The 57671-nt window shown below is 44.1% G+C and carries 55 protein-coding genes (2 of these 55 only partly in view); 34 read left to right on the top strand and 21 right to left on the bottom strand.

The features are described from left to right. From MSG36_RS07970 to gntR, 10 genes are all read left to right on the top strand, one after another. Positions 1-339, top strand: partial view of a putative 2-aminoethylphosphonate ABC transporter ATP-binding protein gene (locus MSG36_RS07970; RefSeq protein WP_102307070.1) — the final stretch only. It extends 771 nt beyond the left edge of the window; 339 of the gene's 1110 nt are visible here — the last part of the coding sequence; its start codon lies off the left edge, out of view; its stop codon occupies positions 337-339. 20 nt (positions 340-359) lie between these two features. Next, complete coding sequence (locus MSG36_RS07965) at positions 360-2069, top strand: putative 2-aminoethylphosphonate ABC transporter permease subunit (RefSeq protein WP_186728022.1); 1710 nt, start codon at positions 360-362, stop codon at positions 2067-2069. Positions 2070-2137: 68 nt separating this feature from the next. Further along, the gene (gene phnR / locus MSG36_RS07960; protein WP_146490080.1) at positions 2138-2842 is read left to right on the top strand and encodes a phosphonate utilization transcriptional regulator PhnR; all 705 of its coding nucleotides are present in this window, start codon (positions 2138-2140) and stop codon (positions 2840-2842) included. Between the two features lie 135 nt (positions 2843-2977). After that, positions 2978-3880 (top strand): EamA family transporter, encoded by a 903-nt coding sequence (locus MSG36_RS07955; RefSeq protein WP_146490081.1) that lies wholly within the window; start codon positions 2978-2980, stop codon positions 3878-3880. A gap of 200 nt (positions 3881-4080) precedes the next feature. Further along, positions 4081-5097, top strand: a complete 1017-nt coding sequence (locus tag MSG36_RS07950; protein WP_048608825.1) for a TRAP transporter substrate-binding protein — start codon at positions 4081-4083, stop codon at positions 5095-5097. Between the two features lie 65 nt (positions 5098-5162). Then, positions 5163-5720 (top strand): TRAP transporter small permease subunit, encoded by a 558-nt coding sequence (locus MSG36_RS07945; protein ID WP_048616944.1) that lies wholly within the window; start codon positions 5163-5165, stop codon positions 5718-5720. Further along, a complete protein-coding gene (locus tag MSG36_RS07940; RefSeq protein WP_048608821.1) occupies positions 5713-7035 on the top strand; it encodes a TRAP transporter large permease subunit in 1323 nt (440 codons plus the stop codon). Before MSG36_RS07945 ends, MSG36_RS07940 begins: the two co-directional genes overlap by 8 nt. A 118-nt stretch (positions 7036-7153) precedes the next feature. Continuing rightward, positions 7154-7651, top strand: a complete 498-nt coding sequence (locus tag MSG36_RS07935; RefSeq protein ID WP_048608819.1) for a gluconokinase — start codon at positions 7154-7156, stop codon at positions 7649-7651. Positions 7652-7654: 3 nt separating this feature from the next. After that, a complete protein-coding gene (gene gndA, locus MSG36_RS07930) occupies positions 7655-9163 on the top strand; it encodes an NADP-dependent phosphogluconate dehydrogenase (RefSeq protein ID WP_248367138.1) in 1509 nt (502 codons plus the stop codon). A 140-nt stretch (positions 9164-9303) separates the two neighbouring features. After that, a complete protein-coding gene (gntR, locus tag MSG36_RS07925) occupies positions 9304-10305 on the top strand; it encodes a gluconate operon transcriptional repressor GntR (RefSeq protein ID WP_248367136.1) in 1002 nt (333 codons plus the stop codon). A 115-nt stretch (positions 10306-10420) separates the two neighbouring features. Here gntR and MSG36_RS07920 read toward each other — a convergent pair whose 3' ends face one another. From MSG36_RS07920 to MSG36_RS07910, 3 genes are all read right to left on the bottom strand, one after another. After that, positions 10421-11203, bottom strand: coding sequence for a siderophore-interacting protein (locus MSG36_RS07920; RefSeq protein ID WP_248367133.1), 783 nt, complete (start codon positions 11201-11203; stop codon positions 10421-10423). Positions 11204-11403: 200 nt separating this feature from the next. Further along, the gene (locus tag MSG36_RS07915) at positions 11404-12882 is read right to left on the bottom strand and encodes a peptide MFS transporter (protein WP_086967716.1); all 1479 of its coding nucleotides are present in this window, start codon (positions 12880-12882) and stop codon (positions 11404-11406) included. Between the two features lie 415 nt (positions 12883-13297). Next, positions 13298-14668, bottom strand: a complete 1371-nt coding sequence (locus tag MSG36_RS07910; protein ID WP_048612939.1) for an L-serine ammonia-lyase — start codon at positions 14666-14668, stop codon at positions 13298-13300. Between the two features lie 356 nt (positions 14669-15024). On the opposite strand from MSG36_RS07910, the gene MSG36_RS07905 reads away from it, so the two are divergent. Next, positions 15025-15903 carry a YdcF family protein gene (locus MSG36_RS07905; protein WP_248367130.1) on the top strand — a complete coding sequence of 293 codons (879 nt, stop codon included), beginning with the start codon at positions 15025-15027 and terminating at the stop codon, positions 15901-15903. A gap of 4 nt (positions 15904-15907) precedes the next feature. Here the strand turns inward: MSG36_RS07905 and MSG36_RS07900 are convergent, their stop codons facing one another. Next, entirely contained in the window at positions 15908-16585 is a 678-nt protein-coding gene (locus MSG36_RS07900) for a hypothetical protein (RefSeq protein ID WP_248367127.1), read from the bottom strand. 209 nt (positions 16586-16794) lie between these two features. After that, positions 16795-17049, bottom strand: coding sequence for a DUF333 domain-containing protein (locus tag MSG36_RS07895; protein ID WP_248367124.1), 255 nt, complete (start codon positions 17047-17049; stop codon positions 16795-16797). Between the two features lie 165 nt (positions 17050-17214). Here MSG36_RS07895 and MSG36_RS07890 point away from each other — a divergent pair, with 165 nt between their 5' ends. From MSG36_RS07890 to MSG36_RS07865, 6 genes are all read left to right on the top strand, one after another. Further along, complete coding sequence (locus MSG36_RS07890) at positions 17215-17355, top strand: hypothetical protein (RefSeq protein ID WP_248367120.1); 141 nt, start codon at positions 17215-17217, stop codon at positions 17353-17355. After that, positions 17352-17870 carry an NUDIX hydrolase gene (locus MSG36_RS07885; RefSeq protein WP_017059522.1) on the top strand — a complete coding sequence of 173 codons (519 nt, stop codon included), beginning with the start codon at positions 17352-17354 and terminating at the stop codon, positions 17868-17870. The genes MSG36_RS07890 and MSG36_RS07885 overlap by 4 nt, the downstream gene beginning before the upstream one ends. A gap of 232 nt (positions 17871-18102) precedes the next feature. Then, positions 18103-19866 carry an ABC transporter ATP-binding protein gene (locus MSG36_RS07880; protein WP_248367118.1) on the top strand — a complete coding sequence of 588 codons (1764 nt, stop codon included), beginning with the start codon at positions 18103-18105 and terminating at the stop codon, positions 19864-19866. Further along, the gene (locus MSG36_RS07875) at positions 19860-21644 is read left to right on the top strand and encodes an ABC transporter ATP-binding protein (RefSeq protein ID WP_248367116.1); all 1785 of its coding nucleotides are present in this window, start codon (positions 19860-19862) and stop codon (positions 21642-21644) included. Before MSG36_RS07880 ends, MSG36_RS07875 begins: the two co-directional genes overlap by 7 nt. A 233-nt stretch (positions 21645-21877) precedes the next feature. Beyond that, complete coding sequence (locus MSG36_RS07870) at positions 21878-22144, top strand: hypothetical protein (RefSeq protein WP_017082440.1); 267 nt, start codon at positions 21878-21880, stop codon at positions 22142-22144. A 98-nt stretch (positions 22145-22242) separates the two neighbouring features. After that, complete coding sequence (locus MSG36_RS07865; protein WP_193842069.1) at positions 22243-22677, top strand: hypothetical protein; 435 nt, start codon at positions 22243-22245, stop codon at positions 22675-22677. Between the two features lie 77 nt (positions 22678-22754). Here the strand turns inward: MSG36_RS07865 and MSG36_RS07860 are convergent, their stop codons facing one another. Then, a complete protein-coding gene (locus MSG36_RS07860; RefSeq protein WP_282452201.1) occupies positions 22755-23270 on the bottom strand; it encodes a cytochrome b/b6 domain-containing protein in 516 nt (171 codons plus the stop codon). A gap of 276 nt (positions 23271-23546) precedes the next feature. Here MSG36_RS07860 and MSG36_RS07855 point away from each other — a divergent pair, with 276 nt between their 5' ends. After that, the gene (locus MSG36_RS07855) at positions 23547-24386 is read left to right on the top strand and encodes an alkyl sulfatase dimerization domain-containing protein (protein WP_048612948.1); all 840 of its coding nucleotides are present in this window, start codon (positions 23547-23549) and stop codon (positions 24384-24386) included. 161 nt (positions 24387-24547) lie between these two features. Then, positions 24548-25804 carry a peptidoglycan DD-metalloendopeptidase family protein gene (locus MSG36_RS07850; protein WP_248367114.1) on the top strand — a complete coding sequence of 419 codons (1257 nt, stop codon included), beginning with the start codon at positions 24548-24550 and terminating at the stop codon, positions 25802-25804. Positions 25805-25952: 148 nt separating this feature from the next. Here the strand turns inward: MSG36_RS07850 and MSG36_RS07845 are convergent, their stop codons facing one another. Both MSG36_RS07845 and MSG36_RS07840 read right to left on the bottom strand, forming a co-directional pair. Continuing rightward, positions 25953-26273 (bottom strand): heavy metal-binding domain-containing protein, encoded by a 321-nt coding sequence (locus tag MSG36_RS07845; RefSeq protein WP_004730185.1) that lies wholly within the window; start codon positions 26271-26273, stop codon positions 25953-25955. A 36-nt stretch (positions 26274-26309) separates the two neighbouring features. Next, positions 26310-27257: a LysR substrate-binding domain-containing protein gene (locus MSG36_RS07840; RefSeq protein ID WP_248367111.1), complete on the bottom strand. Its 948-nt coding sequence runs from the start codon at positions 27255-27257 to the stop codon at positions 26310-26312. 91 nt (positions 27258-27348) lie between these two features. Between MSG36_RS07840 and MSG36_RS07835 the strand changes: the two genes are divergently transcribed. Then, the gene (locus MSG36_RS07835) at positions 27349-28374 is read left to right on the top strand and encodes a DMT family transporter (RefSeq protein WP_248367110.1); all 1026 of its coding nucleotides are present in this window, start codon (positions 27349-27351) and stop codon (positions 28372-28374) included. A 42-nt stretch (positions 28375-28416) separates the two neighbouring features. Here MSG36_RS07835 and MSG36_RS07830 read toward each other — a convergent pair whose 3' ends face one another. Continuing rightward, positions 28417-31428 (bottom strand): HD domain-containing phosphohydrolase, encoded by a 3012-nt coding sequence (locus MSG36_RS07830; RefSeq protein ID WP_248367108.1) that lies wholly within the window; start codon positions 31426-31428, stop codon positions 28417-28419. Positions 31429-31774: 346 nt separating this feature from the next. On the opposite strand from MSG36_RS07830, the gene MSG36_RS07825 reads away from it, so the two are divergent. From MSG36_RS07825 to MSG36_RS07810, 4 genes are all read left to right on the top strand, one after another. Then, positions 31775-32521: a phosphatase gene (locus tag MSG36_RS07825; protein ID WP_050621678.1), complete on the top strand. Its 747-nt coding sequence runs from the start codon at positions 31775-31777 to the stop codon at positions 32519-32521. 144 nt (positions 32522-32665) lie between these two features. Continuing rightward, entirely contained in the window at positions 32666-33061 is a 396-nt protein-coding gene (locus MSG36_RS07820) for a cytochrome b562 (RefSeq protein WP_017059534.1), read from the top strand. Between the two features lie 301 nt (positions 33062-33362). Then, positions 33363-33713: a hypothetical protein gene (locus tag MSG36_RS07815; protein ID WP_048612954.1), complete on the top strand. Its 351-nt coding sequence runs from the start codon at positions 33363-33365 to the stop codon at positions 33711-33713. 111 nt (positions 33714-33824) lie between these two features. After that, positions 33825-35360, top strand: coding sequence for a PepSY domain-containing protein (locus tag MSG36_RS07810; RefSeq protein ID WP_248367106.1), 1536 nt, complete (start codon positions 33825-33827; stop codon positions 35358-35360). A 114-nt stretch (positions 35361-35474) separates the two neighbouring features. Here the strand turns inward: MSG36_RS07810 and MSG36_RS07805 are convergent, their stop codons facing one another. Beyond that, a complete protein-coding gene (locus MSG36_RS07805; RefSeq protein WP_065677750.1) occupies positions 35475-35858 on the bottom strand; it encodes a VOC family protein in 384 nt (127 codons plus the stop codon). Beyond that, positions 35858-36790, bottom strand: a complete 933-nt coding sequence (locus tag MSG36_RS07800; protein ID WP_009845598.1) for a LysR family transcriptional regulator — start codon at positions 36788-36790, stop codon at positions 35858-35860. The genes MSG36_RS07805 and MSG36_RS07800 overlap by 1 nt, the downstream gene beginning before the upstream one ends. Before the next feature lie 173 nt (positions 36791-36963). On the opposite strand from MSG36_RS07800, the gene MSG36_RS07795 reads away from it, so the two are divergent. Continuing rightward, positions 36964-37776: a helix-turn-helix transcriptional regulator gene (locus tag MSG36_RS07795; RefSeq protein ID WP_248367104.1), complete on the top strand. Its 813-nt coding sequence runs from the start codon at positions 36964-36966 to the stop codon at positions 37774-37776. Positions 37777-37801: 25 nt separating this feature from the next. Here MSG36_RS07795 and MSG36_RS07790 read toward each other — a convergent pair whose 3' ends face one another. After that, a complete protein-coding gene (locus MSG36_RS07790) occupies positions 37802-38554 on the bottom strand; it encodes an EAL domain-containing protein (RefSeq protein ID WP_348983441.1) in 753 nt (250 codons plus the stop codon). Positions 38555-38905: 351 nt separating this feature from the next. Between MSG36_RS07790 and MSG36_RS07785 the strand changes: the two genes are divergently transcribed. From MSG36_RS07785 to MSG36_RS07775, 3 genes are all read left to right on the top strand, one after another. Further along, complete coding sequence (locus MSG36_RS07785) at positions 38906-40099, top strand: glycine C-acetyltransferase (protein WP_055319414.1); 1194 nt, start codon at positions 38906-38908, stop codon at positions 40097-40099. Positions 40100-40209: 110 nt separating this feature from the next. Next, positions 40210-41241, top strand: coding sequence for an L-threonine 3-dehydrogenase (gene tdh / locus MSG36_RS07780; RefSeq protein ID WP_017059546.1), 1032 nt, complete (start codon positions 40210-40212; stop codon positions 41239-41241). Positions 41242-41437: 196 nt separating this feature from the next. Further along, positions 41438-42298 carry a hypothetical protein gene (locus tag MSG36_RS07775; RefSeq protein ID WP_248367100.1) on the top strand — a complete coding sequence of 287 codons (861 nt, stop codon included), beginning with the start codon at positions 41438-41440 and terminating at the stop codon, positions 42296-42298. Between the two features lie 212 nt (positions 42299-42510). Here MSG36_RS07775 and MSG36_RS07770 read toward each other — a convergent pair whose 3' ends face one another. The 4 genes from MSG36_RS07770 to MSG36_RS07755 all read right to left on the bottom strand — a co-directional run bounded on the left by MSG36_RS07770 (position 42511) and on the right by MSG36_RS07755 (position 47666). After that, positions 42511-42858 (bottom strand): hypothetical protein, encoded by a 348-nt coding sequence (locus MSG36_RS07770; RefSeq protein ID WP_048608772.1) that lies wholly within the window; start codon positions 42856-42858, stop codon positions 42511-42513. 503 nt (positions 42859-43361) lie between these two features. Beyond that, positions 43362-44585: a DUF819 family protein gene (locus MSG36_RS07765; RefSeq protein WP_248367098.1), complete on the bottom strand. Its 1224-nt coding sequence runs from the start codon at positions 44583-44585 to the stop codon at positions 43362-43364. Positions 44586-45123: 538 nt separating this feature from the next. Further along, positions 45124-47049 (bottom strand): monovalent cation:proton antiporter-2 (CPA2) family protein, encoded by a 1926-nt coding sequence (locus MSG36_RS07760; RefSeq protein WP_048663377.1) that lies wholly within the window; start codon positions 47047-47049, stop codon positions 45124-45126. Next, entirely contained in the window at positions 47049-47666 is a 618-nt protein-coding gene (locus tag MSG36_RS07755) for an NAD(P)H-dependent oxidoreductase (protein WP_065677803.1), read from the bottom strand. The genes MSG36_RS07760 and MSG36_RS07755 overlap by 1 nt, the downstream gene beginning before the upstream one ends. A gap of 304 nt (positions 47667-47970) precedes the next feature. Between MSG36_RS07755 and MSG36_RS07750 the strand changes: the two genes are divergently transcribed. Next, positions 47971-49047 (top strand): beta-eliminating lyase-related protein, encoded by a 1077-nt coding sequence (locus MSG36_RS07750; protein WP_248367096.1) that lies wholly within the window; start codon positions 47971-47973, stop codon positions 49045-49047. Positions 49048-49183: 136 nt separating this feature from the next. On the opposite strand, the gene MSG36_RS23845 is transcribed toward MSG36_RS07750, so the two are convergent. Then, positions 49184-49309 (bottom strand): hypothetical protein, encoded by a 126-nt coding sequence (locus MSG36_RS23845; protein ID WP_017075772.1) that lies wholly within the window; start codon positions 49307-49309, stop codon positions 49184-49186. Between the two features lie 247 nt (positions 49310-49556). Between MSG36_RS23845 and MSG36_RS07745 the strand changes: the two genes are divergently transcribed. Then, the gene (locus tag MSG36_RS07745; RefSeq protein WP_004730224.1) at positions 49557-49991 is read left to right on the top strand and encodes a YccF domain-containing protein; all 435 of its coding nucleotides are present in this window, start codon (positions 49557-49559) and stop codon (positions 49989-49991) included. A 129-nt stretch (positions 49992-50120) separates the two neighbouring features. Here the strand turns inward: MSG36_RS07745 and MSG36_RS07740 are convergent, their stop codons facing one another. Continuing rightward, on the bottom strand, positions 50121-51044 hold the full coding sequence (locus tag MSG36_RS07740) for a hypothetical protein (RefSeq protein WP_050649311.1): 924 nt from the start codon (positions 51042-51044) through the stop codon (positions 50121-50123). A gap of 180 nt (positions 51045-51224) precedes the next feature. Beyond that, the gene (gene yiaY, locus MSG36_RS07735) at positions 51225-52373 is read right to left on the bottom strand and encodes an L-threonine dehydrogenase (protein WP_050649312.1); all 1149 of its coding nucleotides are present in this window, start codon (positions 52371-52373) and stop codon (positions 51225-51227) included. Between the two features lie 639 nt (positions 52374-53012). Between yiaY and yjjG the strand changes: the two genes are divergently transcribed. Together yjjG and yddG are read left to right on the top strand one after the other, a co-directional pair. Beyond that, complete coding sequence (yjjG, locus tag MSG36_RS07730; RefSeq protein ID WP_004730231.1) at positions 53013-53687, top strand: pyrimidine 5'-nucleotidase; 675 nt, start codon at positions 53013-53015, stop codon at positions 53685-53687. Positions 53688-53942: 255 nt separating this feature from the next. Next, positions 53943-54872: an aromatic amino acid DMT transporter YddG gene (gene yddG, locus MSG36_RS07725; protein WP_050643984.1), complete on the top strand. Its 930-nt coding sequence runs from the start codon at positions 53943-53945 to the stop codon at positions 54870-54872. Positions 54873-54911: 39 nt separating this feature from the next. Here yddG and MSG36_RS07720 read toward each other — a convergent pair whose 3' ends face one another. Next, entirely contained in the window at positions 54912-55808 is an 897-nt protein-coding gene (locus MSG36_RS07720; protein ID WP_050633104.1) for a cation diffusion facilitator family transporter, read from the bottom strand. Between the two features lie 360 nt (positions 55809-56168). Between MSG36_RS07720 and MSG36_RS07715 the strand changes: the two genes are divergently transcribed. Beyond that, a complete protein-coding gene (locus tag MSG36_RS07715; protein ID WP_248367095.1) occupies positions 56169-56465 on the top strand; it encodes a hypothetical protein in 297 nt (98 codons plus the stop codon). A gap of 57 nt (positions 56466-56522) precedes the next feature. Here MSG36_RS07715 and MSG36_RS07710 read toward each other — a convergent pair whose 3' ends face one another. Further along, positions 56523-57401: a LysR family transcriptional regulator gene (locus MSG36_RS07710; protein WP_050643983.1), complete on the bottom strand. Its 879-nt coding sequence runs from the start codon at positions 57399-57401 to the stop codon at positions 56523-56525. A 161-nt stretch (positions 57402-57562) separates the two neighbouring features. Between MSG36_RS07710 and MSG36_RS07705 the strand changes: the two genes are divergently transcribed. Next, positions 57563-57671: the start of a methyltransferase gene (locus MSG36_RS07705; RefSeq protein ID WP_050643982.1), read on the top strand. Its footprint extends 491 nt past the window's final position; only the first 109 of its 600 coding nucleotides appear in the window; it begins with the start codon at positions 57563-57565; its stop codon lies beyond the right edge, outside the window.

Raw genomic sequence — 57671 nt, 5'->3', positions numbered from 1 at the left:
TCGATGTTAGCGTTGCCAGTTTTAGATAATTTGACACCAAAGCATGGCGATCGGTTTGATATCGCGGTGCGTCCAGAACAAATTCAGTTTGTTGATCGCTTTAACGAGTCTTTACCCGTCAGAATCATATCTAGCGAGTTCCTAGGGGCGTTCTATCGAGTTGAGTGTGAGCTGCAACATGACTCAACGGCTAAAGAGATCATCGTTGATGTGTCAGTCAAAGAGTTTAATCGATTGAAACTGCGTCGCAGCGATATTCGTTACGTAGCGTTTGATGAAGAAGGCCTTAGAGCTTACCCATCTGAAAGCCTGCAAGTGATGAAAGACGAGGCGGCGTAACAATCATGGAATCGACTCAAATGATGCAATCTAAGCTGCTAATTCAACGACGAGTAACGCCTTTTCTTGCTCGGTTAAGTAAAGACAACGTAATCCTATTCGGGCTTCTGGCTTTTTTGTCAGTGGTCATGACGCTATTCATTCTGATGCCACTGTGGGCAATGTTGAAAAAAAGTGTACAGAACGCAGACGGTGAATTTGTAGGATTACAGAATTTCGCAACGTATTTTGCTTCTCAAAGCCTGTGGCAGTCGGTAGGTAACACGTTTACGCTTGGGCTGTTAGTAACGATTGTCGTGGGTGTATTAGCGTTTGGTTATGCCTATGCGTTGACTCGTTCATGTATGCCTTTCAAGGGGCTTTTTCAGGTGTTGGGTTCAGCGCCGATTCTAGCTCCATCGTTGCTTCCTGCGATCAGTTTGATCTTCTTATTTGGTAACCAAGGTATCGCCAAAGAAGTCTTAGGGGGAAATTCGGTATACGGTTTGATTGGTATATCACTAGGCTTAATATTTTGGACTTTTCCACACGCCTTGATGATTCTGACTACCTCGTTAAGAACTTCTGATGCTCGTCTGTATGAGGCGGCACGTGCACTCAATACTTCATCATTCAAAACCTTTTTCATGGTGACGCTACCTGCGGCAAAGTATGGTTTGATCAGCACTCTGATCGTTGTATTTACGCTAGTGGTTTGTGACTTTGGTGTGCCAAAGGTGATTGGTGGCAGTTATAACGTTCTATCGACTGACATCTTTAAACAAGTGGTAGGGCAACAGAATTTCTCTATGGGTGCAGTAACCAGTATTTTATTGCTATTGCCGGCACTGCTTGCGTTTACAGTGGATCGCTGGGTTCAAAAGAAACAGAAGAGCTTGTTTGATACTCGCTCCGTCGCTTACCAACCTGAACCAAATACTCTACGTGATGGCGTGTGTTTGCTCTATTGCACCATCATCTCTGCTGCTGTTGTTATCGTGCTAGGCATGGCGATATACGGTTCTATGGTCACGTTCTGGCCTTGGAACAAAGCACTCACCTTGAATAACTATAACTTCGCAGAAATGAGTACTTATGGTTGGACGCCGTTCTTCAACTCTTTAACGCTGGGCGCATGGACTGCTATTATCGGTACCGTGTTGATTTTCCTTGGTGCATATTGCATTGAGAAAGGCAGAGCATTTGGTCCTGTTCGTCAGGCAATGCAGATGCTTAGTGTTGTGCCAATGGCGGTTCCGGGCATGGTGTTGGGTTTGGGCTATATCTTCTACTTCAATGATTTGAGCAATCCATTCAACTTCTTGTATGGCACGATGGCGTTCTTGGTGATAAACACCGTGGTTCACTACTACACAGTCGGGCACATGACAGCGTTAACTGCATTAAAACAGCTGCCTGAAGAAATAGAAGCGACAGCGGCTTCGGTTAACTTACCGCAATACAAGCTGTTCTTTAAGGTGACGGTACCCGTTTGTCTGCCGGCGATTTTAGATATTGCGACATACCTGTTTATTAATGCACTTACCACGACATCTGCGGTAGTATTCTTGTATTCTACCAATACGATCCCAGCATCAGTTTCAGTATTGAATATGGATGATGCGGGGCAAACGGGTGCAGCAGCTGCTATGGCGGTGATGATCATGATATCGGCAGCGAGCGCGAAGTTGATTCATATGTTAATCAACAAGTTATTCGAGAAGCGAACCCAAGCTTGGCGTAAACGCTAGCGAACCATTTTATATTGCAGTTGGCCAAGGAGTGGCTGACGACAAGAACAAGAATAAAAGGAAATGAAGTGCAGTACGTAAAAATCAAAGATGTCATCGTAGAGCAGATAGAGTCGGGGATGTTAACACCACGACAGAAGTTGCCTGCGGAGCGCAAACTGGCTGAATCGTTTGATACGACTCGAGTTACCTTACGTGAAGCCTTGTCTTCACTTGAAGCGGAAGGGCGTATTTATCGAGAAGACCGACGTGGTTGGTTTATCTCTCCCGAGCCGCTTCGTTATGACCCAACACAAACACTAAACTTCACCAATATGGCTCTGTCGCAGAACCGTAAGCCGAAAACAGAGTTGGTGGCAGCGAAAGGGATGTTGGCAACCAAGGAGGCGACTAAGCTTCTTGAGTTACAACCGTTCTCAGATGTTTATCGAGTCGACAGAGTTCGCTACCTTGAAGACAGGCCTGTTGTGTATGTGACTAACTACATTCGACCAGAGCTGTTTCCTAACTTGCTCGATTATGATCTGTCTAAATCACTGACGGACATCTACCGCGAGCACTTTGGCATGGTGTATCAGAAGATCCGTTATCGTGTGAGCACAACGTCTTTGCTTGGCGAAACCGCGCAAGCACTGCGTGCAACTTCTGGCTCTCCTGCAATGGTGGTTGAGCGTGTTAACTACAATCAAAACGGCGATTTGATTGATTGCGATATTGAGTATTGGCGTCATGACGCGATCAGTATTGAGTCGATAGCGCAGTTAGAGCGTTAGTCGTACGTTAGAACGCTGGCACATCTCACTTTAGGGATTTGCCCAACTGGAATGATCAAAGGTCTCTTATCTGGAGGCCTTTTTTATCCCCTGTTTTCAGCGACCGCTTTTATCAGTCAATAAGTTAGGAATGAAATGGAATTCTCTGCCATCATCATCGTGATTATTTCGGCTCTGCTGCATGCGGGTTGGAATGTCCTAGGTAAATCAAATCAAGGATCGGGCTCGTCTTTCTTCTTAGCCTCTGGGGTTGCTGCCGCAGCGATATTGACGCCATATTTGATTTGGTATGTTCACAGTGTAGGGCTATCAAATATCTCACTTCCATTTTGGCAGTTGGTTTTCTTGAGTGGGATTTGCCAAATCGTCTATTTGATTGGGTTGGGTGCTGCCTATAAACAAGCTGATATCGGTGTGATCTATCCAATGGCACGAGCACTACCTGTGTTAATGGTTGGCTTGGGTACAGTGTTGATTGGTTATGAGCTGTCACCTAATCAATGGATGGGATTTGCACTGATTACATTGGGTTGTTTGTTTGTACCACTTAAGCAATTCTCTGAGTTGAGGCTCAAGGCTTACCTTAATCTTGGTGTGTTGTGGGCGTTAATCGCCGCCATTGGAACGACGGGTTACTCCATTATTGATAAAGAGGCGCTTCTATTATTAGAGCCTCTAAGTACACCCACCATTACTAACAAGCACACAGCAGTTTTTTACCTGGGTATTCAATTTTGGGCGATCGTGATTCCGCTTAGTATTTGGTTATTCGCAACCAACCAAAGAATCGAGTTTACTAATGCATGGATATTGCGCAGAAAAGCAACCATTGCTGGCATCATGATGGCATCGACCTATGGTCTGGTGTTGTTTGCAATGACCATGACAGAGAACGTCAGCTTGGTTGTGGCACTTAGGCAAGTAAGCATCATCTTCGGCGTAGTGATGGGGATCTACTTTTTGAAGGAAAAGTGGCACATGACTCGCGGTGTAGGCGTCGTTTTTATTATTGCTGGTTTAGTTATCTCATTGACTTAAAACTAAATTAATCTACACCTCCGACCTATAATGTGACTTTTCAGTCACATTTCTCTTATTGATAGCAAACGTTTTACTAATGTTAAAGATGTGATCCTTCTCATAGACAAGGCTGTAAGGTTACCGGTAACATCTGCCTCAACGTTACCGGTAACATATAACAACAAACCGGACTCTGTGAAACTCATAAGGATACCCAAATGAAAGCTCTGACTAAAACGCTGATTGCTGCTTCCCTCACTGGCCTATTTGCTACATCAGCAATGGCTGCAGACTTTAAACTTAAGATTCAATCTTCAGATCCATCTGGTGATTTGAACTTCAAGGTTCAGCAGAAGTGGGCTGAGCGTGTAGAGACGATGTCTAACGGACGTATCGACATCGACCTTCTGCCTGTAGGCGCTGTGGTTAAACACACTGAAACGCTGGGCGCGATCAAGATGGGCATTCTTGATGGTCATATCACAGCAACAGGTTACTTCTCTGGTAAAGATCCAGCATTTGGTCTTATCGGTAATATGGTTGGTGCATGGTCTGATACAACACAACTGCTTCAGTACATGAACTACGGTGGCGGTAACGAGCTAATGACTGAACTGTACAAGCCTTACGGTGTTCAGTTCGTTGGTGCTTCTACAACGGGTGTTGAGTCTTTCATTTCTAAAAAGCCAATTGACGGTGTAGCGGATCTTAAAGGTCTTAAGCTTCGTGCTCCTGAAGGTTTAGTACAACAAGTGTTTGCAGCAGCGGGTGCGACTCCGGTAAACCTGCCAGGTTCTGAAGTCTTTACCGGCTTAAGCAAGGGGGTAATTGATGCCGCGGACTACACGGTATTCTCTACCAACCAAAAAGCGGGCATGAACGATATTGCAACGCATCCAGTTCAACCGGGTTTCCACTCATTACCGCTTATCGACATCTCTGTATCTCAGAAAAAATGGGACAAGATGCCAGCTGATCTACAAACGATTCTACAAACATCAGTGCGTGACTTCTCTTACGACATGACAACTCAACTGAAAATGGCTGACCAAGCTGCAGTTAAAGAAGCACAAGCTAACCCAGAAATTACTATCCACGACTGGTCTCAAGAAGAGCGTAAGAAGTTCCGTGAAATCGCTAAAGGTCAGTGGAAAGTCTTCGCAGAGCGTTCTGATAACGCGCAGAAAGTTTATAACTCAGTGACTGTGTTCTTAGAAGAAAACGGCTTGTTGTAACTTAAACTTAGCTTACTGACGGGGGAGGGCATTGCTCTCCCGTATTCTCCCAGGAAATTTGGCCCATGACAGACAAAATCCCCCACGCCCCAGCTGAAAACGACGAACAGCCAAGAAACGTACTTGATCGTCTTATTATAAAGTTCAGTAATCTCGTTAGCTGGCTGTTTATCTTTACTGTATTGATTTCATTTTACGAAGTTGTGATGCGTTATGCATTTGATGCCCCGACCACATGGGTACATGAAACAGCTTCTTTCATTGGTGGTTCTTTATTCATTATTGGTGGTATCTACGCTTTTGCCGCGAATAAGCACGTACGTGTGGTTCTTATTTACGATTCAGTCTCTAACCAAACACGTAAATATCTTAATCTTGTTCACCACATTGTTGGTTTGGCTTTTGCTGGCATGCTTGCTTACGCGGCTTATTTCACTGCAGAAGAAGCGTGGTTTGCACCATGGGGCGAATTCCGCCTTGAAACATCAGGCTCAGTGTTAAACGCGCCTTATCCTGCGCTGTTGAAAGGCCTGATCTTTGTCGTTTTGTGTGTTCTTGTTATCCAGTTTGTATTGCACCTAATCCAAGAGTTGATGGGTCTAAGGAAGAATGACGATGTTTGATTTATCTTCTATTGGTATCGCATGGGGCAGTTTGCTCATGTTGGTTATGATGATTGGCTTGCTCCTGACGGGTATGCAGCTTGCGTTCGTAACTGGCTTTGTCGCGATTTTCTTCACTCTATGTTGGTTTGGCCCTGATGCTTTACCTTTGATTGCGAGCCGTACTTACAGTTTTGCTTCTGGTTATGTGTTTCTCGCAGTACCGATGTTTGTATTGATGGCCGCTTTACTAGACCGTTCGGGCATTGCTCGTGATTTGTTTGATGCAATGAAATCTGTCGGCCGTAAGGTTCGCGGTGGCGTTGCGGTACAAACGTTATTGGTAGCTGTGTTACTGGCTTCAATGTCAGGTGTTATCGGTGGTGAAACTGTACTACTAGGTATTCTTGCACTGCCTCAAATGCTTCGCTTAGGGTATGACCGTAAGCTTGCTATTGGTACAACCTGTGCGGGTGGCGCGCTCGGCACCATGCTGCCGCCAAGTATCGTACTGATCATCTATGGTATGACAGCGAGTGTGTCGATTGGCGACCTATTCAAGGCTTCTTTCTTACCAGCGTTTATCCTTGCGGGCTGTTACATCGGCTACGTATTGATTCGTTGTAAGCTGAACCCTTCTCTTGCTCCTCTTCCAAGTGATGATGAGACAGAAGAAGACTTAGCGAATCAACCTAGCTACTTCAAGGCTCTGTTCTTCCCTCTGCTTTCTGTAGCAACCGTTCTCGGTAGTATCTATACGGGTATTGCTTCAGTAACGGAAGCTTCGGCTTTGGGTGTCGTCGGCATCATGATCAGCGCGCTTATCCGCGGTGAATTGAACTTCAATATGCTGAAAGAGAGTGCCATCGCAACTATGCGCACCTGCGGCATGATCATGTGGATCGGCATTGGTGCAAGTGCTCTGGTTGGTATCTACAACCTAATGGGTGGCATCGACTTTGTTGAAGAAACGATCCTTGCACTCAGTGGCGGCAACGCAACAGTAACACTGCTAATCATGATGGCTATCTTGCTGGTTTTAGGCATGTTCCTTGACTGGGTAGGTGTGGCACTTCTAACAATGCCAATCTTCGTTCCAATCATCACTGGCCTTGGTTTCGACCCAGTTTGGTTTGGTGTTGTGTTCTGTCTAAATATGCAGGTGTCTTTCTTGTCACCACCATTTGGTCCCGCGGCGTTCTACTTGAAATCAGTAGCACCAAAAGACATCAGCTTAGGTGAGATTTTCTCTTCACTACTGCCATTCATTGCACTTCAAGTATTGGTTCTGGCACTGGTTATTATCTTCCCTCAGCTCGCGCTTTGGTGGCAATAACAACGAAGGTTCCAGAGTGAATTTAACGCTCAGGAACCGATCAGCAGCAAAACAAGTTTAACTATTAGATTCGATTGTCAGCCCCAGTTTTGGTTGGGGCTTAGGGAAGGCTTGCCTTATGAAAAGCAAAAAAATACTCGTGATGGGCGTATCTGGATGCGGAAAAAGCCTGATTGGTAGCCGTATCGCACAAGCTTTAGATCTTCAATTCTTTGATGGCGATGACTTCCATCCGCAAAGCAATGTAGAAAAAATGCGCCAAGGTATTCCGCTGACTGACGAAGATCGTCAAGGATGGCTAGAAACACTTAACAAGCAATACATTGAACAACCAAGTGCTGTGATTGCTTGCTCTGCATTGAAACCACAATACCGCGACATTCTACGAAAGAACAATGAAGGCTTAGTTATCGTGTACTTACAAGGTAGCTTCGACACTATTTGGAACCGCCATAAAGCGCGTGAGAACCATTACTTCAATGGTCAAGAAATGTTGAAAAGCCAATTCGCAACCTTGGTTGAACCGAGTGAAGGCGAGGCGTTGTTTGTTGATATCTCACAAGATGTTGAACAGGTAGTAGAAAGTGCACTCAAACAAATTAAGCAGATAGGCTAAACCATGACTCAGACAAAAAATGACATTGCGATGATTGGTTTAGGAGTGATGGGTAAAAGCCTGGCACTCAACCTACTTGATAATGGCTTCAATGTCGCAGGCTTTGACCTCAATACAGACAACATTGAGCGTGCTAGCTCTGAAGCGAAGCAGCTCAATGAGACATTTGAAGGAAAAGGCCTCTTTACTAGTGGTGTTAATCTTGAAGACATTCTTCAGGGGTTAGCGAAACCACGAGTGATTGCATTGTCGGTTCCGGCAGGAAAACCGGTTGATATCGTGGTAAGTAACTTGCTAGAAGCCGGTTTAGAGCGCGATGATATTGTTATCGATACAGGCAATAGCTTATGGACTGATACTGAAGCCCGAGAAGTGAACTACAAAGGCAAACTACGCTTCTTTAGTACAGCTGTTTCTGGTGGTGAAGAAGGGGCTCGTGTTGGCCCTGCGTTGATGGCTAGTGGTGACCCATCAGCTTGGCAATATGTGAAGCCGATGTGGGAAGCGATTGCTGCGAAAGTCGATGCGAACGGTTTGCCTGTCGCTCAGTTTGAAGCAGGTGAAGCGTGCGCTGCGTATGTTGGCCCTTCGGGCACTGGGCACTATGTGAAAATGGTGCACAATGGTATTGAGTACGCTGACATGCAGCTTATTTGCGAAGTGTATCAGTTCATGCGTGATGTACTTGAAATGCCAGCTCAAGAGATCGGCAAAGTCTTTGACCAATGGAATAATGGCGTCCTTAATAGTTATTTGATGGAAATTAGCGCCGATATTCTTCAACAAGAAGATGTGGTGACGGGTAAGCCATTCGTTGATGTTGTGCTTGATAAGGCTGGTCAAAAAGGCACTGGCTTATGGACAGCAGTAAACAGTTTGCAAGAAGGTTGCCCAACGCCAACCATTGCACAGGCGGTCTATGCGCGTGCGATGAGTGGTCAAAAAGCACAGCGTGTTCAAGGTAGCAAATTGCTAAGGGGCAATATTACCGATGCGAGTCAGCTAGATAAAACTGAAGTCATCTCAGAACTTCATGATGCTCTGTATTGCGCCAAACTGTCTGTTTATGCGCAAGGTTTTGATTTACTGAAAACAGCGTCAGACAAAGAGGGTTGGAATCTTGATTTCACTCAAATAGCTAAGATCTGGCGTGCGGGTTGTATTATTCGCGCGGCCTTCTTACAAAGCATCACGTCGGCTTACCAACAAAATAGAGAACTTGCGAACTTGTTGTTTGATGAGGCTTTCATTAAACAAGTAGAAGAGCGCGAACTTGCTTGGCGTATCGCGGTAGCGAATTCAGCTTTGTATGGTATACCGATGCCAGGAATCAGTTCTGCATTAAGCTACTTTGACTCATTGCGTTGTGAGGTGTTGCCAGCTAATTTACTGCAAGCACAACGTGATTACTTTGGTTCTCATACCTATTCACGAGTGGATAGAGAGGAAGCTGAAAAATTCCATGTCACTTGGAGTCAGTCCCCAAGAACAGAAGTAAAAGTTAACGCTTAAATAATCAATAACGCCCTCTACTGAGGGCGTTTGTATTTATGACGCTATATCAATATTTTACTAAATTAGACTTCAAATTCCACGTCAGTTGGATACACTGTTACCAGTAACATAATTCATAACTATAACAATTAAATACTATGTCGAATAAGAAAAAACGTCCCACATTACAAGATGTTGCCAACCTAGTTGGTGTCACCAAAATGACCGTAAGTCGCTGTCTGCGAGACTCTTCTCAAGTGTCTGAAGCACTGCGAGACAAGATCAACGCTGCAGTCGACGAGCTCGGTTATATCCCTAATCGAGCACCAGACATCCTTTCTAACGCTAAAAGTAATGCTATCGGTGTGCTTGTTCCCTCGTTAACTAACCAAGTTTTCGCCGAAGTTATCCGTGGTATTGAACAAGTTACCGCGCCTGCGGGCTACCAAACCATGATTGCCCACTATGGTTATAGCGCTGAACTGGAAGAACAAAGCATCGCTTCGCTGCTCTCGTACAATGTGGATGCGATTATTCTGTCTGAGAATGTTCACACCGATAGATCTCGAAAAATGCTGCAGACCGCTTCAATCCCAGTGATCGAGATTATGGACTCGGTATCGCCAAGAATTGAACAAGCTGTTGGCTTTGATAACTTCGAAGCGGCTAGAGCCATGACCAAAACCATGCTCGACAGAGGACGCACCAATATTGCTTACTTAGCGGCTCGTATGGATGAGCGAACTCGCTTAAAAATGGCGGGCTACGAACATGCGATGCAAGAAGCTGATAAAGCGCCCGTGACTCTGCAAACGGAAGACGCGTCCTCGTTTACTCTTGGTGCGAAACTGATTGGTGAGTTACTAGAGAAGCACCCTGAAGTGAATGGCATTTTCTGTACTAACGATGATTTGGCCATTGGTGCTTTTTACGAATGTGTACGTCGTGGTATTCAAGTACCAGAGCAGATGGCAATTGCAGGTTTCCACGGGCACGACATCACAGTGGCAATGACGCCTCGTTTAGCGACTGTAGTAACACCAAGGGAACAGATTGGTAAAGTCGCTGCACAGCAAGTTTTAGCGCGTTTACAAGGCAATAAAGAATGGGTAGCGAAGCTGGATCTCGGTTACGAGATCGAAGTGGGTGAGAGTATTTAATTTTACATTTCAGCCTTGCTCTTCATCGGATTCAAATTAAAACGCCCTTAGCGATACAAACTTCGATAAGGGCGTTTTCTAATTATCTAGTAAGAAGCTGTAGGTAGTAAAAGACTTAACCCGCTAAAGCTTGAGCATCTTGTTGTTTCAACACTTTGTGACCATCTTCAGTGACGCCACGTTTCCAGTAGCTGCTGATGTAGATGTTCTCTTTTGCAACTTCCTTTTCGTTGCGGAAGTACTGTCTCAGCTCGCGCATGCTTTCAAATTCACACGCTGTCCATACTGACACCTGACCTTCTAACCATTCTGTGTTACGCACGGTTTGTGAAAGTGACTCTGAGGTTTCATCTTCAATCAACCAAGTTACTTTGATGCCTTGAGGGGTTTCAAGTGCTTGCTTATCTGCTGCTGAGTTGATCTGAATGACAGCGTGACCTGTCGCTGTTTCTGGAAGCGTTTTTACTTTTGCAGAAAGCGCAGGGAGGGACGTCATGTCTGCGACTAAGAAGAACCAATCCGACTCAAGGTTCAGTCCTTGAATCAAACCTGGGCCTGCCACTGAAATAGTGTCACCCACTTTCGCGCTCATTGCCCATCTTGCAGCAAAACCACATTGCAAATCTTTAGTGATGTGGCGAACGAAATCGACTTCGATGAATTGCTCTACTGGGTTGTACTGGCGAATGGTGTAGGTACGCATGGTTGGGCGCTCACCTTCGTTTAGTTGGCTTAAATCAGTCGTGCCGAGTGGCGAGAATAAAAGCTTGATGTAGCCGCCGGCACATTCTGTTGGGTATTTACTTAATCCCTCACCGCTAAGCGTTATGCGCTGCATGTTTGGAGTAATTGTTGAGGTTTGAGTAACGGTTAATGTGATAGGGCTAGGCTTGCTCATATAAGGCTCTCTTAGATTTGGATTTCCACATCATAATCCTGAACTAAAAAACACTCAATACTAATAGTTATCATTTACTTTGATTTACACATGTACTACCTAACTGATGCGACAGATCCTATTGAGAAACGGATCCTACAAAAAAGAGCCCTTTAGAAAACTAAAGGGCTCTTAGGATTGGTTTGACTCAGCGAACAGAATTAGCTGTTTGCTTGCTCTAGTTCAATCGTTTCTTCAGCGGCTTTCGCAGCTTCTAGCATCTTACGAATAATGAACGATGCTGCCATTGCGATACCTACCATCACGACTGCAAGAACAGTCAGCATTTGGAAGTAATCACCGTAAACCGTTTGCACGATCTCTTGTGTGATCTCTTGACCTTTCTCTAGTGCAATAGACGTTGAGAATACCGCGCCAACAATGCCTGATAGTGCGATAGCAACAGAGAACAAGCTTACTGAGAAGTTTTCAATGTGCTTAGGTGCAACAGACAGGATGAAGGCTACAACCATTGAACCTACAATCACTTCACCGAATGCTAGGAAGAAGTGAATCGCTAAGAAGACTTCTGGGCGGATCAGAACATCGTCACCCACTGTCGTTACTGCCATCGTAAGGATACCGAAAGCGATAGCCGTAAGGATGAAAGAGAAACCGACTTTGGTTGCAGTTGAGAAGTTAATGTTTTTCTTTTCTAGGTTAGAGAAGATACCCGCGATGATAGGGCCAGCAACCATACACCATAGTGGGTTCATTGCCATTGATGCTTCAGGTGCGACAGGGATGAAGCCAAATAGATCGCCACGCATTGTGTTGATCGCTACCATTGTCATTGAAGTCATCATCTGACCGTAGTACACGAAGAAACATGTCGTCAAGAATGTGATGATTAAGATAGTGCCCATTTTTAGCATGTCTGATTTCTTCGATTTCATCATCAAAGAGACAAAGTAGATGATGGCTGCACCACCGATTGCGTACACGATGTTTTGGCCAATATCCATGTTCGAGAACATGAAGAATACCAAGCCGATCATTGCTGCAGAAAGACCAAGGAACGCTGCCCAGTTTTTAGTGCTTACTGGTTTCTGGTCGATTTCAGCACTTGCTTCAACAAGGCCTTTGCGAACAAAGATCATCATTAGAAGCGCAGCACCGGCTAGAACCGCTGAAAGAAGGAAACCACCGTGGAAACCAACAACAAGCACTAGCATTGGGAACAGGTATTGCCCTAACAGAGCACCAATATTGTTTACTGAGTAGTTGATTGGGTAGCAGTTCTCAAAATCTTCTTGAGTTTTGAACGTGCGTTTGTAAAGACTTGGGTAAGAAGGGGACATCAAACCACGTGCATAACTTGCTAACGCAATACCACATAATGCCATCGGAACATTGGTTGCTGCAGCACCAAGTACCAGTAGAACGTAACCACTTGCGAACCCTAGGAAGGCAATGGTTAAAGATCGATAAGCGCCTAAAAACTTGTCGGCGATAAAGCCACCTGCGATAGCAAATAGCGGTCCGATTGCAGAGAAAGCACCAACAACCATCATGGTGTCGGCTTCATTGTAGTTCAGATCTTCAAGGAAGAAACGAGTCAAGATCACCATGACGCCATAGAACGAAAGTCCGAACATCATTTGGCAGAACATCATTGATTTGTTTAATCTATTCCACATTATTTTATTCTCACGTTTGTATTAATATGTAGTGTAATTACCCGATTATAATATCATTAGTAGTAATACATAAACTGAAACATCTATCCCAAACAGAACTTTACTCGATATATCTTTTCTTATGAGTGCATTCATATTTCTCATGAATGAAATTTGCAACGTTAGATTTTGCGAGTGGATGCATAGCGGTATGAAATTTAGCCATCATCATTTGTGGCTAAGTAATGAACTAATAAAGGGAAAGTTAGAGGCAGTCATTCTGTAAATGTTTTTAAGTGAGTATCACTTTCAATTGGCTGCTGGGCTTTAGCCAATAAAAAAGCCAGCTTGGTGGCTGGCTTTGTTGAGATATTGAAAACTAAGTTTACAAGAATGCTGTCTCTATAGAGGCTTTCTCCACTCGTGTTCCTGTCTTTTATTCACAAGGTGGTGCCATGTGGATCACGGCTAGGCCGCCTAGAGAAGTTTCACGGTACTTCTTGTTCATGTCTTTACCTGTTTGATACATGGTCTCGATAACCTTGTCTAACGAGATAAGACACTTGCTGGTACGCTTCAACGCCATGCGCGATGCATTGATCGCTTTCATTGCGCCCATTGCGTTACGTTCGATACATGGTACTTGTACCAGACCACCGATCGGGTCACATGTCATGCCCAATGAGTGTTCCATCGCGATCTCAGCTGCAATACAAATCTGTTCGTTGCTACCACCACGTAGGGCAGTTAGGCCTGCTGCGGCCATTGATGAAGAAACGCCGACTTCACCCTGACAACCTACCTCTGCGCCAGAAATCGAAGCGTTGGTTTTGTATAAGATGCCGATTGCACCAGAGACAGCCAAGAAGTCTTTAAGCTGCTTAGTGTCTAGCTCTTTGATGAAGCGATGGTAGTACATTAATACCGCAGGAATAACCCCAGCCGCACCGTTGGTCGGTGATGTCACGACCTGACCGCCCGCTGCATTCTCTTCACTCACGGCAAAGGCAAATAGGTTAATCCAATCCATGATCTCCATTGGATCGTTTTCAATCGAGGCATTCGCTTCAAGCTTTTTAAGCAGAGCAGGTGCTCGACGAGTGACTTCTAGGCCGCCATCAAGAATGCCTTCCGTGTCAAAGCCACGTTGCATACACAGAGACATCACCTTCCAAATTTGGTCGGCTTTCTGGTCAATCACATCCATACCTTGGAATGAAACTTCGTTACGCAGAATTAAGCCACCAAGGCTCAGTCCTTGTTGTTCGGATAGTTCAAGCAACTGATCAGCAGAAGAGAAAGGGAACTCAACTTGTGTTTCTGCTTCCTGTTTGCCGTTTTGTAGCTCATCCGCGGTTGCGATAAAGCCACCACCAATCGAGTAGTAGGTTTCCATATCCAGAAGACTGCCGCTTTCGTCAAAGGCAGAGATAGTCATGCCATTTTCATGCAGCGGAAGGTTGGTCTTGTGGAAGAGCAGGTCGCTTTCTACATCGAAATGAATTTCATGGTTACCGCTAACCAATAGAGATTTATCTTCAATCGCCTTGCGCATAGCTTGGTTAGCACTGGTGATTTTAATGGTGTCGGGGCGGTTACCTAGTAAACCTAACAAGGTCGCTCTGTCTGTGTGGTGACCAATCCCCGTCAATGATAACGAGCCGTATAAGTCGATTTGAATACGCTTCACTTGCTTAAGCTGAGCATCAATTTTTTGGGTAAAGTTAAACCCAGCGATCATTGGTCCATTTGTGTGGGAGCTGGACGGCCCAACCCCAATTTTGTAGATATCAAAAATAGACAGCATAGTAACTTCCTGTGAAGACGGTTCGATGGACGAACTCTGTGTAAAATTTGTATTTAGTTAGTTTCACTTCTTTGAGTGAACCTGTTCTTTGGATGAAACAGTTATGTGATTGAGCGTATTCATTGATAGAAAGCGCTCTTTTATCGACCAGTGCTAACAAGCATAGAGCGATGAAATACAAGAGCGTGCTATGTTTGCTGTAAAGCGACACGTCTATTCTTGTATTACTTAAGATGTCGCTATCAATAGTGAGCATTATTGCGAGCAACATATAAGAATTTCAAAATACTTTTGTTAACAAGTATTGTATACATAATTCACTCCATCTAATCCCCAAAACGAGACTTGAACATAAAATGAGCATTAATCACCTCCTTATTGTGCTGGGTAAGCGACTGAATGAGAATAAATTGACTGATGAAGGAATCAGTCGAGTTGATGCTTTGTTTGAGTATCTGGCGGAGCCTTTGGTAGAAGAGTCGAATCAGCAAACCGCGGTTGCATTTTGTGGTGGGATAACGAAAGGGCAAACTCTGTCTGAAGCCGATGCGATGCACCAATATTTTAGAAAGCTTGAAAAGCGGCGTGAACATCCGTTTTTCTTAGGAGCGATTTTGCTCGAGCAGCATTCGACCAACACTGTCGAGAACATACAAAACTTGGCCTCAGAGATGATTGCAAGCGGGTTGTTTACTCGCGGGCAAAGTGTGCAAGTGACTTTCGTGTCGAATGACTACCACTTACAACGTATATTCGAAATTCAATCGCTCATGGACGAGCAAGGTTTGCTTAAAGTTCTCGTCGAGAAGTGTTCCGCACTTGGGGTAGAGCTGCAAATAGATCGTAGGTTGGATGCTCATGTTGCGGTGCCATACCCACATCAAAGTGCTCAAGGGCAATTGTTTCTGTTGATGGACGTACTGACGACCTACCGAGTTTATCTTGAAGGTGTTTGTGCGGGCGCATTTAAGCGAGATTTAGAGTTGGTTAGACGAGAGCCAGAAAGACTGTCTTTGGAAGCATTGATAACTGCCAAGGAGCTCGTTGGACGTTCATCTGACTTTGACATTGTGGAGAGTTTACTCCCAGCATTGGAGCGCTGTATCCAGCAGACTTCAGTGGGTACCGATATAAAAAAAGTCAGGGAATACCTAGCTCTACTAGATACTAACCTGACTTTATTGAATCGTTATTTAGATCCGGAATCGGATCACACACATCGCTGGTGGCGATAGGTGATTATTTCTTTCTCGTGATGCCAATAACGGTCTTTAAACTCGCAAACGCAATCAGACAGTAAGCTAGAAGCTCAGTGCCTTCTTCAGCGATGTTTTTAACCGCTCGAACGTAATCATCGCCCATAACATTGTGCCAGAAGCTGCCCATGCCAAATAGGCGAGAGAACACCAACAGAAGCATCACGCCAGTTACTAGCAAGTTCATGTGTGGGGAAGCAAGAATAAGCGCAAGTTGATCAATGGTTCGTTTACCATTTTTAATCGCATAGAAAATTGCACTACCAGCAACCAATAGGGCAGGAACAACCCAAGCGCCATGTACAATCTTGTCGAACCAAAAGTCCATTTCACGAATAAACATCACACCGAAAAATGCACTGATGAGCATAGCTGCATGCTTAACTTCACGCTTCTCTCTCGCTAGATAAGCAAAAGATCCAGACGCGACAATAAGCAGTAACTGTTGCAGCATCTCTGTCACCGAGATCTCACCAACATTGCCATTCAACAATACAAAATCAATTCGAAGAGTAAGGTTTGCGACAATACCAATCGCTAAAACAACGAGAGCGGTTTGGCAGCGTTTGTAGATCACTTGAGATGTCGACTGAGAAAGGGTGAACTCTGGCAGTTCAAATGACATTTGAGTTTGTTCTTTCGTTTTTGATTGGCTTTTCATAATAATTATATGTGTAAAATTTTGTAACAGGCGGGCATTCTATCGGCCTAGGTTAGGCTAATGTCAGAGATGTGTCAGAAATAAAACAGTGTTCAATTGGTGTATGTATACGGTAAACCGCTGCCTTATGGCAGACAGTTTACGTAACATAATTGAATTTTTAGGGGGGGGATTACAGCTTTGAGATTGGAAACTTGTAATAGAAGTGATTACTTTTCAGTTTCTTGCTCATGGTTATTGCGGTAGTACTCCCACTGTTCAATGCGCTCGCCGTCATCGAATACACAGTAAGTTGTACGCTGATTGTTTTCAGTAACCGTGTCTAATTCACCGTCCTGTTGAACACAATAAACCGCTGCTGGGTTAGCGACTGAAACACGTTGGCCCTCGCTATATTCTGCATAGTCGTTTGCACAACCGCCTAATACAATGGCACATACAGCCATCAAACCAATTTTCTTCATGTCTATCTCCTACGTGATAACTCTATAATCGAATGCGTTAAGTTCTACAGAACCAAATGAGAAGCTCTATGAAATTAGTATATTTTAGATTTCAGAAAAGGTTGTCCTAATTTGGTCAAGATATTGAAATAGGTTGATATTTCTTCATGTTTAACGACTTTTTGAGTGTTAGATCAAGCTAAGTGGATTCAAGTTACCGTGGGAATATCCCCGTCGGATCAGTTCTTGTTGGCGATTGTGAACCTCGAATCTATTGATGACTATGATATGATGCCGCCAAATTCAGTAGAGCAGTCAGAATCATGAGACACCTAAAAACAACCATCCACCCTGATATCGACCATCTAGACAATAAAACGGTCTATAAGCGCAACGCTGCCCGTGCCATTGTGTTAGATGGTGAAGACATTCTGATGCTGTATACAGAGCGTTATCACGACTACACCATTCCTGGTGGTGGTTTGGATGAAGGGGAAGATGTGATCGCAGGTATGGTTCGTGAACTAGAAGAAGAGACTGGCGCGAAGAATATCCATAGCATCAAGCCGTTCGGCATTTTTGAAGAGTTTCGTCCTTGGTACAAAGACGATGCAGACATGATGCACATGATTTCTTACTGCTACTCATGCAAGATTGATCGTGAGCTTGGTGAAACGGCTTACGAAGATTATGAAGTGAAAAATGGGATGAAACCGGTGTGGATGAATATCCATGAAGCGATCGCTCATAACGAAAAGACCATGGCAGAGAGCCCTAAGAAGGGCATGAGTATTGAACGTGAAACCTTTTTGCTGCATTTGATTGCCAAAGAGATGCTTTAGCCGTTATCAACAGCCCCAGGCCTGCTAAGCTATTTATTTGCCGCCACTTTTGGCGGCAAAGTTGTTTCTAGCAATGCTAAAATTTAATAGCGGAAACTAATTATTGAATATGGTTGATATTGTCAACTAAGTGTTTTTGATGTATCTTTACCTCAACGATGAACCTATCTAGCTTAACTGCCCGGTTATATCGTTAAATCTCGCTGTGAGCCTGCCCTAAACAAAGAATACTATGAATAAAAGACAGTTTATTGCCCATTATCTGCGCATGAATCGCACCTCGTACTTATTGGCGATTGTGTTCATCTTTCTCGTCAACTGGTTACAAGTAGAGATCCCTCGTTATATCCAATTGGCAATAGATTTGATTGATGATGCCTCTTCAACTGGCCACCAACAGCTTCAAACCTATGTTTGGATTGTGGTCGGTATGTCGGTTGCCATGGTGGTGGTGAGAATTTTGTCTCGTATTTATGCGCTTAACCCGGGGCGAATTACAGAGGCTGCGCTCAAAAGTACTCTTTTACAAAAGCTGAATCGCTTACCGAGCAGCTTTCACGAACGCTTTGCTTCGGGTCGACTGATCTCGATTATCAACAATGACCTTAGTGGTATTCGACTGCTGTTTGGTGTCGGCTTCTTGCAGTTCTTCAATGCGTTGCTTGCGTTGTCGCTGACGCCTCTTTACATGTGGCGCATATCGCCAGAACTCACACTGTATTCGATTATTCCTATCTCAATCGCTTTTGTGATTTTCCGTGTGGGCTTCAAGCGTATGAAAACGCTGCATTTAGAGCACATGAAGCGTCTACAAAATCTGTCTGCCCAGTTGATGAGTTACCTATCTGGGATTGATTTGATTAAGAGCCAGCAGATGTCACCTTGGGTGAAAGCCGAAACTGAAAAGCTGAACCAGTTATTGCTTGAATGCCGCCTCAAAATTACACGTATTCAAGTCTTCTTTATGCCAGTACTCGACTACGCCAATGACCTGATGAAAATCATCATTCTTGGGCTTGGTGGCTACATGTTAATGAGACAGGAACTCACACTTGGTGAGATTACCGCCTTTCTGACTTACTCGGTTTTGCTCGCTATGCCATTGATGCAACTTGGCAGAATCGCGACCATTTATCAGCGTGGCATGGTCGCGATTCAAAGTGCACAGACCATTCTTAATGCCAAAGTTCCAGAGCTTGATGAAGATAAGCTGACTGAGTTAGATATTGAATCGCTGAAGGGAAAAACGTTTTCCGTTCGCAATCTCAGCTTCAGCTATTCAGGTGAAGAACGGGTGATTCTCGATGACATCAGCTTTGATATTCCAGCAGGTAAGAAAGTGGGTGTTTTAGGCGGGATCGGAGCGGGTAAAACGACATTAGTGAACTGCTTAAATCATCACTTAGATGTACCAGAAGGTTCGGTTTTCCTTGGTGAAAGAGATGTCACTAGCTTCTCGCGCAGTGATTTGCGCCGTTACGTGAAAACCGTGACTCAAGACCCTTACCTGTTTTCAGCAACCGTCGAAGACAATATCCGCTTTGGTAGCTTGGATACCGATCTGGCAAAGAGTCAGGTTGATGAAGTGCTAGAGCTCAGCCAGTTGGCCAGTGATGTGACGCGTTTTGAACACGGCGATCAAACCTTAGTCGGTGAGAAAGGGATCATGTTGTCTGGTGGTCAGAAGCAGCGCTTAAGTATTGCGCGTGCTTTATTGCAACCCACCGATCTGATCATCATGGATAATGTTCTATCGGCTGTCGACTATGAAACAGAACGTAAGATCTTGGAAGGCTTGTTTAAGCGTTTGGAAAATCAATCGGTTCTTGTGGTTTCACACCGCGTTAATGCTCTTGAATATATGGATGAAATCATCGTGTTGAATGAAGGGAAAGTGATCGCGAAGGGCGACCACGCCACGTTATTGAAAACCTGTGATTACTATTACGATACATGGCAACTACAGAAGAATGAAACGGAGGCAGTGGCATGTTAAAAGGTGTTGATCTCAAGTACCTCAAGCACTTTTTTAAGTTTGCTAAGAAATACAAAGGCTCTGCGATTCTGGGTATCGCTATGCTTCCTCTTTCTGTCATCACGAGCTTGTTGTTCCCTTGGCTGATCATTCAAGTGATAGATGTTCACCTGAGTCACGGGGATATGGATGGTCTGCTCGAATACGTCTTCTATCTCGTTGCCGTGCTGGTGGCGAGTTATGTGGTGGATACCACCTATTCGTACAACCTGCGTAAAACTGGTCAATACACGATAACTGACATGCGCTCAGTATTGTTTGCTCGCGTGCTCAAACTGCCGCGCAGCTATTTTGATAACACACCGATTGGCGTAACGCTCTCACGATTAACCAGTGACTTGGAAACCATCGGCGAGACGTTCGTTCAGTCGGTTGTAGGGCTAGTTAAAGACAGCATCAATACCATTGCTCTGTTGGTGATGATGTTCTTCATTGATTGGCAGTTAACGATGATTGTATTGATCATTATGCCACCAGTGATGTACTTGACGGTGTATGTGAGAAACCGACTTCGTGCTCTCTATAAGGTGACTCGTTCTTCTCTCGCTCGCGGTATTGGCTTTTTACAAGAAGTCTTATTTGGCATGAAAACCGTTCAGATGTACCGAGCAGAAGAGCAAGTCGAGCAACGCTACCAAGGCTATACCGATGAGTTTTTAAGAGCGCAGAAGAAGATCAATAAATACGATGCGATTTTGTTCTCGTTTATCTCCGGCATCACCTCTATCACCATCGCGATTATGATCTGGTATGGCTCTGAGCAAGTGTTAGAAGGGGCGCTCACCTTGGGTGTGCTGATTGCGTTCATCAACACCTTAGAGAAAGTGTTTGTTCCGATTCGTGACTTTACTTCGCAGATCGCTTCGATTCAGAGTTCATTTGCAGCGTTTGACCATATTGAAGAGCTGTTTGTTGAGCCGACTGAAGAAGAAGGGCGCAACCTGTTGTCATCTAACAAGGTTGAGAAGCAGCTTGAACAGTTTGTGAGCCTAGAGTTTAAGAACGTAAGCTTCCGCTACAAAGACGACTCTCCCTACGTTCTAAAGAATGTCTCGTTTGTATTGGAGAAAGGGCATCAAATCGCGCTTGTGGGTTCGACGGGCTCGGGCAAGTCGACGATTCTGCGTCTGATCTCTAAAACCTACCAAGACTATGAAGGCAGCATTTTGTTGAATGGAATAGAGCTGTCACAGATCTCAAGTGAAGACTCTGCTCATTTGTTCTCAATGATGATGCAAGACGTGCACTTATTTGAAGAGACCATCCAATTCAATATCGCGCTGGGTAAAACGCATCTATCTAGAACTGAGGTTGAACAGGCAGCGCGCTATGTTTATGCCGATAAGTTTATTGAACAATTGCCACAAGGTTATGACTTCCACTTGGAAAAGAACGGCTCTAACTTGTCTGTAGGGCAAACGCAGCTCATCTCGTTCGCTAGAGCGGTTGCACAGGGGGGGCAATTGATGATGCTTGATGAGGCGACCAGTTCGGTAGATTCAATCACCGAAGACCTGATTCAAAAAGCAATGCAGCGCCTTTTCAAGGAAAAAACCGTGATTGCGATTGCACACCGTTTGAGTACCGTTCGTCATTCAGATACGATTTTGGTGTTGGAAAAGGGTGAAATTGTTGAGCAAGGTAATCATCAACAGCTGGTGGCGCACAATGGTATTTATGCTGGCTTGTTACAAGAATCGATTGTAGAAACGGGCGATCCTCAAGCTACGGTAGCCTGATTGCCTCAAATCAGGCTGTTGCTTTCGAAAAGACGAATTGGTCTTGTCTATGCTTCATCAATTTCTATTGTTTTCTAATATTCCCAATAGGTTAGGGAAATTAAACATATTTTTCGATTATTAATATGTTATGATCTCCCTACTACTAAAGGGGTGTCTTCGGGCATCGGGATGTATGCGAGCAAAACTTAAGTGCTTGTGTCAGTCACTTTCTGGCGAATATGGAATCGAAGATGTTGTTGGAAGAAGTTGTAGAAATTATCGAATTAACCGACTCAGACCATTTATCTCAAGCAATGGAACTGTTTAACGAGCATGGTTTTGTTGATGCTGAGTCTTTACCTTTTATGAATGTTGTTTTTGAAACAGCACCGGATCACCTTGCGAAGAAGTTGTCGCAGATTGGTTTTAAAGGTTTAGTGCAAGTCGAAAAGAATGAAGATGCATCGGGCTTCACCATTATTGATGCTGACCGTGTTCTGCTGAAAGACTCTGCTTAACTGTAAGATTCTTCTTAATGACAAGAATAAGATTCAGCTTAGTGAAAAGACTCTATCCAGTTCAGTAACACCCGTTATGATTATTTGAGGTTAACACAGTGACAACAGCAACCGTTTCATCAACAGAACAACACATTTCCAATGAATATGCGCTTTTAGGTGCATCGTTATTAGCGTCTCAAAAAGTTGAGTTGGCTCTGTTCAGTGTGATCTCTAAATTAGCTAAAGCCCTATCTAAAGAGCAGCAACAGTTATTAGGTTTGGATTTGGATACCTTTTTAAGGGAGAAGCCAAGTGAGCAAGCTGCTACGTTGAGCTTGTACGATCAAACCTTTGGTGAACAGCTTCCGTTAAAAACAAACGAAATTAACGACTTTATCTACCACAGAAATCTTGTGACTCGTGGATTTTGGCGTGTGACTGGCGCTGATGTTAAAGGCGGTGAGAAGCTTGCTAACCCAGAACTTTATTTAAAAGAGTTCTTAGCCAAATGCGAATATTGGCAAGTGATGATAGATACTCACAACAAGTAATCAAATTGAAAGAAGAAAGCCATAGCGAACATGCTATGGCTTTTTTGTTTGTGCAAACCGTCTTGAATTCTCTGAATCTAGAGCATCATCTTCAATACATAGTTCCTAGAGACAAAGTGGTGTTTAAGTGCAGCACAAACATGAAGAACAACTAAACAGGCTAGGGCAATACAACTGGCACGATGTAAATAAAAAAAGAAGCCGTTGATTGCAGAGTCGGTAATTAGATTATTTACACTCACTAACCAAAATAAAGAGTACGGTTCTTTTAGCATTAAGTAGCCGGTGCTGAAAACCATAAACATCACAAGATACATCAAAGAGTGTGCAAGCTTGGCAACGCATTTTTGCCCTTCAGGCACAGAGGTTGGCATGTTTGGCGATGAGCGAAAGTGGCTCCAGATATAACGAACCACAAGCAGTGGCGTCGCAACGGTCGCCAATGACATGTTGAGCACTGACAGAAAAGAAAACAGCTCTGGATGACTGGTGACATAGTGCATCACATACCCTGTGATTGTTGCATAGATGATTACAGAAGCCATTACCCAGTGCAGTACACGGCTTACTAAATCGTATCGTGGATTATTCAAATTAACCTCGTTCTGATCGTTATTAATATAAGATTCATCTCGATGCAATAAATCAATTCTCGGTATATTCGCATCGCGAATTAATTATATAGAACAGTATTACGCGGTATTTTTATAATTTAGAAATTAATGATGTTGCTTCAGGTGTTTTATAATTATCAATGATGTTTTAGAGTGTTAATTCCAATATGGACATAGCAAACTTGTCGACTTCCTAGCTTGTATGCCTATTACGAGATACAGTTAGTCTAAAGATAAATATATAAGGAATGTATAATGCTTCGAATCTTATTGATTGCAGTTATCTCGGTGTTCAGCACGATGAGTTTTGCAAGCGAAGAGGTTAAGTACTCGGAACAAGAGTATTTGGATAGACCGCTGATGGAACGCTATATCTTGGATGAGTTGAAGCAGCTTCGAATGGAACAGCAGGATCTTGAAAGACGTTTGACCATTCAGATGACTGACCGGGAACTTACTGTGGCAGACAAGTCTTTGAATTACGCCAATGTAACCGTAACCTACTTCTTCTACATTATTGCCGGTGTTGCCTCCCTAATCGCACTGGTGGGTTGGCAATCGCTCAAAGAGTTGAAACATACCACCAAAGAGATGGCAGATCGACGACTCAACGACATTGCCCAAGACTATGAGAAGAAGTTTAACCTTCTTGAAAGGGATCTTAAGCGCAAGACTCGAATCATCTCAGAGAACAACCGAGAAATCGAAATCATCAATGAGATTCACAACTTGTGGTTGAGGGCTCAGAATGTTCAAACTGCCGAGCAAAAAATTGAAATCTACGATGAGATCTTAAAAGTCCGCCCGGGTGATTTGGAAGCACTAACTTACAAAGCTGATGCCGCAATGGACATGCAGGAATACCACTGGGCGATGAGCTTATGTAATCGCGTGTTGGAAGTGGACGATCAAAACGCTCACGCCTTGTATCAACGTGCTTGTGCTTACGCAAGGTTAGGTGCTGAAGGCCAAGCGATCGATGACTTAGAGCGCTCTATCGAAGCCAGTGGTTCAATGCGAGAGCTATTGGCTGATGAACCTGACTTTGAGATGCTGCGCGGCTTAGAACGCTTCGAAGCACTTCGTGAAGAGTAATTTTAGGTAAAGATCCGTATTAACTAAGGTGGTGGGCTTCTCACGCTCACCATACTTTCACACCTATCGCGCTACGGTTTCTTACATTTCATTTATTTTTTTGATTGAATTGTTATGTTATAACACTTTCTAAGTTCCTCGTTATAACCGCTAAGTATTTTATGAAGTTCCTCCGTATTGGTCTGATCGTTACTGCGATCAGCGCATTTTCCCTTGCTGCTTTGCTCTCTTTCCACTCCAAACCAGCACCAGAAATATCTATCAAAATAACACCTTACCAAGGTTCTCAACCTAATGATAAGGAAGTCATCGACTCGCAAGCGACTCCCAACTCTTTGGTTAAGGTCCATTATTTTGTGAAAGTTGGCGATACGCTAAGCAACATCTTTTCGTCATGGCAACTGCCTTATGGAACCGTTCAAAAGGTGATGGAAGCGGATCTGGAGTCTTTGAAACTCGACACAATAAAACCTGGTGACCATCTAGAGTTGCTTTTGGATAGTGACTCAAAACAGCTTGTGGAGCTGATTTATCACGAGAGTCTGGTTGAGCAAGCAGCCTTTACTCGAAACGATGATGGTAGCTTCACCTATAAATTCCACGAGATCCCAGGCGAATGGAAAGAAAAACTCTATGCGGGTAGTGTTCACGGTAGCTTTTCAACATCGGCATACAAAGCAGGGCTGACGACAGCTCAAATAGCCAATATTACCCGCACACTAAAAGACAAAGTCAACTTCGCTCGTGAGCTGAGAGCCGGTGACAGCTTTAATGTATTGGTCAAAGAGCAGTACACGGATGATCACCTAACGGGTAAAACAGAAATTCAAGGTATCTCAATTCAATTAAGAAACCGAGAAGTCGCAGCTTTTCTAGCACCCGATGGTCTTTTTTATGACAGAGAGGGAAATAGTCTAGAGCAAGCCTTTGATAGATACCCAGTCGACAGAAAGTTCCGAAGAATCACTTCTTCGTTCAATCCGACACGAAGACACCCAGTAACTGGGCGAATCTCACCGCACAATGGTACCGACTTTGCGACACCTGTTGGTTCACCTATCTACTCAACTGGTGATGGTCGAGTGGTGGCACTTCGTGACCACCCGTATGCTGGTAAATATTTGGTGATTGAACACAACAGCGTATATACGACGCGTTATCTTCACTTGAGCCGCTTCTTAGTTAAGAAAGGTCAGCAAATTAAGCGAGGTCAGAAAATTGCGCTATCGGGTGCTACTGGTCGTATTACTGGCCCGCACTTGCACTTTGAGGTATTGGTTCGTGGTCGCGCCGTCGATGCGATGAAGGCGAACTTACCAATGGCAAGCTCAATTATGCCTAAAGATAGAAAAGAGTTTTTGGCTCGAATTGCCTCGTTTGATGACATGCTCTCTGAACCCACAGATCGCGCGAGTTAGAGATATTCATATCTAACTTGGCAACACATATAATCACGCCCCTTAGTTAGCGATTTAGCTAAGGGGCGTTTTTTAGAGAATTACACGATTAAGCGACTGAATCCGTTATTCGATGGATCGAGCTATTGAGCGATGGGTTTGCCACTGATTAAGCAACCACCACTGCCGTGCCACTAGCAGACACCATCAACATGCCATTACCTGTGCCAAGCACTTCGTAATCTATATCTACGCCTACCACTGCGTTGGCACCGGCTTCAATCGCTTTCTGTTCTAACTCTTTGAATGCGTAGTTGCGTGCTTTTTCTAGTTCTTTCTCGTAGGTGCCAGAACGTCCACCCACAAAGTCACGAATTCCTGAAAACATATCTTTGAAAACGTTCACCCCTAGAATGGCTTCTCCGGCAATAACCCCTTTGTAATCGACAATGCGCTTGCCTTCGACTGATTGTGTGGTGGTAATAATCATAATGGCCTCTTGTAAGCTTGCTGAGCTGTCACTCGCTTATTGATTGATAGTTTGGTCTTGCTCTTGAGCGTCACCGTTCAGTGCTGTCTCTGAGCGTGTGAATTCATGTCTTAACCATGTTCTCAGTTTTAGCACACTTTCTTGTTTTAATTTGTTTTTCGGGCAAACAAAGTAAAAATCTTGGTGCGGGTTAGCAACCGGTTTACCCAATTCGACAAGCATCCCATGGCTGATGTCATCTTTCACAAACAAGCGATGCGTTACTAGTACGCCTAACGAACGAATTGCAGCTTGCACCGCTTGAATGGAGACATCGAACGTCAGATTGCTATGGAATGTGGGCATTGGGATTTGGTAATTGTCGCACCACACTTGCCAGTCGTGTTGTCGCCTGGGGTTAAAAACGCCAATGGTTGGGTTTTGTTTGACGAGTTGCTCAACGCTCAATCCGGCCTGGTTTTTTAATAGAGTAGGGCTGCACACTAAGACCAAATCATCGTCGCCCAGTTTCTCGCTGTAATATTGCTCCCATTCGTTGGGTTTGCCATGTACAAGCGCAACATCAACCCCTTCCTGCTCGATATCGAAGGGGCCCGTTAGCGTCGAAATACGGATATCAAGTGAGGGTGCGAAGGCTTGGAAGTCGGGAACTCGTGGGATCCACCAGTGCATCGCGAGCGAATTGACCATGTTGAGGGTAATGCGGTGGTCGTTAGGCGTTCTGGCAAGCTCTTCGGTCGCCTCTATCACTTGCTCAAGCGCGGGCGCGACTTTGCGGTAATATCGCTTACCTGCGGCATTAAGAACAACACGACGACCGACTCGTTGAAACAAAGGCTTGTTGACCAGTTGTTCTAACGACTTTATCGCTTGGCTTACCGCAGAGTGACTGACGTACAACACCCGAGCGGCGTCGGTCATGCTGCCAGTCTCAGCGACAGCAATGAAAGCGTAAACGGATTTAAGCGGAACGAGTTTTTTCATTGGTAAGTTTTCCTTACAGTTATGGTTAATATTACTCGCTATTTTTCATTACGTCACGCCTCTAAAATAGATGTCATAGGAGGTGATAATTATGTCTGATATTACCAAGGCGACGACTTTCATGTTGTTGTCGACGTTCAGTTTGTCTTTAAGCGGCTTGATGGCCAAGTATCTATCTGAAGTGATGCCCACTTCGTTGCTCAGTTTTATGCGTTTTTTGTTACCCAGTCTGTTCTTATTTCTTTTTCTGACCTTTTACAAAATCAGCAAGCCGACACGAGAGATGTGGAAACCTTTGGTGATGCGGGCGATCTTTATGGTGGCGTGTCAGTGGTGTTTCCTTACTTCACTGCAAACCTTAACGCTGGTTGAAGGGGTTGTGTTGTTCAGTACGGGTCCTCTGTTTATTCCATTGTTAGAAAAGTTAATATTTAGAACCAAGATTCATACAACGACGATAGTGTGTTTAGCTGTTACCTTTGTTGGCGTAGTGATGATGGCAGGGGATTGGTCGCAGTTTGAGTTTGGTTCGGAGTTCTTTAGACCTGCGCTTCTGCTTGGGCTTCTCGCGGGGGTATTTAATTCTGGCTCGCAAGTGAGTTTGTACCGAGCGTCTAAAACTAGCCTGACACCAGCAGAGCTTAACGCGTGGACCTTTTTAGTTGCGGCAATTATTGTGATACCAATGGTGGTGTTTACTTCTGTTTCTGCGGTGCCTGATGTACTTGAAAGTGCAGAGAAAGGAACCTTGTCGGCTTTATTGTCTTTTGACGATTTACGCTGGATTGCTCTCGGAGCACTTGGCCTTGCACTGTTTACTATCAATACCCAAATCTTCCGTTCTAAGGCGTATAAGCTCGCAGACAGTGGCTCCCAATTAGCACCTCTGATTTTTACTAACATGCTGTTTAGCGCGCTTTGGCAGGGCTTGTTCTTTGATGATGTGTTTTCTACACAGCAGATGATTGGCATTAACCTAATTGTCGTGGCGAGCATCACCAATACATTGCTGGCAAAAAGACACAGCAAGGCGAAAGCCAAACAAAAACCGCACACCACAGTGGCTGTAGCGACTGTAGTGGACGTTGCGGTATTGGACTCGGCAGCTAAAAGCTAACCATTGAGTTATGGCTTATCCTTTGAATGGTTAACTTAAAACTTAGAACAATGAGCGTATGTACTCTTTTACTCGGTCGATGTGTTCGTGCGGGTCAATCTCGCAGCGTTGGTTCATTTCTAGGAATCGCTCAGCGTATTTATCGTAGATTTTGTTTTCCAAAAACAGTAAATACAACTTGGGATCGATATGACCGCTGGTGGCCATGTCGGTCATGATGTTGAGTGATTCGCTTAAGAGTTTACCTTTCTTATAAGGGCGATCACTAGAGGTGAGCGCTTCAAAGACATCAGCAATTGCCATTGCTCTGGACGGCAGAGGTAACTGGTCTTCGTTTAAGCCTCTTGGGTATCCCTTACCGTCGATACGTTCGTGGTGTCCGCTGGCGATATCCGGAATGTTTTGAAGGTAAGGCGGATAAGGCAGCTTGTTGAGCATGGTGAAGGTTTGGATAATATGATCGTTGATCATGAAACGTTCTTCATCGTTTAACGTACCACGGCGTACTTTCAAATTGTGCAGTTCACCTTGGTTGTATTTAACTTCTCCGGGCTTAAGTACAAACGCTTCTTGCCATACATCGGCAGGGTTAAAGCCATTGTCCCAAGGTATTTTATGCTCCGGTTTGTCTGCAAGCAGAGGCTCCATGACAGGCAAACCCTTTTCCTGACTTGTTGGTTCCGTTCTCTCTTTCTCAACCGACTCTTTTTGGGTGTTAAATCTCTCTTTTTCAGACCAAGACAAACCCAATTGATCATCCAGTGTACGTTTCCATTGGCGTTTGGCTATTTGATCTAAGCGTTCTAGCTGCTCTTCCGTCATAGATTCGCCGCCAAGGTTACACTCAGCAACAAAGGCAAACTCCTCATCCAGTTCAGACAGGCTTTGTTCGAGTATTTTGAGTTGTTCTTCTTGTAGCGCACCGTTCGCCATCGCTTTCCAGTAGTCGGTTTCCGCTTGCTGTTTCAACAACTCAAAACGCATTCGCACTTCGTGGATTCGGTCGTAAATGGTTTCCAGTTTTGTTGCCTTGTCTACCACATATTCAGGCGTGGTCACCTTGCCGCAGTCATGAAGCCAAGCGGCGAGCATCAACTCTTCCCACTGTTTACTATCCAATGAGAATTGCGGGTAATAGCGGTCATCATCTATGGTTGCTTGAGTTAGCCATTTGGTGAGCTCAGGCACTCGTTGGCAATGCCCGCCCGTATAAGGTGACTTGGTATCAATCGCTGACGCAATCAGCTCAATAAAGGCATTAAGCATGTCTTTTTGTTGCTGCATTTGGTCGATGTTGTCTTTCGCTATTTCCGCAAAGCTGAGCAGCTCTCGTAAAAAGGCGTGCTTATCGGCCTGCATCTTGGTGATCGGTCTTTCATAGCCAATTGCCACAATCCCTACTAACAGCTTCTCTCGGTTTAATAGTGGAAACAGGTACAGATCTGAATTGAAGATCGAATCTTGGTAATAGTTGAGAACATTGTCTTTTCGGTTCAAATGGATCGTCTCACCGGACTTAAGCTGACACAGCAACCAAGGCGTGTGTTTGATGAAGTCATTGATGTCGGCTTTAAAAGGCAAAATGGCAAGGTTAGCTGCCGTATCAAACACGTCTTTCTCTTTGGACTGAGTGAAAAGTACAATGGTTTCTGCTTTGGTGATTAAATAGCTTTGATGGGCAATGTTCTTAGCTAAGATCGAAAACTCCTGATTCCCGGCCGTGTCTCTAAGTAGTGTAATCAGATCATGAAGTGTGTGTTCCATTAGCTCAATCGAGTGGGCAAGGTTAGCCACTTCTTGAATCATGCTTTTGGGATAATGAGTACGCCTGAAGTCAAATCGAGCGATGTTGTCGGTGAGTTGCATCAGAGTATTGAGTGGCTGAGACAGTCGATTCGCCACAAACCATACGATAGCGAAGCAGATGAACAACATCCCAATCGCGACCGCAACTTGCTTGTCTCGCATCGAGATAAGATCAGCGAGCAGCTCATTGTGTGGTGTCGCTTCTGCCAAGTATAAGGTGACATTTTGAGTCAGGTGAACTGGCGTTAGCGTTAATGCCCAAGTGTTTAAGTTGTACTCAACGTTCTTTAGATTGAGGTTAAACTTCTCTTCATCAGAGATAAGCGGCGCGATGACGGACGCTTTCAATGCTTCCATCTGTTCACGTTTGGGCACATTAAAGAAGCTTTGGTCTTGCTCACTGCCAGAGAGTTTCCCAGTCGTTTGGTTGTTCGTTTGCTCAGTTTTACTTGTGTCATCAGACTTGGGTATTGATAACTCAAGTTGATGTTGACCGAGAAGATTAAAATGTTGATCGAACAAGGCGAGTCGGGTTTGCGGAGAATAAGCTAATTCACTGATCTGAGAAGAGAGCGAACTCAACGTAAAATCGGCACCAACCACATGCTTGCCATCGGCAGAGCGCCTAGAGAGTGTAATGCCATTGGTTTGCAGGAAATAGAATAGATAGGGCTCAGAGAGTTGTATTGAGCCGTCAGGCTTTGCGTTACGAAACCAAGGACGAGTGGTGGGGTTGAACTTACTCTCTGCTTGTCTAGTACTGATCACTTGATGTGCGCCATCAAGGTAGGTAATAAAGTTTTCACCGTCTAGATTGGTGCTGCTGACCATCATGGTCGCTTTAGCGGGGGCGCTGTTTTCGGCTCGCTGTTTATTGGTGCTTAATGGGCGAAAGATTCTAAAGTCACCATCTTCAGAACCATAAAATAGAGCGACCAAATTGGTGTTTTGTTTGAAGATGATATCGACCGAAGCAAGCCAAGAGTCTTTTTCGACAGCGGAAGTTTGATGAGCAACAAACGGGCTCACCGCCATCACATTTAAGGTTGTGATGACCGGGGCAATGGCTTGTTTAAATACTGATTCCAGCTTGTCGCGATGCTCATTACTGATCTCGCGCACTGTGCCTAACAGCAACTCTTGAGAGTGCCGATAACTTATCGAAATCAATACCGCACCGACAAGTGTTGTCAAAATTAGGAAAAGGCTAGTGATGTGGATACTCAGCGGATATCGTCTTCTTCTCATCTAACACTCCAGTTTGTAGACTGGTTTAAGTATTGACGAACTTGGGTAGGTTGCAAAAAATTGGCGCAATTACCGAGTGTGTACGGTTCGACTTAGATAAGACCAAGCGTTGGCTGGTTCGCTTAGCGACGTATTCTTGTGTTGTGTAAATGAACCAGTAATAAACCTTTATGTTTGGGTGCTAATTGTCACTTTCAGCTGATAAACTGGTCGAATTGTTGCCATTAGGCACTCATTTTCTGAAGCATTCCTTTTCAGAAAAAAGGTGCAGGCACTCCTTACCTGAAAAAGATTCAGAGTTACTTTCTGAAAAACGTATTTGACCGAGCGAAGAGGGCATTGATTCATGGAACTCAAAGTAGATACTCACACCCACACATACGCAAGTGGTCATGCTTACAGCACATTGATCGAAAACGCCAAGTCGGCAAAGCAAAATGGTTTAGCCATGTTTTGTACTACCGACCATTCAGAATCAATGCCAGGCGCTCCACACTATTGGTTCTTCAGTAACCAACGTGTACTTCCTCGTTTTATCGAAGAGGTCGCCATCATTCGTGGTGTTGAGTCGAACATCATGAACACGCAAGGTGAAATCGATATTCATCCGAGCGTTGATAAGAATCTAGATTGGGTAATTGCCAGCTTCCACGAGCCCGTTTTTCGCCCATCGGATGTCGCTACCCATACAGAGGCTCTCGTGAATGTGATTAAGGGTGGTCGAATTGATGCGCTTGGTCACTTAGGCAATCCTAATTTTGATTTCGATTTCGAAGCCGTTATTCAATGTGCGGTTGAGAACAACGTGGCGATTGAAATCAACAACACCACACTCAAAGGCAATAGCCGGGTTGGCAGTGTTGACCGCTGCTATGAGATTGCAAGAATAGCGAAAGCGAAGGGTGCATTTATTACAACAGGCAGCGATGCGCATTTCTGTTTAGATGTCGGTGGCTTAGACTTAGTCGCAGCATTGTTAGATGAAGTGGGCGTAGATTCGAGTAAAGTGATTACCCATTCGCCAAAGCAATTCCTAGCCTTTTTAGCCTTGCGTGGTCGTAATGAAATCCCAGAATATTCAGATCTTGTTTAAGAGAATGTCGGCGGGTTTGCATTTCGACACAATCAATTTTTGTGCCTGACAGATTTTTGTATACACTAGCCGAAAATAATAAAGTCGAAGTGCCACAGTAATGATGGCTCTAACTTCAAAGACACTGCTTCACTTGGAGAAACAATGAAAACTCGCTCAATCCTTTTATCTGGCTTAATTGCTGCGTCAGTATTGTCTGGTAACGCATTTGCCAATGTAGACCTTAAGAAAAACATGCAAGAAATGAAGCTTGCGTTCAAACAAGCGGCAGAAGCTCAAAGTATTGAAGAGATGCAAAAGCCTATTGTTCGTTTAGATACGCTAGTGGCAGAGCTGAAAACGGGTGTTTACCCAGTCGAGAAAGAAGACAACTTCATGGAAGGCTTCAAAAAGATCAGTGCATCACTGGATAGCATTGAACAGAAGCTAGACCAAGGTGACTTAGCATCGGCACAGCAAGAACTTCGTACTATTGACGGCCTTCGTGAAGAGTACCATGAGAAGCGTAACCCAAGCATCTGGAGCAAGATCTTCGGTTAATTTGTTAATCATGAGTTTGCTAGATAGGTAGCAAAGAGCAAAACCTCTAGATTCGATTTCTAAAACGCCGCCTTACATTCCCCTCCTTAGAGGAAGGTGTAAGGCGGCGTTTTTTATTGTCTCTTTTATTGAAAGCCTGCTGTAAAGAGTTGAGTATTACTTTCTTAGCTTTAGTGTTGTAACCAGTATTTAACGAAAAAGAGTGTGCGTTAGCTTCAATTTTTTAACTTGCTGTTAATCTTTACGTTTACCTAAATTCCAAGTCCCTCATAATAAGGGAAATTTATAAAGACTTGGAATAATGCGCCGAACCTCGTTCAACTTCTCCATGTTACTTGCAACAGCATTAAGCTGGGCGCTAGTGACATTAATGCCTGTTATCAATGCTCATGGTAATAGTGCGGGAGTATGGGCGTCGTTATGTACGGTCAATGGCTTTGAATTGGTTCAAATCGAAGAAGGTGAACCTAATACTCATAAAGGAAAGCCGTGTCCGTTTAGCCATTTTTCCACGTTTCACCAAGATGAACTTCCCACTACACTACTGACAACTCGACTGAGTTCTATTGTCTCCGACAGCTACGCTTTTTTGGCTCTAAGCGAACGCTACACGAGGCAAGCCCCACGCGGCCCTCCCTTTGTTATTGCTTAAACCTAACCCATTAAAATAATTAAAAAATAAAGTATTAAGTAAAGTTAAACATGCTCAAGTTACTTTCTGATTTTTCGGAAGGTACGTTTGCGTGTGTCAAAGGAAATTATAATGTTGAGAAATGAATCTCAAACCCCTGCGAAAGCACAAGCTATTTCGCAGTCTAAAAGCAGTGCAACAACCGGTTCGGAAACCAATATAAAAAGAAAAGACCGCAATAAAACTCTCTACTTCCTTACGTGGCGCTGGCACTTCTATGCTGGGCTATTCGTTATCCCATTCATGTTGATGTTGAGTATTACTGGTTTGGTGATGCTGTTTGATGATGAAATCGAGTTAGCTTTTCATCACGATGTGATCGAGATTGTTGCATCGGGCGACCCAATTAAAGTGTCACAACAGTTAACTGCAGTGCAGAATCAATACCCACAAGGTACGGTGACACAGTTTGTACCTAGCAAAGTCCCTGATCTGGCTAACCGATTTTCAGTATCACTTGAAGATGGCACTTCCGTTTTCGCCACGGTGAATCAATACACTGGCGAAGTGGTAGGAGAAATCCCCCGCAGCGACAGTCTGTATCAACTGGCGAATGACATTCACGGTACTTTGTTGATTGGTGATTGGGGTGATTATCTAATTGAAGTCGCAATAAGCTTGTCTATTCTGTTGCTCATCAGTGGTATTTACTTATGGTTACCGAGAGATAACGCGAGCCGCGCTGGTTTTCTTAAGCTTCGATTTGGTTCAGGAACGCGTGTTTTAATGCGTGATCTGCATGCGAACATCGGTGGAACACTGTCATTCATTCTTCTGTTATTTATTCTATCAGGATTATCATGGACAGGTTTTTGGGGCGGTAAGCTAGTGCAAGCATGGAGTACTTTTCCTGCTCAAATGTGGGACGACATTCCTCTGTCTAACGAAACGCATGCTTCTTTAAATCACGGGTCTGAAGAGGAAATGCCTTGGAACCTAGAGCAAACGCCACTGCCTTTGTCTCAAGATAAGCCAGCAGAACACGTCCACCAAGTAGAAGAAGCATCTGAAGCTCATGATCATTCTAAGATGGGCGAGGATCATTCTCAGCATGTATTATCTGCGAGTAATTTCTCGATTGATGATGTGATAGCAAAAGCTCAATCTCTTGGTTTTACGCAATATAAAGTCAATTTCCCGAGATCAGAAACGGGCGTCTACACGGTCACAGCCAATACCATGGGCGGTGACATCATCGATCCAACGCAGGATCGTACGACACACCTCGACCAATATTCAGGTCGTATTCTTGGTGAGGTGACATGGCAAGATTATAACTTCATTGCCAAGACTTTAGCTGTGGGTATTTCATTGCATCAAGGTGACATCAGCATCATCAATAAGCTTCTAAATACCTTGTTTTGCTTGGCGTTCATTGTTGTGTCTGTGACTGGCGCTATGATGTGGTGGATGCGTAGACCTTCAGGACAAAGAAAGCTTGGTACGCCACCGAAGTTTGGTGATGCAGGGCTTTGGAAGGCAGGCTTGGTGACGGTCGTGGTTATTTCAGTACTGTTTCCGCTTGCGGGAGCAACGATCGTGACAGCAATGCTATTGGATTGGTTACTGTTTTCACGCGTTGAGAAATTCAAGACCGTATTGAGTTAATTGACATGCAAACGGACTTTCTCTACTTGAGAAGGTCCGTTTTATTAATCAGATGAGCTCTTCTTCTGTGAGGAAGACTTTTAGACTTGATTCAGCTCTAGATCTGATAAAGCTTTAGATCTGATACAGCTCTAGCGGCAGGCCGTCTGGGTCTGCGAAAAACGTAAATGATTTCCCCGTAAATTCATCAACTCGAATCGGTTCGACTTCAATGCCTTGTTCTTCCAAGTAGCTTTTGACATGTTGAACGTCATCAACACAAAAGGCCAAATGTCTCAGCCCTTGAGCTTCCGGAAAGCTTGGTCTTTCTGGTGCGTTAGGGAAGCTGAATAGTTCTATCTGAGCACCATTAGGTAGCGCTAAATCAAGCTTGTACGACTGGCGAGCCTCACGATAATTCTCTGCAATGATCTCAAGTTTTAAAATCTCAGTGTAAAAGTGTTTCGACAATTCGTAGTCTGAACAGATTATGGCCGCGTGGTGTATTCCTTTCAGCATCAGTTTATTTCTCCTGCCAACTTGTCACCTAAGTGCTCCATGGCGTAATCAATGAATACACGCAATCGAGCGGGCATGTACTTGGTTTGAGCAAACTGCATCGCAATCGCACCATGGTAATTACTCTTGATGGTCCAATCTTCCAACACTTGTACTACAGACCCTTCAGCCAACGCATCTTGAATCACGAAGTCATGGAAAATACCGACGCCTAGACCTTCTTTTACACCTTTTAGTCGCATCTGCGAGTGGTTAACTGCGTAACGTCCAGTTACGGGTACCGTGTGAAATTCATCATCTTTAAGAAAATCCCAAATGTGATCTTTGTCTGTCTCTGCAAGATACAAACAGTCGTGTTCAGACAGTTCGGTCGGGTGGTGAGGAATCCCTTTGGCATCTAAATAGTCAGGGCTTGCACACAACACTAGGTTTGTTTTTCCTAACTCTTTCAATACTAAGCTTTCGTCGGGCTTATCGGTCAGGCGGAAAGCAATGTCGATGCCTTGACGTAAAATATCGATGTCACCATCGGCCGCTCTTAACTTAAGTTGGATTTCTGGATACTGATTTAAAAATGGGACAACGAAAGGCTGCAAGACCGAATTCAAGAATGCTTCAGGCGCCGCTACCGTTATCGAGCCAGCAGGTTCGGTATGATCGGAGGTAGACAGTTCAACGGCTTGTTGAGCTGCGTTGATCATAACCACACTCTGGTCGTAAACCAATTGACCCGCTTGCGTGATGATAAGGGTACGAGTGGTTCGTTCAAACAGTTTCACTGACAGCGCTTTTTCCAAGCGAGTGATGAGCTTACTCAAGGCTGACGGTGTCACACCTAACTGTTTTGCTGCAGCCGTAAAACTACCTTCGTTAACCACCAAAATGAACGAGGCGAGATCCGGAAGCAGGGCGATGAGTTTTGGGTTAATCATAAGTATCCAGTTAAGCGAGTTTCAACGATGAACTTAATGGTAATTGTGAGCGATTTACTTTGATTTGTGAATCAATTTCATTAATTAACTGACGTGGTAAGGCGATGTTGAAGGCTTCATTTATTAACGAGCTTAAGTGAACTACACTGATAAAAAAGCTAGGTAAGTGACCGATGAATAAAGAGAATTTTTCAGAAGAGTTAAAAAGGCTCCGCGAAGCAACCTCAATTTCTCAAGAAGAATTTGCAGAGTTACTTTCCCATTCTCATCGAGCATTTTCCGGTGTTAATCAGGTGATGGTGAGCCAGTGGGAAAGGGCAAAGACACAGCCTAGTTTTGTTCGTCGCCTTGGTATCGCGAGCTTCTTTCAGGTGGAGTATGACTTTTCAGTGGAAGAGATGGTTCAAGTCAAAGCTGCAACCAAGAATATGGAACGTCCGTTTAGTGCCGAGATTGGTTACGACTATGAGGTTACCAGCGTAGAGTCATACAACATGGGTTCGCTTCCAGCGAAAAGGCTTAAGTCGATTCAAGGTATGCATCTTAAAACTTATGGCAAAGACTTTATCGAGGTTGCTCAGTATCTCGGCGTGAGAAAAGAAGGTATGCAGGTGCTTTGCTTCTTGTTCGAGGGCGTCATTATTGGCCATGTGGTTTACGACGGCCTCAGCAAAATGCTTTGCAGTGTTGGTGCGGTCAGCGTTGTGATCCGACGTAAGATTTTCGATTACATGGCAGATAATTTGGCTGGCACTGAATTTCGTTTTCCGACTCTTGACCCTGCAATGTCTCAGTTTCTTTATGATCTCTACTTAGAGCCGTACATGAGCAAACTTGGCATGCCATTTTTCAAGGCTGATATAAAGAAAGTGGTGAAAAATCCCTTTTCTCAGAATATCCAAAACAAGCACGATATCTATTTCAAGTACATCCGTTACCATGACCTAAAACAGAAGAAAAAAAGCGTTGAGTTTGTTTTAAGCTAGCCTACTCCTTAGTGGAACAGAGTCATTACATGACCAGTCTAAGATCGGTCAACGGAAGTGGCTTCGAGTATAGGAAACCCTGACAGCGATCGAAGCCAAGCTGGTGGACACGTTGATGTGTATCTACATCTTCAACACCTTCTGCTACGGTTTGAATTCCAGACGCTTTGCAGTAAGCCAAAGTTTGCTGGATTAGTTCAGAGCGAGAGCTGTCTTCGCTATTTACAATCGACTTATCAAATTTCACTTCATCGACATCAAGGCTCATCACCTTATTCATATCTGAATGGTCAATGCCAAAGTCGTCGATTGAGATTTTAATGCCAAAAGATTGAAAGCGTTTTATCTGCTCACAAAGTTGGTCATCCAACTGATCGTTTTCGCTCAGTTCAAAAGTAAGCTGCTTTGCTTTGAACGACGTATTCCAAAGTAATTCACGAACCTTTTCTACGTTATCAGGGTTAGCCAACACCTTCTTGCTGATATTAACCGCCAAGTTCAAGTGAGATGAGAGAGATTTTACCTCTGTCAGTGATTGCTCAAGAACACTAAAGAAGATCTCTTCTTCATAACCCAATGCAAACGCACGATCGATAAACACACCTGGAGAAAAAATGCCTTCCTCTGGGATATCTAGGCGAAACAGAGCTTCAACCCCAGTCACTTTCTCTACACTCGATTCTACTTTTGGCTGATAAAAGCAGGTGTGCCAGTCGTTTTCAAAGGCTTCTTGTATGATGTGGTCTGATAGGTTCATGTGTTTGTCTCTCATTTGCATAGCGGCGTAACGGTCGAACATTCTGAGAGAAACCTAAATTCATCACTATATCGTTCTGAGATGAAAAATTGATATTTGATATGAAAGCGAAATTAGACCGGAATGGAGGGTGATTTGTCGTTAAAAAGAACAAGTAAGACACGTTTATGTGCCCTGTGTCACTGGGATGAACCATTATTAGTGCCTGTGATTCATTAATGTTTTTCCAACTAAAGGGATAATCGAAACAGGGATGTTCAACTAGAATATAGGCATAAGTTTTACAGTGTAAATGATCGTTTTGAGATCGTTTATATCCCGACATAAAGCGGCGCGTGATGCTGCTGAATAATAATTAGGAAGGAATGAACAATGTCTTCTGCATTTTACCAACAGATTCAAACTCAAATCGAAGAAGTTAAAGAAGAAGGTCTTTACAAGTCTGAGCGCATTATTACTTCTGCACAAAAAGCAGCGGTTTCTATCTCGACTGGTGAAGAAGTACTAAACTTCTGTGCAAACAACTACTTAGGTCTTGCTAACCACCCAGCTCTTATCGAAGCAGCTAAAGATGGTATGGATCAGCACGGTTTTGGTATGGCTTCAGTACGTTTCATCTGTGGTACTCAAGATTCTCACAAAGAACTAGAGCAAAAGCTTTCTACTTTCCTAGGTAAAGAAGACACTATCCTTTACACGTCTTGTTTTGATGCAAACGCTGGTTTGTTTGAAACAATTCTAGGTAAAGAGGACGCAATCATCTCTGACGCACTAAACCACGCATCTATCATCGATGGCGTTCGTCTGTGTAAAGCAATGCGTTTCCGTTACTCGAACAACAACATGGAAGAGCTAGAGCAGCAACTTATTGCTGCTAAAGAAGCTGGCGCTCGTCACACACTAATCGTAACTGACGGTGTGTTCTCAATGGACGGCGTAGTGGCTAACCTTCCTGCTATCTGTGACCTTGCAGACAAGTACGATGCACTAGTAATGGTTGATGACTCTCACGCAGTGGGCTTCATGGGCGAAAACGGCGCAGGTACTCACGAGTTCCACAACGTTGTAGATCGTATCGATATCATCACTGGTACTCTTGGTAAAGCAATGGGTGGCGCTTCAGGCGGTTACACTTCTGGTAAGAAAGAAGTGATCGACTGGCTACGTCAGCGTTCTCGTCCATACCTATTCTCTAACTCTGTTGCACCTGCAATAGTATCTGCGTCTATCCGCGTTCTAGATCTTCTAGCGGAATCTGGCGACCTACGTACTCAACTATGGGAAAACTCTGCTCACTTCCGTACTCGCATGGAAGAAGCTGGTTTCACTATGGGTGGTGCTGACCACGCAATCATCCCAATCATGCTGGGTGATGCAAAAGTAGCGGCTGAGTTCGCAGAGCGCGCACTAGAGAAAGGCATCTACGTTGTAGGTTTCTCTTTCCCAGTAGTACCAAAAGGCCAAGCTCGTATCCGTACGCAAATGTCTGCTGCACACTCTCGTGAGCAACTGGATCGCGCAATCGATGCGTTCATCCAAGTTGGTAAAGACATGGCTATCATCTAATTTTAAAGGGATGCCTTTTGCGTCCTTTGATTAGATAGAACAACACCCAATAGAACATATAGATTTTTGATTCTCGCCTTACAGTTAGGCGAGATGAACTAGGTAACATTATGAAAATTAAAGCACTTTCTAAGCTTAAGCCTGAAGAAGGCATCTGGATGACCGAGGTTGAAAAACCTGAAATGGGTCATAATGATCTTCTTATCCGTATTAAGAAAACTGCAATTTGTGGTACTGACGTACATATCTACAACTGGGATGAATGGTCACAAAACACAATTCCAGTACCTATGGTAGTAGGTCACGAATACGTGGGTGAAGTTGTTGGCATCGGCCAAGAAGTTCGTGGTTTTGAAATCGGCGACCGTGTATCTGGCGAAGGTCACATCACATGTGGTCACTGTCGTAACTGTCGTGGCGGCCGTACTCACCTTTGTCGTAACACAACAGGTGTTGGTGTAAACCGCACTGGTGCGTTCTCTGAGTTCCTTGTGATCCCTGCGTTCAACGCATTTAAGATCCCTGCAGAAATCTCTGACGATCTAGCTTCAATCTTTGACCCGTTTGGTAACGCAGTACACACCGCGCTTTCTTTCGACCTAGTAGGCGAAGACGTGCTAATTACTGGCGCTGGCCCAATCGGTATCATGGCTGCAGCTGTTGCTAAGCACGTTGGTGCTCGTCACGTTGTAATCACTGATGTAAACGAATACCGCCTAGATCTTGCTAAGAAAATGGGTGTGACTCGTGCAGTAAACGTGATGGAAGAGAAGCTTGAAGACGTAATGTCTGATCTTGGCATGACTGAAGGCTTCGATGTAGGCCTAGAAATGTCTGGTAACCCATCTGCGTTCAACAGCATGCTGACTAACATGAACCACGGCGGTAAGATCTCTCTACTAGGTATTCCACCATCAGATATGGCAGTAGACTGGAACCAAGTAATCTTTAAAGGCTTGGTTATCAAAGGTATCTACGGTCGTGAGATGTTCGAAACTTGGTACAAGATGGCTTCATTGATTCAATCTGGCCTAGATCTAACACCAATCATTACTCACCACTACAAAGTGGACGACTTCCAGAAAGGCTTCGACATGATGCGCTCTGGTATGTCTGGTAAAGTAATTCTTGATTGGGAATAAGCAAAAGGAGTAAACACTCCCGAGCTTCCTGACTAATTGAAAATGCCTCAAAGCGATTTGGGGCATTTTTGTATCCAAATTCTACCTAGGATTAACTTATCTCTCTGTCACTTAATGGCCATTTTACTGCCCAGTAATCTCTAAAATACTCAATAAGCAGTTACATCTTATTGTTTTACTATTGAAGAGAGGGCTCATGGCTTGTAAACCACTTGCACTGATAATAACTGGACTATTATTAACGCCGAATTTTGCTAGCGCTAAGGTCGACATTTCTAAATCTGAAAGCGATCAAGCGGCAGAACAGGCAGCAAAGGAACTTGCAAACCCAAATACAGCTTACGCTAGCCTCAATCTAAAACTCCAGTATTCAGGTGGTTACGATGGTGGAGGAGATGCTTTCGCGACCGTATTACAGCCGACATTGCCGTTCCCCATGGATAATGGTGACAAAGTGATCTTCCGCCCGGCTATCTCTTATGTACAGAACGATTTCCATGTGGACACACCAGCAAGCTCGCAGCACATGGATCAGTCTGGCGTTACAGACATCTCATTTGATTTAGCTTATGCGCCTAAAATGGAGGGCGGTACTATTGTCGCTTTCGGTCTCTTTGCTTCTTTGCCGACGGGCAGTAGTGACTTGACGGCGGACCAGTTTGCTGTCGGGCCAGAGTTTATGGTCGGGAAGGCGAGTAGCGAGCGAGTTGTCGGTATGTTTCCAAATCACTTGTATGGTGTTTCTGGAGACGGAGCCAACCATTCTGATACTCGAATCAACAAGACATCGACACAAGTGTTTTGGGTAGAGATATTAGGTGGTGGTTGGACGGTTGGCTCTGCGCCGACATTCACCTATGATTGGAATAAGGATCAGGCGGAAATTCCGTTAAACATCAGTGTTAGTAAAACAACGGTTCTGAATGGACGCCCTTGGAAGTTTGGCATTGAAGCGAACTATTACCTTGAGAAAGACGAAAAAACGCGTCCAGATTTTATGTTGAGCTTTAATATCAGCCCTGTGGTGGAAAATAAATTGGCGTCTTTATTTGACTAGTTGTATTTCCCTTATGATATTAAATAGGCTAAAGCTTGATATTAATTGGGATAGCTTTAGCCAATTAGCTGAATATGTCACTCCAACATATATTGAATGAAGCGTAGATAAAATAACCAAAGATGAGTATTAAAAATAACCAAACACCAATGTCTTTTTTAAATTTATCAAGGATATTTCTCATTCTGTATATTCCTCGTAACTTAAACTCACTAAAAATTTGGTTTTCTACCAACTGGATTTGGTCTACATTTTCGGTTTTTAATAAACAGCGCTAATGGCGAGTTAGTGACAATCTCTTGCCTTGCTTCTTCTATCTCTTTGAGTTGTTTACAGTGAGCAAATTGAAACGGGTTACAGTAGCTTTTCTTGGTGTAGCCAAATACATTGGTGTGGTAACAGATAAACCATTCGTCACTGCTAAAGCTAGATACAACGATACCCATGTCGTAAAACTCTAACAGCCCATTCGCATCAATGTTTATGCTTTGCGCTCTGATTCGATAATCTAGGTACTGACCTTTAACTAGCTTTGTCGATTTTACTTTCCAATTCTTCATCTCTACTCCTAGAGGAAAATGTTCTTTGTGGGAGTGTTCGGTTCTTTGAGATAAGTCATTTGGGATAACTTTATTCTATAACCATTCATATATTTATTGTTATACGGTTTCGGAGTATGGCGACTTTCAATCTTGCAGGACTTGGCTTGTCGCCATACTTTCCTTTTCGTGGGGTTCTATCTCTAAATTTCGTTTTCTCTATGAGGGTAGATGCTAAACACATACGGCTTGCTGCGCAATATGGCAGATGTATGTATAAATTTAACCGATGTTAAATTTCTTTGAATGTTAACAATGCAAAGACAGCTGAAAAAAGTAATTAATCGAGTGTGGTTTAGGAAGGAAGTAGAAATAGTCGTTTAATAAGCTCTAATAATTAAATGTCGGTATGATCTTAAGTTTTAGTTCCTGTTTCATTACCTCTTTATAACGCGCATAAAAAATCCGACATTGGCGAACCAATATCGGATTTCAAATTCAGCAGATTGTTGGCGCTAGTCGTATTAACCAGCAGCAACCTGCATGATGAGACCACAGATGTAAGCGCCGTATGTACCGAGAGCGTAACCCAATACCGCCATTAGGATACCTACTGGTGCTAATGCTGGGTGGAATACAGCCGCGACGATAGGTGCCGATGCAGCACCGCCTACGTTAGCTTGGCTACCTACAGCCATGAAGAACAATGGTGCACGAATTAGCTTCGCCATTACAATCATCAGAAGGGCATGAATAGTTAACCATGTAATACCAATGAAGAAGTAACCTGGGTTGTCTAAGATAGCTGTCACATCCATTTGCATACCGATAGTTGCAACTAGGATGTAGATGAATGCTGAACCGACTTTTGACGCGCCGCTGTGCTCAAGGCTGCGTGTAGATTTGAAGCATGAAGCGATCAGCGCGAACGTTGTTACCATTACGATCAGCCAGAAGAAGCCGGATGTTAGGCTGTATTTCGCAAGTTCCGGCGCATTGGTTGAGATCCACGGTGCAATCATGTCACTGAATAAGTGAGCCAACCCGGTTAAACCAAAGGCAATTGCCGTGATCTTCATGAGATCGGTTGTGGTTGTTGGGCGAGCGTTCTCTTCTTGGTATTTAGATACCGTCTCTTTTAGCTCTTCGATAGATGATGTGTCTGCTTTTAACCATGCATCAATCTTCTTCTGGCGACCTGCCATGATAAGTAACACGGCCATCCAAATGTTCGCACAGATAACATCAACCGTAATCATTGCAGAGAAGAGTTGATCATCAACCTCGAACACTTCTTTCATTGCTGCTTGGTTCGCACCGCCGCCGATCCAAGAACCAGCCACAGTTGTAAGGCCACGCCATACATCGCCAGATACGAGGTCAGGGTTAACTTGGTCGATAATCAGAATCGCCAAAGGGCCACCAATGATGATGCCGACAGTACCCGTTAGGAACATGATGACGGCTTTTGAGCCAAGGCCGAAGATTTTGCGTAAGTCAGCTGAGATGATCAGTAGAACGAGTGCGCTTGGTAATAGGTAACGACTTGCAACAAAGTACAGCTTTGAGTTTGATGCGTCGATGATGCCTAGGCTGTTCAATAGAGAAGGAACAAAGTAACAGAGCAATAGACCCGGAACGAACGAGTAGAATTTTTTCAGTGCGCTATTTTGGCTACTTTCCGTGATAAAAACACCGCCAAGAATAACAGCTAACATGCCCATTATTACAGCATCATTAGTAATCATTATTATATCTCCTTTAAGGTGAGCGCAAAGGTCTCACTTTTTGAATTGCAGGACTATACCGACAACCGCCATTCGTTACAAATTGTAACGATAGACATACTTTGAAATGTTTATGTTAATTTTGATGGTTTGAATTTGTGAATGTCGTGCGTTATTTATTTGATTGATGAATGGGTTTGTTGGGGCTTTTGCGGCGCATTTCGATATATGCAATGTAATTCAAGCCTTAGAGAGTGGTCGCTATGAATTGGGTGGGTGCTTGAAAGGCAGGAATGAGTGCATATATAGCCATGTTTATGGTGTGGTTTATGTAGGGTTGGAATGTTTCAATAATGTAAAAATTGAATCCACTTTTGCAATGTGGTCAGAAATTAAAAATTTTAGCTAGATCACACAAATCTCTCGGATTACGAGTTTCAGCACCTGATACTTATGCTCATTTGAGGTTTGTAGGGGGTAAATGAAAGAAAAAGCGGCTTAAATAGCCGCTTTGATGGTTGAATTGCATGGTTATCTAGAGCTGAAGTCTAGATTCTGCTTAAGACTCTTCTTCCTCAAAGCCATCTGCATAGCCTTTTGGTGGCGGTGTCCAACCACGCTCAGAGCGAGAGTGTTTGTCTGAACGGTCTTTTTTCATGTCTTCTTTCATTGCTTCTTCAAGGTGAATGAAGATTTGTCGGTAGTTGTTGTCGTAGCGTGGATTCTCTTCCGCTTCAGACCAAGCTTGGTAAAGTTTCTCAGACTTACGACTCTCAACGCGTTGATACGTCGATTTTTGCTGCTCGACGAAGAATGGGTGATGACCTAAAGAGCGCAAGGCTTGTGCGCCCATTTCAAGAGCAGAATGGTAGGTCTCTGATTCCACGAAGTCTGCACCTGCTTCTCGTAAGCGATAACTATGACCACGGTCGAATGCGCGGGCTAAGATTTTCACTTTAGGGTAGGTGTGTTTAACGTACTTCACTAACTCAACGCTTGAGTCTTGGTTATCGATTGCTACCACTAGCATCGCGGCTTCTTCGATTCCGGCGGTATGCAATAAGTCGTGACGAGTCGCATCACCAAAGTAAGATTTGATATTGATAGAGCGCAGTAAGTCTACTTGGTTCGCTTGGTGATCCAGAACCACAGTATTGACATCGTTCGACACCAGCAAGCGGTTAACGATTTGACCGAATCGACCAATGCCCGCAATGATAACGGTACCTTTCTCTTCGATGGTATCTTCTTCGCGGTCGTTAGATTTTTGTTCGTAACGAGGAAGAATCACTTTATCAAACAGAATGAACAGCCCTGGTGTTAGGAACATTGAAAGTGCCACAACCAGCGACAGTGTTTGGACGATGTCAGCAGGTAATACGTGGTTTTGAGCTGAGAAGCTTAGTAGTACAAAACCAAACTCACCGGCTTGCGCCAAGCTCAGTGTAAACAGCCAACGGTCACTGTTTTTGATTTTGAAGATCAATGCCAACGTAAATAGCACCAAGGCTTTAAGAAGCATAACGCCAAGAGTGAGGCCAATGATCAAACCAAAGTCGTTGAATAGAACATCAAAGTTGATGCCAGCACCTACGGTGATGAAGAACAAGCCAAGTAGCAGCCCTTTAAACGGGTCGATATTAGACTCAAGTTCGTGGCGGAATTCACTGTTCGCTAAAACCACACCCGCAAGGAAGGTACCTAAAGCCGGTGATAGGCCGACTAGGCTCATCAGTGCAGCAATACCAATCACCAACATCAGTGCGGTTGCAGTAAAGATTTCACGCAGGCCTGAGCTTGCCACGAAGCGGAACAGTGGACGACTCAAGAAGTGTCCGCCGACCACAACAATCGCAATAGATGCCGTGATCACAAGGCCATAAGCCCAACCCGGTAGGCCAGCAACAAGGCTTAACTCTTCATGGTGATCAGAAGCCGAAGCGACCGCGCTTTGTGCAGCTTCGATTAATTCTGGCAAGGCTAGTAGAGGGATAAATGCCAACATAGGGATGACGGCAATATCTTGGAACAGTAGGACTGAGAAAGCGTTCTTGCCGCCTTCTGTTTTGGATAGCCCTTTTTCGTTAAAGGTTTGGAGAACAATCGCGGTAGATGACAGTGCGAAGATCAAACCGATAGTCAGCGCAATGGTCCAAGGCTGTCCGAAGAAAAGGGCGATACCCATTACAATTGCGGTCGTGCCACCAACTTGCAGGCCACCCAGCCCCATCAGTCGGTTCCTCATTGCCCAAAGCATCTTAGGTTCAAGCTCAAGACCGACTAAGAACAGCATCATAACCACACCGAACTCGGCAAAGTGTTGGATAGTTGTGGTCTCTTCACCGACCAGACCAATAATTGGGCCAATCACAACACCAGCAATGAGGTAACCCAATACAGAACCAAGGCCAAGTCTTTTGGCAATAGGCACGGCAATAACTGCTGCGACTAAGTAGATAAACGCTTGTAGAAAATATCCCGTCATTACTTAACCTCTGCCATTAGTTCTTCAACGTAGTGGTTTAGCTTTTCTGCCTTACTGGCTTTTTTGATATTGATCTCGCCAGCAACCAACGCCTCTAACAGTACTTTATAGCTATCGACATGCTCTTGAATGCGGTTCTCTTCCAACGCGGTACGCGAGCCAAATAACGCAAAGGGCGCGAGGTAGTTCATCCCACATAGAGAAGCGGTTTGTTCGATTGGGTGAAGCAGTTCTCGAATCGTGAAATGGTTGTAACCATCACTTTGGTAGGCGTCTTTTTTGCCACCTGCAGTAATGCTACATAACAATTTCTTGCCTTGTAGTTCGTTGCCGTCGGTGCCGTAAGCGAAGCCGTATTCTAGAACGAGATCTTGCCACTCTTTAAGAATTGCCGGTGTTGAGTACCAATATAGTGGGAACTGAAAAATGATGATGTCATGGTCTAACAGGCGTTTCTGTTCTCGGTCGATGTTGATTTTAAATGTTGGGTATTCAGCGTAGAGATCGACGCAGGTAACACCGTCAACGCGTTTGGCTTGTTCAAATAAGGGTTTGTTTGCTTCAGAACGATGTTGAGAAGGGTGGGCGAATAGCACCAAGACTCGATTTTTCGACATATAGCCCTCTTTGTCCATTAACGAATAATATTTATTGGAATTATAGTTATACAATAATAGAAGAATGGTTGAACAACAACGAATTAGCCCATACTTCTTTGTTTAGATACGTGTGCTTTTTTGCGTTTAATTCTATAAGACACCAGTCATTTTGTGTCTTACAGGCGCAACTAGCCGATGACTGAGTAAAACTAATTATTCACGAATAGTAAAAGCGAATATGGGGATTTTATGTCACCGTTGGTGGGTAACGTAAATAATCCAATAACCCTACATAGAACGATAATGTATAAAGGAAAAAACTATGAGCATGGACTTGCGTCAACAATGTGATTTGTTGCTTTCCGGTCATCTAGAACCGACACCAGCACAAACATTCGCTCAGATGGCTGAATGGTGTGAAACACACAATGTGAGCCATGATAGCTATGGTGATGGCGAGTTTATCGAGAGCTTTGAAAACAAGGTCGCGGAGCTGCTTGGTTATGAAGCTGCCGTGTTTGTGATCACTGGCACCATGAACCAACCCACAGCATTAGAAATTGCCTGCCAAGAGAAAAGAAACCCACTAGTAGCGATGCATGAGTCGAGTCATATCATGCGCCATGAACGCCAAGGGTATCAGCTCCAAAATCGTTTCAACGTGCTTCCAGTCGGCAACGTATTTCGCACTTGGAATGTTGATGACTTAAAGGCGTGGCCTGATGAGATCGCAGCCGCTCTGTATGAGTTGCCGATGCGCGAAATTGGCGGCCAATTACCAGAATGGGAAGAGCTTGAAGCTATCAAGCAATACTGCAAAGAACAATCGATTCATCTTCATATGGATGGTGCACGTTTGTGGGAGTGCGGCGCGTATTACCAGAAGCCATACAGCGAGATTGCTCAGGGCTTCGATAGTGCTTATGTTTCGCTGTATAAAGGTCTCAATGGCCTTGGTGGTTCGTTATTGTTGGGCGATAAAGCGTTTGTCGCGAAAGCATCGGCGTGGATGAAGCGTCAAGGTGGTAATGTTTATCACCGAACGCCTTATGTGGTTTCAGCGGCAATGCAGTTTGATGAACGACTAGAACTGATGCCAGCTTTATACGAACGCACCAAACAGGTTTATCAAATCCTACAAGATTACCCTCAGTTCACGGTTAACCCGCAGCAACCGCAGGTGAACATGCTTCACCTCTATTTACCTGTGAGCTACGAAGACGGCATTATTGTGAGGGATAACATCGCGAAGAAACACAAGGTTTGGATAGGAAACCCAGCAATCAGCGAACTGCCAAATCAATGTAAAATTGAATGGTATGTAGGTGATAACTTGCTGAATCTGCCTGATCATGAGCTGATCGACATTCTTGATTTTATTAACGAAGAGCTGATTTGATTAACGAAGAGTTAATTTGATTGCGGAAGAGTTGAGTTGATTACAAAAGAGTTGACTGCTGAAGAACTGATCTAATGGAAATGGATACAGGAAATCGGTCCGGTATCCATTTATGCAGCTAGGATGACAGGCTCTGTTACATATACTGGTTGATGTACACATCAACTAAGAACATGAATACTGGAACCGTGCTGAGAAGTCCGAAGAAGACGATTGGCACCCAGTTTTTGATTTTCTTTTTAGGTTGCTCAGTGTTATTCATAAATTCGGCCTTAAATTCGTTGTTGAGTCTGTTTAGCTTTTTGGTACTAAAAATCTAAGTGTATGGTATCAAATAAATGGGTTTAGCCCTATGTAGATTTAGAGAACCGTGGTGTATATCAATCACATAAAATGTAAGTGATTCATAAACGGTTCATAAAGGTTCAACAATAATGAACCTATTAGAACAAGCATTGCCTTACTCGGCATATAAAATAAACAGCATTCAAAGATTTGGAGAATACAGAATGAAAACAATAGGAAACATCATTTGGTTTCTGTTCGGTGGCGTATTTATGGGACTGGCTTGGTGGTTCTTCGGACTGCTCGCATTCCTAACCATCGTTGGTATTCCATGGGGTAGAGCGTGTTTTGTTATGGGTAACTTCTCATTCTTCCCATTTGGTCAGGAAGCGATTTCGCGTGACGAGCTAACCAATGAAATGGACATCGGCACGAGCCCGCTAGGTGTGATTGGTAACGTTATTTGGTTCTTATTTGCGGGGATCTGGCTTGCGATTGGTCACATCATGTCAGCTGTGGCGTGTTTCATTACCATCATCGGTATCCCGTTCGCGATTCAACACCTTAAATTAGCGGTTATCTCGCTGGCGCCAATCGGTAAGACGGTTGTCGATAAACGTGAAGCAGAAGCGGCGCGAGTAAGAAATTACAAAGGTTAAGATTACACTTTCAGCCTGATTGAACTGAAAAGCACATCGCATGATGTGCTTTTTTATGCCTCTGTTCTTATCTCTCGATGCTCATATCCTAAACACTAACTATGCGTTGTTGAGCTAGACATTATTGAGCTACACATTGTTGAACAGGACTTCAAGCCGCAGGGTGATGTTGGCTTCTTCGGTATGTTTCTCATGGGGTTCTCGTTCCCATTGATAACGAGGGATGAGTTCGTAGAACAGCCACTCTTTCCATACGTTTTGTCGGTAGGTAACCGAAACCTGAGCGTATTCGTAATGATTATGAGGCTCATCCGTAGCATTAATCGTCGCGCTATATTGAAGTGCTTGGTCTTGAGCAAGATAGTGATACAAGGTTAGCCCTGTACCATAGTTCCAACCTTTAAGGTCGTCGTTGTACCCTGCAAAGCTTGACCATCGAGCCAAGAAATTATCACTCAAAGAAAGATCAAAATCGATGTCAGTGATTTCGCCAGTCTCTTGTTTTTCTTGATATACCCGTTGGGTCAGCCTGAATACCGCATCGGTTGTGAGAGGGTAGGTAAAACGGTAGCGAGCTTCAATGCGCGGTCGCAATGTTGCCTTAATATTGAAGCTGCTATAACCCTTGGCATAGGCGTCGTAACGCAGGCCTAATGCACTTTCCAACTCATCGGAATCATTTGGAAAAAAATCCAAGAACTCTTCATCACTAACAGATTCGTAGATCAATTTTAGGCGTTTGCTGACAAAAGGAAGATGCAGACGCGCATTGAGCTTGGTCGAGTAGTCTAGCTCCCCACCTTCAGAATAAATAAAATCGTTATACCAACGCACAGATGTGCCAGCTCTGGCATCTTCGGTTATTCGGTCATCAACAAAGAAGCTATCGAACCAGAGTGCAGGTTGGCAAAATTTACTGTTCAGGAAATGGTAAGCCTTTTCGACAGGGGCGTCTTCTAACGGCTGACTGTGACACTCATTTTGTTCCTCTGCCTGAACGGAGTATGAAATGAGTAACGCCAATAATGAGGTGCTAGCTATCCTACGACTCAATGGAACCTGTTTGTTATTCTATATATCAATAGTTTGACTATAACCAAGCGATTGCAACAATGCGACTTTTTAGTGATTAGATAGGAGGCAAAGATTTGAAGGGGACAGGACAGATAAAAGAAAACGGACTCAGAAGGTGAGCCCGTTTGTTTTAGCTATAAGAAGTGATTTGTATCTAGATTACATTGCCGCTTCGAAGATTGCTGAGATCTCTTCGTGTGTTGCTTGTTTAGGGTTAGTGAAACCACAAGCATCTTTCAGTGCGTTATCAGACAGCGTTGGAATGTCTTCTAGTTTCGCACCAAGTTGCGCGATACCTGTTGGGATGTTCACGTCGTTTGCAAGTTGAACAATCGCGTTGATCGCAGCTTCTGCGCCTTGTTCAGCTGTCATGCCTTCAATATTCACACCCATTGCTTTTGCCACATCACGTAGACGCTCAGGGCAAACTTGCGCGTTGTAGCGTTGAACGTGTGGAAGCAAGATAGCGTTACATACACCGTGTGGAAGGTCGTAGAAACCACCCAGTTGGTGCGCCATTGCGTGAACATAACCAAGAGAAGCATTGTTAAATGCCATACCCGCCATGAATTGTGCGTAAGCCATTTGCTCGCGAGCTTCAATGTCTTCGCCGTGCGTTACTGCTGTTCTTAGGTGCGCTTGCACAAGTTCGATCGCTTTAATTGCTACAGCGTCGGTAATTGGCGTTGCTGCGATTGAAACGTAAGCTTCGATTGCGTGCGTTAACGCATCCATGCCCGTTGCAGCAGTTAATGATGCAGGTTTAGCAAGCATCAACTCAGGATCGTTTACTGAGATAAGCGGTGTTGTGTGCTTATCAACGATAGCCATCTTAATGTGACGAGCTTCGTCAGTAATGATACAGAAACGAGTCATTTCAGATGCTGTACCAGCTGTGGTGTTGATAGCGATCAATGGCATCATTGGCTTTTCAGATTGGTCTACGCCTTCGTAATCTGCAATCTTGCCGCCGTTAGAAGCAACCAGAGCGATACCTTTTGCACAGTCGTGTGGAGAACCGCCACCTAGAGAAACAACAAAATCACAATCGTTGTCAGTCAGCAATTCTAGACCATCGTTCACGTTAGTGATGGTTGGGTTTGGTTGAGTGCCGTCGAATACAACTGCGTCTACGCCACGCTGGCTAAGAAGGTCTTGTACCTGCTTAACTACGCCAATTTGGTTCAGGATCTTATCAGTAACGATCAGACCTTTTTTAAAGCCTTGAGACTGAATGCTATCAGCAGCATCCTTCAGACAGCCAGAACCCATGAAGTTGATTGTAGGGATGTAAAATGCAGTAGACATTGGAAAACTCCGTTAATTATGATTTTTAATTTCCTACATGTTGTCGGCATTCAAGTGGTCGACCATTGATCTGGAACAACTTTGATTCCGAACTACCACTTTGTGGCTAGTCGTTGTGATAGGGCTCATATAGCAATCGTTTTTATGGTTTTCTGGTGTGTTCTTTGTCAGTAGTGGTTAGTGATAAATTGACCCAGTTGGGCGCAGAATGGTGCCCTATAACAATGAAAAATAAGGTTTTTCATTGAACGTTGCTCTGGTTAGGCTGGTGTCGAAGTTTTATCTGAGTCATCACTGCATTCAATTTGAGGATCTTGCGACTCTTCAGAGTCAAGGGTGTCTTCTGGCTCCTCGTCATAGTATTTGACAAGAAAAGGGGTGAGCATGACAGATGACGGTAAAAAGTGCTTCATAATACCTCCCGGTACCTAAGGGTGTTTCTTGTATGGTATTGGTTTAATATGTGGCAAAATTTGCGATACATCATGACTTGCGACTTGTTTTCTATAAATTATTAGATTTATATACAGGCTCACAAATTTGAGGGTAAAGTGATGCTTCGCCGTTTTAGGCCGCGATAAGAACAACGAAAAAAAACAGTGTAGGCAGTGCTCAACAGCGCGAATAATAGGAAATAAAATGAAGTACGATTGGATATTCTTTGATGCAGACGAAACCTTGTTCCATTTTGATGCTTATCAGGGAATGAAGCTGATGTTTTCTCGTTTTGGCGTGGACTTTAGCGAACAGGATTATTCTGCTTATCAAAAGGTTAATCTGCCGCTTTGGGTTGATTACCAAGATGGTCGCATTACCGCAGACCAACTGAAACACACACGCTTCGAAAGCTGGGCTGAGAAACTAGAGACAACAACGGCTGCTTTAAACAGTGCATTTTTAACGGCGATGGCGGACATCTGTTCTTTATTACCGGGTGCACAAGAGTTGGTGGAGTCTTTAAAAGGCAAAGTGAACATGGGCATCATCACCAACGGTTTTACAGAGCTGCAGTCAATCCGATTAGAGCGCACAGGAATGACGGACTACTTTGATCACGTGATCATTTCTGAAGAGGTTGGGGTAGCCAAGCCGGATGCCGAGATTTTTGAGTATGCGCATAAGCTGGTTGGATTGCCATCGAAGCAAAGAATATTGATGGTCGGGGATAACCCACATTCCGATATTCTAGGTGGGTTAGACTTTGGCATCGAAACTTGTTGGTTAAACAGTCAAGAAAAGGCAACGCCAGCAGGCATCAATCCTCATTATCAGGTGAAGTCTTTGGCTGACTTGCAAGCTCTACTGCTGGCTTAGTCAATAGTTAACAACTGACCGCCACTAGCGAATACACAATCATAATCGGTTGATTTCGTTAATCGGCCAATGCTTTGTAAATTGATTGGCGTTTCGTTAATTGACCAATGCTTTGTTAAATTAATTGATGCTTCGTAAATTGATAGATACTTTGTAAAAAAAGTGCTGATGGCCGAGTACGAAAATGTACTCGGCCAATTATTTTGAACTCGGTTTAACCATAGAGTGACCATCAAAACAGATAAAGGAAAAGGCGTGCTGAAATCTCATCGTTATAGCTGCTACGGTATTATCGCCATTTTACTATGGAGCTGCTTGATTGCTCTGTCTCGTAGTGTCTCAGAACAGCTAGGTCCAATTGGTGGCGCGGCCAGCCTTTATACGGTGAGTTCGCTATTGTTGGTTTGTGTTATGGGGTTACCTAAGCTTTCACGCTTTTCTAAGTCTTACTTGCTGATTGGCGGCGCCTTGTTCGTTTGTTATGAGATCTTCTTGGCTCTGGCATTGGGAATGGCGAACAGCCGACATCAAGCGATAGAGATGGCGGTAATCAACTATCTATGGCCAGCACTGACGGTGTTATTTGCGGTGCTGCTGAGCGACAAGAAGATTAACTGGCTGGTTTATCCAAGTATCTTCTTGGCATTCTTTGGTGTGGCTTGGAGCATCAGCGGTGACCAAGGTCTCTCTGTCGACCAGATTGCTGCCAATATTGCGACCAACCCTAAAACCTATTCTATGGCGTTTTTCGGTGCGATTATTTGGGCTGTTTACTGCAACTACACCCAACGTGTCGCGAAAGGGCAGAATGCGATTGTGCTTTTCTTTATCGCTACAGCGATTACTCTGTGGATCAAATACGCATTGAGTGATGAAACCGGCATGGTGATGACAACCAGTGCGGCGATTGATTTAGCATTAGCTGGCGCTTGCATGGGGGCAGGCTACGCACTTTGGAACACGGCGATTCTTGGTGGCAACATGGTGTTTTTGGCAACCATGTCGTATTTTACGCCAATCTTCGCGACGCTGCTTTCCTCGGTGATTTTGGGTTTGTCATTGACCATGACGTTTTGGCAGGGCGTATGTATGGTAACTGTTGGCTCACTGGCTTGCTGGTGGGTAACAAGAGACAAGCCGACGGCAAAGGCGTCGGCTTCTAAAAAGGTTCAATCTCAGTCGTAATTTACGCTGATGTTCCAGCGTCATTTATTAGGTGAAAGCTTAGCTTGCGACATTGAGGTTCAATTGAAGCTCATAAGGCATCTTCGATAGGCGTCGCTTAAGTTGGCGGCGCGTACGTTCAATATCATCGACCGCAATCGCTTGTTGGTCGTTGGTATGAATATCAACATTGATTCGTAATTCTGGACCAACCTTAGTCACACCCATCAGCTCCAAATCTTGCTCCGCTTCTTTGTCTACCGCGACAACGTTCTTATCGACCGCATCACAAATATCTTTGTTTGCCGACATCATAAGCAGTTCGCGCATGGCTTCACGTAACATGTCGAAAGGCACTTTGATGAAGTAGAAAGACATTAGCAACATCATCATTGGGTCGGCATACACTGCGTATTCTGCAAGCGGAGAAAAAGTAATTAACCAAGCCGCTACGAAACCCGCTGTTACCGCTACACTCAGTAGCGTATCCATCTGCCACTGCTTAGACTCAGCCTGAATCAGACCTGAAGAAATACGTTTACTCTTATTCGCGATGTACCACCAAGCGTAACCACAACCCAGTACGTTGAAAATACCAAACAGAGTTGCAATAGAAGCATCAACTTCACGACCACCCGTCATTAGGGCACCAATCGCAGAGTAAAGTGAATAACCAACCACAAGCAGAATCACAACGGCTTTGATGGCAATCACAATCGGTTCGATAATTGCTCGACCAAACGGGAACTCTCTATCTGAGGGGCGATTGATGTATTTCGAGGCAGCTAGTGACAATAAAGTTAACAGTAAGCTGATAAGAGAATAGACACCGTCAAATACGATGACCAGAGAGCCAACGAGAAGACCCAACACCAATCCGCCAATTGCGAAGCCTGATGCTAAAAGGGCTGAGAACAATAGTACTCGATTTTCGTTTTGGCTTTTCCTGTCACACATAATATTTTCCAGATGTTTTTGATAGCTTCATTGTTCTAATATTGAGCTAACTTTACAAACTTTATCTGATGACGTTTATATGTCTTATTTAAGTGAAATATATAAATGCATTAAATTCAGTGGCTTAAGTTAAATTTAAGGTGTCAATAAAGTTGACGTTGAGTGTTTTTTTGGGATGGTGTGCAACTGAAATAGGATCGTTTATGATTAATAAAACACATTAGTCGCTAAGGTTTTATTGGTCTTCTAGATTGAACTGCGACTGCGACTGCGACTGCGACTGCGATGGCCAAGGAGTGAATCAATATGAAGTTTGACGATATCAGTGATAACGAGTTGTGAGCGATTGCTAACCCGATTATGGATAATCTGATGGATGGTTCAACCAAGGTCGACCATGAACAGCACTGCCGAGACTTTACTCAAAGAATGAAAGACATTGTTACGCCGGAATATTTAGAAAAGGTGTGTCACCATTATCAGCACAGTAATGGCTTTTTTGCTGAGCGTGAGCCAGTGGCGCTGTTTAGACGTTCAGACTCCATCGCTTTTGTGTGGAAACAAGCTTACACCATCGCCAAAGGTGAGTTTGTCGCCGAAATGGTATTGGTTGAAGAAGACGGACGCTACTTAGTGGATCACGTGATGGTCTATTAGGATTAGTGCTGTTTGTGGTTTTTCCCTATGTTATCGACGATAAGCAATAAGCGCGAGCTAGAAATCAAACAAGTAATCACTAAGCTGGTCGGCCAACCAATTCATTCCTGGGTGCTCTGCCATGCCAGCTGCGGTAAACATACAGTAGTCTTCTTGCGTTAAGCCGTAGGTGTGTTTGATCACGGCAAGCTCTTGTTCACGCAGTAAATGGCGAATCAATGGCTCTGGCATTACGCCCCACGCCTCTTCACGTAAAATCGTATCCAACATAAAGTCGAAGCTAGAGAAGCCAATGTAACGACGTGAGAAGGGCTCAAGCTCAGGATTATCCTTTTCATTAAGATAAACCATGGTCGCTTGCATCGAATTTCTCAATACCTCATCAGACACTCGTCGCATCGCACTTAAATCATGGTCTTTCTTACATACAGACATCATTCGAATTTTACCAAGCGGATTGTAGATAATTCTTGGGTCATCGACACGTTCGTAATCGACACCAAATGCGAAGTCGACTTGCTGAGTTTCAACTAGGTTAGCTAAGTCACCGCTCGACGCGAGAACGAAGTTGAATGAGGTAGAAGGGTATTTGTTGTTTAATGCGTGAGATAAGTCCTGCCACATTTCATCGGGTAGGGAGTCATCTCGTGCTATCCAAATCTCCGCGTTGAATTCGCCCGAAACATGCAAGCAGGTTTGTTTAATACGCGCGGCTGTCACCAACATGCCTTCGCAATCTTTGTAAATCGCTTTACCCGCTTCTGAAAGCTCAACGTGGTTTCCGCTGCGGACGAACAGCTCGACATCTAACTCTTTTTCCAAGGCTTTAATCGACATGCTGAGTTTGGTTCGGTTGCATTCTAACTGGCGTGCAGCTTCAGAAACTGATCCTAAATCAGCAACGGAACAAAAGGCTTGGACTTGAGAAAGGTTCATTTCATTTCCATATTGAGCGGGGGTCGGTGCATATTATCTGAATATTGTGCTGACTATCTTAGAAATAGTCCATCTTTGCATGATAACTCTATGACGAATTGACTAATTTGGTTTACTCTGGGGAAGTTCCGAACCTACAAGAAGTAAAGATGGAGGCCATGATGGCGAAACAATGGGACGAATACGCCGTTGATTGGGATAAAGATCCCGCGACCGCAGTATTCGCACAGTCCGTATTTGACCAGTTAACACAGCTCGTTGATTTAAACG

The organism is Vibrio sp. 1CM8B, from assembly GCF_023161685.1.
GTDB lineage: Bacteria > Pseudomonadota > Gammaproteobacteria > Enterobacterales > Vibrionaceae > Vibrio > Vibrio coralliirubri.
This window is presented reverse-complemented; position numbering and strand designations above follow the sequence as displayed.

What these genes read in the sequence shown, in the direction of transcription:
- gntR (WP_248367136.1), top strand. Translation starts at nt 9,304, where the DNA reads ATGTCGAATAAGAAAAAACGTCCCACATTACAAGATGTTGCCAACCTA.
- MSG36_RS07905 (WP_248367130.1), top strand. Translation starts at nt 15,025, where the DNA reads ATGAGCATTAATCACCTCCTTATTGTGCTGGGTAAGCGACTGAATGAG.
- tdh (WP_017059546.1), top strand. Translation starts at nt 40,210, where the DNA reads ATGAAAATTAAAGCACTTTCTAAGCTTAAGCCTGAAGAAGGCATCTGG.
- MSG36_RS23845 (WP_017075772.1), bottom strand. Translation starts at nt 49,309, where the DNA reads ATGAATAACACTGAGCAACCTAAAAAGAAAATCAAAAACTGGGTGCCA.
- MSG36_RS07950 (WP_048608825.1), top strand. Translation starts at nt 4,081, where the DNA reads ATGAAAGCTCTGACTAAAACGCTGATTGCTGCTTCCCTCACTGGCCTA.
- MSG36_RS07820 (WP_017059534.1), top strand. Translation starts at nt 32,666, where the DNA reads ATGAAAACTCGCTCAATCCTTTTATCTGGCTTAATTGCTGCGTCAGTA.
- MSG36_RS07870 (WP_017082440.1), top strand. Translation starts at nt 21,878, where the DNA reads ATGTTGTTGGAAGAAGTTGTAGAAATTATCGAATTAACCGACTCAGAC.
- MSG36_RS07815 (WP_048612954.1), top strand. Translation starts at nt 33,363, where the DNA reads ATGCGCCGAACCTCGTTCAACTTCTCCATGTTACTTGCAACAGCATTA.
- MSG36_RS07880 (WP_248367118.1), top strand. Translation starts at nt 18,103, where the DNA reads ATGAATAAAAGACAGTTTATTGCCCATTATCTGCGCATGAATCGCACC.
- MSG36_RS07855 (WP_048612948.1), top strand. Translation starts at nt 23,547, where the DNA reads ATGCTTCGAATCTTATTGATTGCAGTTATCTCGGTGTTCAGCACGATG.
- MSG36_RS07745 (WP_004730224.1), top strand. Translation starts at nt 49,557, where the DNA reads ATGAAAACAATAGGAAACATCATTTGGTTTCTGTTCGGTGGCGTATTT.
- MSG36_RS07875 (WP_248367116.1), top strand. Translation starts at nt 19,860, where the DNA reads ATGTTAAAAGGTGTTGATCTCAAGTACCTCAAGCACTTTTTTAAGTTT.
- MSG36_RS07915 (WP_086967716.1), bottom strand. Translation starts at nt 12,882, where the DNA reads ATGTGGAATAGATTAAACAAATCAATGATGTTCTGCCAAATGATGTTC.
- MSG36_RS07840 (WP_248367111.1), bottom strand. Translation starts at nt 27,257, where the DNA reads ATGAAAAAACTCGTTCCGCTTAAATCCGTTTACGCTTTCATTGCTGTC.
- MSG36_RS07710 (WP_050643983.1), bottom strand. Translation starts at nt 57,401, where the DNA reads ATGAACCTTTCTCAAGTCCAAGCCTTTTGTTCCGTTGCTGATTTAGGA.
- MSG36_RS07720 (WP_050633104.1), bottom strand. Translation starts at nt 55,808, where the DNA reads ATGTGTGACAGGAAAAGCCAAAACGAAAATCGAGTACTATTGTTCTCA.
- MSG36_RS07775 (WP_248367100.1), top strand. Translation starts at nt 41,438, where the DNA reads ATGGCTTGTAAACCACTTGCACTGATAATAACTGGACTATTATTAACG.
- gndA (WP_248367138.1), top strand. Translation starts at nt 7,655, where the DNA reads ATGACTCAGACAAAAAATGACATTGCGATGATTGGTTTAGGAGTGATG.
- MSG36_RS07955 (WP_146490081.1), top strand. Translation starts at nt 2,978, where the DNA reads ATGGAATTCTCTGCCATCATCATCGTGATTATTTCGGCTCTGCTGCAT.
- MSG36_RS07850 (WP_248367114.1), top strand. Translation starts at nt 24,548, where the DNA reads ATGAAGTTCCTCCGTATTGGTCTGATCGTTACTGCGATCAGCGCATTT.
- MSG36_RS07885 (WP_017059522.1), top strand. Translation starts at nt 17,352, where the DNA reads ATGAGACACCTAAAAACAACCATCCACCCTGATATCGACCATCTAGAC.
- MSG36_RS07900 (WP_248367127.1), bottom strand. Translation starts at nt 16,585, where the DNA reads ATGAAAAGCCAATCAAAAACGAAAGAACAAACTCAAATGTCATTTGAA.
- MSG36_RS07755 (WP_065677803.1), bottom strand. Translation starts at nt 47,666, where the DNA reads ATGTCGAAAAATCGAGTCTTGGTGCTATTCGCCCACCCTTCTCAACAT.
- MSG36_RS07795 (WP_248367104.1), top strand. Translation starts at nt 36,964, where the DNA reads ATGAATAAAGAGAATTTTTCAGAAGAGTTAAAAAGGCTCCGCGAAGCA.
- MSG36_RS07920 (WP_248367133.1), bottom strand. Translation starts at nt 11,203, where the DNA reads ATGAGCAAGCCTAGCCCTATCACATTAACCGTTACTCAAACCTCAACA.
- MSG36_RS07835 (WP_248367110.1), top strand. Translation starts at nt 27,349, where the DNA reads ATGTCTGATATTACCAAGGCGACGACTTTCATGTTGTTGTCGACGTTC.
- yiaY (WP_050649312.1), bottom strand. Translation starts at nt 52,373, where the DNA reads ATGTCTACTGCATTTTACATCCCTACAATCAACTTCATGGGTTCTGGC.
- MSG36_RS07935 (WP_048608819.1), top strand. Translation starts at nt 7,154, where the DNA reads ATGAAAAGCAAAAAAATACTCGTGATGGGCGTATCTGGATGCGGAAAA.
- MSG36_RS07765 (WP_248367098.1), bottom strand. Translation starts at nt 44,585, where the DNA reads ATGATTACTAATGATGCTGTAATAATGGGCATGTTAGCTGTTATTCTT.
- MSG36_RS07760 (WP_048663377.1), bottom strand. Translation starts at nt 47,049, where the DNA reads ATGACGGGATATTTTCTACAAGCGTTTATCTACTTAGTCGCAGCAGTT.
- MSG36_RS07715 (WP_248367095.1), top strand. Translation starts at nt 56,169, where the DNA reads ATGGATAATCTGATGGATGGTTCAACCAAGGTCGACCATGAACAGCAC.
- MSG36_RS07800 (WP_009845598.1), bottom strand. Translation starts at nt 36,790, where the DNA reads ATGATTAACCCAAAACTCATCGCCCTGCTTCCGGATCTCGCCTCGTTC.
- yjjG (WP_004730231.1), top strand. Translation starts at nt 53,013, where the DNA reads ATGAAGTACGATTGGATATTCTTTGATGCAGACGAAACCTTGTTCCAT.
- MSG36_RS07940 (WP_048608821.1), top strand. Translation starts at nt 5,713, where the DNA reads ATGTTTGATTTATCTTCTATTGGTATCGCATGGGGCAGTTTGCTCATG.
- MSG36_RS07785 (WP_055319414.1), top strand. Translation starts at nt 38,906, where the DNA reads ATGTCTTCTGCATTTTACCAACAGATTCAAACTCAAATCGAAGAAGTT.
- MSG36_RS07845 (WP_004730185.1), bottom strand. Translation starts at nt 26,273, where the DNA reads ATGATTATTACCACCACACAATCAGTCGAAGGCAAGCGCATTGTCGAT.
- MSG36_RS07945 (WP_048616944.1), top strand. Translation starts at nt 5,163, where the DNA reads ATGACAGACAAAATCCCCCACGCCCCAGCTGAAAACGACGAACAGCCA.
- MSG36_RS07895 (WP_248367124.1), bottom strand. Translation starts at nt 17,049, where the DNA reads ATGAAGAAAATTGGTTTGATGGCTGTATGTGCCATTGTATTAGGCGGT.
- MSG36_RS07810 (WP_248367106.1), top strand. Translation starts at nt 33,825, where the DNA reads ATGTTGAGAAATGAATCTCAAACCCCTGCGAAAGCACAAGCTATTTCG.
- MSG36_RS07830 (WP_248367108.1), bottom strand. Translation starts at nt 31,428, where the DNA reads ATGAGAAGAAGACGATATCCGCTGAGTATCCACATCACTAGCCTTTTC.
- MSG36_RS07770 (WP_048608772.1), bottom strand. Translation starts at nt 42,858, where the DNA reads ATGAAGAATTGGAAAGTAAAATCGACAAAGCTAGTTAAAGGTCAGTAC.
- MSG36_RS07805 (WP_065677750.1), bottom strand. Translation starts at nt 35,858, where the DNA reads ATGCTGAAAGGAATACACCACGCGGCCATAATCTGTTCAGACTACGAA.
- MSG36_RS07965 (WP_186728022.1), top strand. Translation starts at nt 360, where the DNA reads ATGATGCAATCTAAGCTGCTAATTCAACGACGAGTAACGCCTTTTCTT.
- MSG36_RS07910 (WP_048612939.1), bottom strand. Translation starts at nt 14,668, where the DNA reads ATGCTGTCTATTTTTGATATCTACAAAATTGGGGTTGGGCCGTCCAGC.
- MSG36_RS07825 (WP_050621678.1), top strand. Translation starts at nt 31,775, where the DNA reads ATGGAACTCAAAGTAGATACTCACACCCACACATACGCAAGTGGTCAT.
- MSG36_RS07790 (WP_348983441.1), bottom strand. Translation starts at nt 38,554, where the DNA reads ATGCAAATGAGAGACAAACACATGAACCTATCAGACCACATCATACAA.
- MSG36_RS07750 (WP_248367096.1), top strand. Translation starts at nt 47,971, where the DNA reads ATGAGCATGGACTTGCGTCAACAATGTGATTTGTTGCTTTCCGGTCAT.